This is a genomic window from Streptantibioticus silvisoli, from assembly GCF_027947535.2.
In the GTDB taxonomy this organism is placed as follows: domain Bacteria; phylum Actinomycetota; class Actinomycetes; order Streptomycetales; family Streptomycetaceae; genus Streptantibioticus_C; species Streptantibioticus_C silvisoli.
On sequence record NZ_JAAGKO020000015.1, the window covers coordinates 1 to 57,671 of the forward strand.

52 protein-coding genes and 2 riboswitches (1 of these 54 running past the window's edge) are annotated in these 57,671 nt (G+C 74.0%); of the genes, 32 read left to right on the forward strand and 20 right to left on the reverse strand.

The annotated features are described in order from the left end of the window. The 6 genes from POF43_RS12385 to POF43_RS12410 all read right to left on the reverse strand — a co-directional run. A partial coding sequence (locus POF43_RS12385; protein ID WP_303659367.1) for a biotin/lipoyl-containing protein occupies positions 1-661 on the reverse strand: 661 nt, incomplete at its 3' end. A 49-nt stretch (positions 662-710) separates the two neighbouring features. Next, a complete protein-coding gene (gene lpdA / locus POF43_RS12390; RefSeq protein ID WP_271316522.1) occupies positions 711-2,099 on the reverse strand; it encodes a dihydrolipoyl dehydrogenase in 1,389 nt (462 codons plus the stop codon). Positions 2,100-2,421: 322 nt separating this feature from the next. Then, the gene (locus POF43_RS12395; RefSeq protein WP_271325081.1) at positions 2,422-3,936 is read right to left on the reverse strand and encodes a leucyl aminopeptidase; all 1,515 of its coding nucleotides are present in this window, start codon (positions 3,934-3,936) and stop codon (positions 2,422-2,424) included. A gap of 34 nt (positions 3,937-3,970) precedes the next feature. Then, entirely contained in the window at positions 3,971-5,911 is a 1,941-nt protein-coding gene (locus tag POF43_RS12400) for a phosphatidylglycerol lysyltransferase domain-containing protein (protein ID WP_282704554.1), read from the reverse strand. A 69-nt stretch (positions 5,912-5,980) separates the two neighbouring features. Further along, entirely contained in the window at positions 5,981-7,195 is a 1,215-nt protein-coding gene (gene cobT, locus POF43_RS12405) for a nicotinate-nucleotide--dimethylbenzimidazole phosphoribosyltransferase (protein WP_271323846.1), read from the reverse strand. Between the two features lie 44 nt (positions 7,196-7,239). Then, positions 7,240-8,391 (reverse strand): bifunctional adenosylcobinamide kinase/adenosylcobinamide-phosphate guanylyltransferase, encoded by a 1,152-nt coding sequence (locus POF43_RS12410; RefSeq protein ID WP_271323845.1) that lies wholly within the window; start codon positions 8,389-8,391, stop codon positions 7,240-7,242. A gap of 115 nt (positions 8,392-8,506) precedes the next feature. Here POF43_RS12410 and POF43_RS12415 point away from each other — a divergent pair, with 115 nt between their 5' ends. Continuing rightward, positions 8,507-8,713: a hypothetical protein gene (locus tag POF43_RS12415; protein ID WP_271316193.1), complete on the forward strand. Its 207-nt coding sequence runs from the start codon at positions 8,507-8,509 to the stop codon at positions 8,711-8,713. Between the two features lie 186 nt (positions 8,714-8,899). Here POF43_RS12415 and POF43_RS12420 read toward each other — a convergent pair whose 3' ends face one another. Then, on the reverse strand, positions 8,900-9,499 hold the full coding sequence (locus POF43_RS12420; RefSeq protein ID WP_271316194.1) for a DUF3043 domain-containing protein: 600 nt from the start codon (positions 9,497-9,499) through the stop codon (positions 8,900-8,902). A gap of 291 nt (positions 9,500-9,790) precedes the next feature. Here POF43_RS12420 and POF43_RS12425 point away from each other — a divergent pair, with 291 nt between their 5' ends. Both POF43_RS12425 and pspAA read left to right on the forward strand, forming a co-directional pair. Further along, positions 9,791-10,570 (forward strand): PspA/IM30 family protein, encoded by a 780-nt coding sequence (locus tag POF43_RS12425; protein WP_271316195.1) that lies wholly within the window; start codon positions 9,791-9,793, stop codon positions 10,568-10,570. Positions 10,571-10,629: 59 nt separating this feature from the next. Beyond that, the gene (gene pspAA / locus POF43_RS12430) at positions 10,630-10,908 is read left to right on the forward strand and encodes a PspA-associated protein PspAA (RefSeq protein ID WP_271316196.1); all 279 of its coding nucleotides are present in this window, start codon (positions 10,630-10,632) and stop codon (positions 10,906-10,908) included. Positions 10,909-10,941: 33 nt separating this feature from the next. On the opposite strand, the gene POF43_RS12435 is transcribed toward pspAA, so the two are convergent. Both POF43_RS12435 and nadA read right to left on the reverse strand, forming a co-directional pair. Beyond that, on the reverse strand, positions 10,942-11,826 hold the full coding sequence (locus POF43_RS12435) for a GNAT family N-acetyltransferase (protein ID WP_271323844.1): 885 nt from the start codon (positions 11,824-11,826) through the stop codon (positions 10,942-10,944). 257 nt (positions 11,827-12,083) lie between these two features. Continuing rightward, complete coding sequence (nadA, locus tag POF43_RS12440) at positions 12,084-13,268, reverse strand: quinolinate synthase NadA (RefSeq protein WP_271316198.1); 1,185 nt, start codon at positions 13,266-13,268, stop codon at positions 12,084-12,086. Between the two features lie 411 nt (positions 13,269-13,679). Between nadA and POF43_RS12445 the strand changes: the two genes are divergently transcribed. Beyond that, positions 13,680-14,039: a HesB/IscA family protein gene (locus POF43_RS12445; protein WP_271316199.1), complete on the forward strand. Its 360-nt coding sequence runs from the start codon at positions 13,680-13,682 to the stop codon at positions 14,037-14,039. Positions 14,040-14,190: 151 nt separating this feature from the next. Here POF43_RS12445 and POF43_RS12450 read toward each other — a convergent pair whose 3' ends face one another. Continuing rightward, positions 14,191-15,753 carry a hypothetical protein gene (locus tag POF43_RS12450; RefSeq protein WP_271323843.1) on the reverse strand — a complete coding sequence of 521 codons (1,563 nt, stop codon included), beginning with the start codon at positions 15,751-15,753 and terminating at the stop codon, positions 14,191-14,193. A 345-nt stretch (positions 15,754-16,098) separates the two neighbouring features. Next, positions 16,099-16,323 carry a hypothetical protein gene (locus tag POF43_RS12455; protein ID WP_271318557.1) on the reverse strand — a complete coding sequence of 75 codons (225 nt, stop codon included), beginning with the start codon at positions 16,321-16,323 and terminating at the stop codon, positions 16,099-16,101. Positions 16,324-16,573: 250 nt separating this feature from the next. On the opposite strand from POF43_RS12455, the gene POF43_RS12460 reads away from it, so the two are divergent. Further along, entirely contained in the window at positions 16,574-17,560 is a 987-nt protein-coding gene (locus tag POF43_RS12460; RefSeq protein ID WP_271318558.1) for a carbohydrate kinase family protein, read from the forward strand. Positions 17,561-17,573: 13 nt separating this feature from the next. Here the strand turns inward: POF43_RS12460 and POF43_RS12465 are convergent, their stop codons facing one another. Further along, entirely contained in the window at positions 17,574-19,217 is a 1,644-nt protein-coding gene (locus POF43_RS12465) for a cysteine desulfurase/sulfurtransferase TusA family protein (RefSeq protein WP_282704555.1), read from the reverse strand. 278 nt (positions 19,218-19,495) lie between these two features. On the opposite strand from POF43_RS12465, the gene ctaC reads away from it, so the two are divergent. The 4 genes from ctaC to POF43_RS12485 all read left to right on the forward strand — a co-directional run bounded on the left by ctaC (position 19,496) and on the right by POF43_RS12485 (position 24,187). Then, positions 19,496-20,488, forward strand: a complete 993-nt coding sequence (ctaC, locus tag POF43_RS12470) for an aa3-type cytochrome oxidase subunit II (protein WP_271314103.1) — start codon at positions 19,496-19,498, stop codon at positions 20,486-20,488. Continuing rightward, positions 20,485-22,209, forward strand: a complete 1,725-nt coding sequence (ctaD, locus tag POF43_RS12475) for an aa3-type cytochrome oxidase subunit I (RefSeq protein WP_271314102.1) — start codon at positions 20,485-20,487, stop codon at positions 22,207-22,209. The genes ctaC and ctaD overlap by 4 nt, the downstream gene beginning before the upstream one ends. After that, positions 22,206-22,604: a cytochrome c oxidase subunit 4 gene (locus tag POF43_RS12480; protein WP_271314101.1), complete on the forward strand. Its 399-nt coding sequence runs from the start codon at positions 22,206-22,208 to the stop codon at positions 22,602-22,604. Before ctaD ends, POF43_RS12480 begins: the two co-directional genes overlap by 4 nt. Positions 22,605-22,909: 305 nt before the next feature. Then, positions 22,910-24,187: a L,D-transpeptidase gene (locus POF43_RS12485; RefSeq protein ID WP_271314100.1), complete on the forward strand. Its 1,278-nt coding sequence runs from the start codon at positions 22,910-22,912 to the stop codon at positions 24,185-24,187. A 71-nt stretch (positions 24,188-24,258) separates the two neighbouring features. Here POF43_RS12485 and POF43_RS12490 read toward each other — a convergent pair whose 3' ends face one another. Continuing rightward, complete coding sequence (locus tag POF43_RS12490; RefSeq protein ID WP_271323053.1) at positions 24,259-24,657, reverse strand: hypothetical protein; 399 nt, start codon at positions 24,655-24,657, stop codon at positions 24,259-24,261. 305 nt (positions 24,658-24,962) lie between these two features. On the opposite strand from POF43_RS12490, the gene ctaE reads away from it, so the two are divergent. The 6 genes from ctaE to POF43_RS12520 all read left to right on the forward strand — a co-directional run bounded on the left by ctaE (position 24,963) and on the right by POF43_RS12520 (position 32,466). Then, a complete protein-coding gene (gene ctaE / locus POF43_RS12495; protein ID WP_271314098.1) occupies positions 24,963-25,583 on the forward strand; it encodes an aa3-type cytochrome oxidase subunit III in 621 nt (206 codons plus the stop codon). A 63-nt stretch (positions 25,584-25,646) separates the two neighbouring features. Next, positions 25,647-26,456 (forward strand): cytochrome bc1 complex diheme cytochrome c subunit, encoded by an 810-nt coding sequence (gene qcrC / locus POF43_RS12500; protein WP_271314097.1) that lies wholly within the window; start codon positions 25,647-25,649, stop codon positions 26,454-26,456. 26 nt (positions 26,457-26,482) lie between these two features. Next, positions 26,483-27,526, forward strand: coding sequence for a cytochrome bc1 complex Rieske iron-sulfur subunit (qcrA, locus tag POF43_RS12505; protein WP_271314096.1), 1,044 nt, complete (start codon positions 26,483-26,485; stop codon positions 27,524-27,526). Then, a complete protein-coding gene (qcrB, locus tag POF43_RS12510; RefSeq protein WP_271314095.1) occupies positions 27,523-29,172 on the forward strand; it encodes a cytochrome bc1 complex cytochrome b subunit in 1,650 nt (549 codons plus the stop codon). Before qcrA ends, qcrB begins: the two co-directional genes overlap by 4 nt. Before the next feature lie 416 nt (positions 29,173-29,588). Beyond that, positions 29,589-30,653, forward strand: a complete 1,065-nt coding sequence (gene trpD / locus POF43_RS12515; protein ID WP_271314094.1) for an anthranilate phosphoribosyltransferase — start codon at positions 29,589-29,591, stop codon at positions 30,651-30,653. Between the two features lie 63 nt (positions 30,654-30,716). Then, positions 30,717-30,833, forward strand: a riboswitch (SAM riboswitch). A gap of 244 nt (positions 30,834-31,077) precedes the next feature. Then, on the forward strand, positions 31,078-32,466 hold the full coding sequence (locus POF43_RS12520; protein ID WP_271323052.1) for an aminotransferase class V-fold PLP-dependent enzyme: 1,389 nt from the start codon (positions 31,078-31,080) through the stop codon (positions 32,464-32,466). Positions 32,467-32,574: 108 nt separating this feature from the next. On the opposite strand, the gene POF43_RS12525 is transcribed toward POF43_RS12520, so the two are convergent. Together POF43_RS12525 and POF43_RS12530 are read right to left on the reverse strand one after the other, a co-directional pair. After that, positions 32,575-32,856: an Lrp/AsnC family transcriptional regulator gene (locus tag POF43_RS12525; RefSeq protein ID WP_271314092.1), complete on the reverse strand. Its 282-nt coding sequence runs from the start codon at positions 32,854-32,856 to the stop codon at positions 32,575-32,577. After that, positions 32,853-33,683: a rhomboid family intramembrane serine protease gene (locus POF43_RS12530; RefSeq protein ID WP_271314091.1), complete on the reverse strand. Its 831-nt coding sequence runs from the start codon at positions 33,681-33,683 to the stop codon at positions 32,853-32,855. Before POF43_RS12530 ends, POF43_RS12525 begins: the two co-directional genes overlap by 4 nt. Before the next feature lie 220 nt (positions 33,684-33,903). Here POF43_RS12530 and POF43_RS12535 point away from each other — a divergent pair, with 220 nt between their 5' ends. From POF43_RS12535 to POF43_RS34870, 6 genes are all read left to right on the forward strand, one after another. Continuing rightward, a complete protein-coding gene (locus tag POF43_RS12535; protein WP_271314090.1) occupies positions 33,904-34,158 on the forward strand; it encodes a hypothetical protein in 255 nt (84 codons plus the stop codon). 348 nt (positions 34,159-34,506) lie between these two features. Next, positions 34,507-35,808: an NYN domain-containing protein gene (locus tag POF43_RS12540; RefSeq protein ID WP_271324624.1), complete on the forward strand. Its 1,302-nt coding sequence runs from the start codon at positions 34,507-34,509 to the stop codon at positions 35,806-35,808. A 518-nt stretch (positions 35,809-36,326) separates the two neighbouring features. Beyond that, positions 36,327-36,479: riboswitch (cyclic di-AMP (ydaO/yuaA leader) on the forward strand. Positions 36,480-36,489: 10 nt separating this feature from the next. After that, on the forward strand, positions 36,490-37,497 hold the full coding sequence (locus tag POF43_RS12545; protein ID WP_271316634.1) for a C40 family peptidase: 1,008 nt from the start codon (positions 36,490-36,492) through the stop codon (positions 37,495-37,497). A 167-nt stretch (positions 37,498-37,664) separates the two neighbouring features. Next, on the forward strand, positions 37,665-38,705 hold the full coding sequence (locus POF43_RS12550) for a C40 family peptidase (RefSeq protein WP_271316633.1): 1,041 nt from the start codon (positions 37,665-37,667) through the stop codon (positions 38,703-38,705). 34 nt (positions 38,706-38,739) lie between these two features. Further along, positions 38,740-40,005 carry a hypothetical protein gene (locus tag POF43_RS12555; protein WP_271324622.1) on the forward strand — a complete coding sequence of 422 codons (1,266 nt, stop codon included), beginning with the start codon at positions 38,740-38,742 and terminating at the stop codon, positions 40,003-40,005. After that, entirely contained in the window at positions 40,002-41,165 is a 1,164-nt protein-coding gene (locus POF43_RS34870) for a M48 family metalloprotease (RefSeq protein ID WP_271324623.1), read from the forward strand. The genes POF43_RS12555 and POF43_RS34870 overlap by 4 nt, the downstream gene beginning before the upstream one ends. A gap of 268 nt (positions 41,166-41,433) precedes the next feature. On the opposite strand, the gene POF43_RS12565 is transcribed toward POF43_RS34870, so the two are convergent. Beyond that, positions 41,434-42,612 (reverse strand): putative hexosyltransferase, encoded by a 1,179-nt coding sequence (locus tag POF43_RS12565; RefSeq protein WP_282698688.1) that lies wholly within the window; start codon positions 42,610-42,612, stop codon positions 41,434-41,436. Between the two features lie 168 nt (positions 42,613-42,780). On the opposite strand from POF43_RS12565, the gene POF43_RS12570 reads away from it, so the two are divergent. After that, positions 42,781-43,911 (forward strand): glycosyltransferase family 4 protein, encoded by a 1,131-nt coding sequence (locus POF43_RS12570; protein ID WP_271318397.1) that lies wholly within the window; start codon positions 42,781-42,783, stop codon positions 43,909-43,911. A gap of 334 nt (positions 43,912-44,245) precedes the next feature. Here the strand turns inward: POF43_RS12570 and POF43_RS12575 are convergent, their stop codons facing one another. Beyond that, positions 44,246-46,045: an AMP-dependent synthetase/ligase gene (locus tag POF43_RS12575; protein WP_271316384.1), complete on the reverse strand. Its 1,800-nt coding sequence runs from the start codon at positions 46,043-46,045 to the stop codon at positions 44,246-44,248. Positions 46,046-46,317: 272 nt separating this feature from the next. Here POF43_RS12575 and POF43_RS12580 point away from each other — a divergent pair, with 272 nt between their 5' ends. The 6 genes from POF43_RS12580 (at position 46,318) to POF43_RS12605 (ending at position 51,634) form a co-directional block, all read left to right on the forward strand. After that, the gene (locus POF43_RS12580; protein WP_271316383.1) at positions 46,318-47,079 is read left to right on the forward strand and encodes a metallophosphoesterase family protein; all 762 of its coding nucleotides are present in this window, start codon (positions 46,318-46,320) and stop codon (positions 47,077-47,079) included. Positions 47,080-47,459: 380 nt separating this feature from the next. Next, a complete protein-coding gene (locus POF43_RS12585; RefSeq protein WP_271316382.1) occupies positions 47,460-47,900 on the forward strand; it encodes an SRPBCC family protein in 441 nt (146 codons plus the stop codon). Positions 47,901-47,902: 2 nt separating this feature from the next. Then, positions 47,903-49,057 carry an ArsA family ATPase gene (locus tag POF43_RS12590; protein ID WP_271324440.1) on the forward strand — a complete coding sequence of 385 codons (1,155 nt, stop codon included), beginning with the start codon at positions 47,903-47,905 and terminating at the stop codon, positions 49,055-49,057. A 291-nt stretch (positions 49,058-49,348) separates the two neighbouring features. After that, positions 49,349-49,825: a DUF5304 domain-containing protein gene (locus tag POF43_RS12595; RefSeq protein WP_271316380.1), complete on the forward strand. Its 477-nt coding sequence runs from the start codon at positions 49,349-49,351 to the stop codon at positions 49,823-49,825. A 103-nt stretch (positions 49,826-49,928) separates the two neighbouring features. Beyond that, positions 49,929-50,870 (forward strand): ROK family glucokinase, encoded by a 942-nt coding sequence (locus POF43_RS12600; RefSeq protein ID WP_271316379.1) that lies wholly within the window; start codon positions 49,929-49,931, stop codon positions 50,868-50,870. 11 nt (positions 50,871-50,881) lie between these two features. After that, positions 50,882-51,634: an endonuclease/exonuclease/phosphatase family protein gene (locus POF43_RS12605; protein WP_271316378.1), complete on the forward strand. Its 753-nt coding sequence runs from the start codon at positions 50,882-50,884 to the stop codon at positions 51,632-51,634. 487 nt (positions 51,635-52,121) lie between these two features. On the opposite strand, the gene POF43_RS12610 is transcribed toward POF43_RS12605, so the two are convergent. Beyond that, positions 52,122-52,676 carry a hypothetical protein gene (locus POF43_RS12610; RefSeq protein ID WP_271317556.1) on the reverse strand — a complete coding sequence of 185 codons (555 nt, stop codon included), beginning with the start codon at positions 52,674-52,676 and terminating at the stop codon, positions 52,122-52,124. After that, the gene (locus POF43_RS12615) at positions 52,663-53,457 is read right to left on the reverse strand and encodes an alpha/beta hydrolase (protein ID WP_271317557.1); all 795 of its coding nucleotides are present in this window, start codon (positions 53,455-53,457) and stop codon (positions 52,663-52,665) included. Before POF43_RS12615 ends, POF43_RS12610 begins: the two co-directional genes overlap by 14 nt. Before the next feature lie 229 nt (positions 53,458-53,686). Between POF43_RS12615 and POF43_RS12620 the strand changes: the two genes are divergently transcribed. From POF43_RS12620 to POF43_RS12635, 4 genes are all read left to right on the forward strand, one after another. Further along, a complete protein-coding gene (locus POF43_RS12620; protein ID WP_282704556.1) occupies positions 53,687-54,613 on the forward strand; it encodes a lysophospholipid acyltransferase family protein in 927 nt (308 codons plus the stop codon). Next, entirely contained in the window at positions 54,613-55,872 is a 1,260-nt protein-coding gene (macS, locus tag POF43_RS12625; RefSeq protein WP_271325866.1) for a MacS family sensor histidine kinase, read from the forward strand. Before POF43_RS12620 ends, macS begins: the two co-directional genes overlap by 1 nt. Then, positions 55,869-56,558, forward strand: coding sequence for a response regulator (locus tag POF43_RS12630; RefSeq protein WP_282698689.1), 690 nt, complete (start codon positions 55,869-55,871; stop codon positions 56,556-56,558). Before macS ends, POF43_RS12630 begins: the two co-directional genes overlap by 4 nt. 116 nt (positions 56,559-56,674) lie before the next feature. Next, complete coding sequence (locus POF43_RS12635; RefSeq protein ID WP_303659375.1) at positions 56,675-57,430, forward strand: phytanoyl-CoA dioxygenase family protein; 756 nt, start codon at positions 56,675-56,677, stop codon at positions 57,428-57,430. A 102-nt stretch (positions 57,431-57,532) separates the two neighbouring features. Here the strand turns inward: POF43_RS12635 and POF43_RS12640 are convergent, their stop codons facing one another. Continuing rightward, positions 57,533-57,671 carry the end of a 6-phosphofructokinase gene (locus tag POF43_RS12640; RefSeq protein ID WP_271325561.1) on the reverse strand. Its footprint extends 890 nt past the window's final position, so 139 of the gene's 1,029 nt are visible here — the last part of the coding sequence; its start codon lies beyond the right edge, outside the window; its stop codon occupies positions 57,533-57,535.

Sequence of the window (57,671 nt, forward strand, 5' to 3'; positions counted from 1 at the left end):
GGGCGGAGCCGGCCGCACCGATGACGGCGAGCTTGGCGCCGACCTCGGCGGTCTCGTCCTCGTTGACCACGATCTCCAGCAGGGTGCCGGAGGTCGGGGCCGGGATCTCGGTGTCGACCTTGTCGGTGGACACCTCCAGCAGCGGCTCGTCCGCCTCGACCGCGTCGCCGACCTGCTTGAGCCAGCGGGTGACGGTGCCCTCGGACACGCTCTCGCCGAGCGCCGGCAGCACGACCGGGGTGCCCTCGGCGGAACCGGAGGACGCCGGGGCGGCGGCCGGCTCGGCCGGGGTCTCGGCGGCCGGGGCCTCGGCGGCGGGGGCGGCGGGGGCCGCCTGCGGTGCGGCCTCGGCGGCCGGAGCCGGCTCGGCGGGGGCCTCGGACGCCTGGGCGGCCGGGGCGGAGTCGGCAGCGGGGGCGCCGCTGCCGTCGTCGATGACGGCCAGTTCGGCGCCGACCTCGACCGTCTCGTCCTCGGCGACCTTGATGGAGGCCAGGACGCCGGAGGCGGGAGCCGGGATCTCGGTGTCCACCTTGTCGGTGGACACCTCGAGCAGCGGCTCGTCGGCCTCGACGCGCTCACCCTCGGCCTTCAGCCATCGGGTGACGGTGCCCTCGGACACGCTCTCGCCGAGCGCCGGCAGGGTTACGGAAACCGCCATGGTTTCGGTTGCTCCTAACGATCTGTGCGGATTACGGGCGTGTCCTGGGTCAGTCGTGCGCGTGCAGCGGCTTGCCGGCCAGGGCCAGGTGGGCCTCGCCGAGCGCCTCGTTCTGCGTGGGGTGCGCGTGGATGAGCTGCGCGACCTCGGCGGGCAGCGCCTCCCAGTTGTAGATCAGCTGGGCTTCGCCGACCTGCTCGCCCATCCGGTCGCCCACCATGTGGACGCCGACCACGGCGCCGTCGCGGACCTGGACGAGCTTGATCTCGCCCTGGGTCTTGAGGATCTTGCTCTTGCCGTTGCCCCCGAGGTTGTACTTCAGGGTGACGACCTTGTCCGCGCCGTACTGCTCCTTGGCCTTGGCCTCCGACAGGCCGACCGAGGCGACCTCGGGGTGGCAGTACGTGACGCGCGGCACACCGTTGTAGTCGATCGGCACGGTCTTCAGACCCGCGAGCCGCTCGGCGACCAGGATGCCCTCGGCGAAGCCGACGTGGGCCAGCTGGAGGGTCGGCACCAGGTCGCCCACCGCGGAGACGGTCGGCACGTTGGTGCGCAGGTACTCGTCGACCAGGACGTAGCCGCGGTCCATGGCGATGCCGGCCTCTTCGTAGCCCAGGCCCTGCGAGACCGGGCCGCGGCCGACGGCCACCAGCATGAGCTCGGCCTCGAAGGTCTTGCCGTTCTCCAGCGAGACCTTGACGCCGCTGTCGGTGTACTCCACACCGGAGAAGCGGGCACCGAGGGAGAAGTTGATGCCGCGCTTGCGGAAGGCGCGCTCCAGCAGCTTGGAGCTGTTGTCGTCCTCCAGCGGGACCAGGTGGGGCAGGCCCTCGACGATGGTGATGTCGGTGCCGAACGACTTCCACGCGGAGGCGAACTCGACGCCGATGACGCCGCCGCCCAGCACGATCGCGGACTTCGGCACCCGGTCCAGCACCAGCGCGTGGTCGGAGGAGATGACCCGGTCGCCGTCGATGGTCAGGCCCGGCAGCGACTTGGGCACCGAGCCGGTGGCCAGCAGCACGTGGCGGCCGGTGTAGCGCTCGCCGTTGACGTCCACCGTGGTGGGCGACGACAGCCGGCCCTCACCGGTGACGTAGGTGACCTTGCGGCTGGCCACCAGGCCCTGAAGGCCCTTGTACAGGCCGGAGACCACGTCGTCCTTGTACTTGTGGACGCCCGCGATGTCGATGCCGTCGAAGGTGGTCCGCACACCGAACTGCTCGCTCTCGCGAGCCTGGTCGGCGATCTCACCGGCGTGCAGCAGGGCCTTGGTGGGGATGCAGCCGCGGTGCAGACAGGTGCCGCCGAGCTTGTCCTTCTCGATCAGGGCGACGTCCAGGCCCAGCTGAGCCGCGCGCAGCGCCGCGGCGTAACCGCCACTGCCGCCGCCGAGGATCACTAGGTCGAAAACGGTGCTGGCGTCGTTCGCCACGTCACGTCCTCCATGCAGGGATACGCCGGAGCCGGTCTTCCCTGACCGGGCGGCGGCTTTGGTTCGGCCGCTTGTTCAAACTTTTGTTCAAAAGGGGGCCCTGTCGTGCCGGTAGACCATCTTCGCACTTGTTCACGGGTGCTGGGACGCCGGGCCGGTCCGTGAAACACGCCACAGACCGTTACCGGCCGGTAGGCACAACGTGTACGACCCCTGGCGGCAAGCCAGGGGCCGTACGCGGGTATTCCGCGCGGTCGCCGGATGTGACCAACGGATCAGGCCGGCCGGACCCGACGGGACCGGTCCGGGACCGCCCGGCGGGTCACAGCAGCGAACCGGCCGCCGCCCGCTCGGCCAGCGCCACCAGGGTGCGCACCGCGCTGCCCGTGCCGCCCTTGGGGGTGTAGCCGTACGGCGCGCCCTCGTGGAAGGCCGGACCGGCGATGTCCAGGTGCGCCCAGGCGGTGCCGTCGTTGACGAACTCGCGCAGGTACAGGCCGGCCACCAGGCCGCCACCCATGCGTTCCCCGATGTTCTTCAGGTCCGCGATGGGCGAGTCCAGGCCCTTGCGCAGGTTGTCCGGCAGCGGCATCGGCCAGGCCGCCTCGCCCGCCGCCTCGGCGATCGTGTGGATCTGCGAGCGCAGGCCGTCGTCGTTGCCCATGATGGCGAAGACCTGACCGCCCAGCGCCATCACCATCGCGCCGGTCAGCGTGGCCACGTCCACGATCGCGTCCGGGTTCTCCTCGCCGGCCCGGGTGATCGCGTCGCACAGCACCAGCCGGCCCTCGGCGTCGGTGTTGAGCACCTCCACGGTCTTGCCGGAGTAGGTGCGCAGCACGTCGCCGGGGCGCAGCGCGCTGCCGGACGGCATGTTCTCCGCGAGCGCCAGCCAGCCGGTGACGTTGACCTTCAGGCCCAGGCGGGCGGCGGCGACGACGGTGGCGAAGACAGCGGCCGCCCCGGACATGTCGCTCTTCATGGTCTCGTTGAAGCCGGGCGGCTTGAGGGAGATGCCGCCCGAGTCGTAGGTGATGCCCTTGCCGACCAGCGCCAGCGTCTTCTTCGCCTTGGCGTGGGTGTAGGCCACCCGCACCAGGCGCGGCGGGCGCTGCGAGCCCATGCCGACGCCCAGGATGCCGCCGTAGCCGCCCTTGGCCAGCGCCTTGTCGTCCAGCACCTCGACCTTCAGGCCGTGCTCCTTGGCGGCGGCCTGCACCAAGGTGGCGAACGACGCCGGGTACAGCTCGTTCGGCGGGGTGTTGACCAGGTCGCGGGTGCGGTTCATCTCCTGCGCGAGCACGGTGGCCCGCTCGGCCGCCGCCTTGTACTCCTTGTCGCGCGGCTTGCCGCCGAGCACGACCGCCTCGCCCAGCGGCTCCTTGCCGCCCTTCGAGCCGGTGCCGCGGCTCGCGGTGAAGGCGTAGGACCCCAGCAGCGCGCCGAGCGCGACCGCCTCGACGCACGCCGCGTCGCCGGCCGGCAGCGCGAAGGCCGCCTTCTTCGCGCCCGCCAGCGCGCGCGAGGCGACACCGGCGGCCCGGCGCAGCGCCTCCGCCGGCCAGGCCGCGCCGTCGGCGGGCGCGTCGCCCAGGCCGACCGCCAGCACCAGCGGGGCCTTGAAGCCGGCCGGCGCGGGCAGTCTGGTCGCCTCGCCCTCCCCGCCCGAGGCCCCCAGGATCTCCAAGGTCGCGGCGAGCTTTCCGTCGTAGGCCCGGTCCACGGCCTCGCCGCCCGCCGCCACCACCGGGCCCTTGGGGCCGGTGGTCAGGCCGACCACGACGGCGTCCGCCCGCACGGAGGCGGCGGACGAAGCGCTGAGAGTCAATGCAGTCACGGTGTTGAAGTTCCTCTTCCGTCGAGGTCCTGAGCTAGCGGGAGGGCCTGCGCAGGCCTCGTCGGCGAAGCTTCCCCCACGCCGCGACGGCTCGGCCGTCCCCCATGTCGGACGTGAGCCTACGCCCGGACCGTTCGGTCGGTATGATTCGCACCCTCCCGGGCGCCGCACCGGGCGCCGCCGGGCCCCGCGTGCCCGGCCGCGGCCCGCCGGACGGCGCCGCGGCCCGCTCCGCCGGTACGGCCGGACGCCGCCGCCGGCCCAGCGCGCCCGGCAGCCGCGGCACCGTCAAGAACCCCTCGGCGCGGGCCCCGGCCAGCCCGACGCGCGGCAGCTCGCCCGCGGAGCGGAACAGCAGGTAGCGCGGGGTCCACGCCGGCCGGTACTTGGCGTTGGCCCGGTACCGCGACTCGATCCGCCACCAGCGGGAGCAGAACGCCAGCAGGGACCGCCACACCCGCAGCGCCGGTCCGGCGCCCAGCCGCGAGGCGCGGTCGAAGACCGAACGGAACAGCGCGAAGTTCAGCGACACCCGCCGCACCCCCAGCCCGGCGGAGCGCTGGACCACCTCGATGACGGTGAACTCCACCAGCCCGTTGTCCCCGCCGCCCTCACGGCGCATCAGGTCCAGCGACAGCCCGTCCGCGCCCCACGGCACGAAGCTCAGCAGCGCCCGCGGCACCCCGGCCGGGTCCAGGCACTCCGCCATCACGCAGGCGCCGTCGCACCCGTCGCCCAGCCGCCCCAGCGCCATGGAGAAACCGCGTTCGCCCCGCGCGCCGCGCCAGCGCCGCGCCCGCTCCAGCAGTGCGGCCATCTGCGCCGCCGGGATCTCCCGGTGCCGCCGCAGCCGCACGGTGTACCCGCGCTGCCGCAGCCGGTTGTGCGCCTGCCGCACGGTACGCATCGAGCGCCCGTCCAGCCGGAACGCGGCCGTGTCCACCACCGCCTCGTCGCCGATCTCCAGCGCGTCCAGACCGTGCCGGGCGTACACCACCCCGGCCTCCTCGCTGGCGCCCACCACGGCCGGCGTCCAGCCGTGCTCGCCCGCCTGCGCCAGCCACCGCTCGATCGCCCCCGGCCACGCCTCCGGGTCGCCGATCGGGTCGCCGGACGCCAGCGTGACCCCGCCGACCACCCGGTAGGCGATCGCCGCCTTCGCGGTCGCGGAGAAGATGACCCGCTTGTCACGCCGCAACGCGAAGTACCCCAGGGAGTCGCGGCCGCCGTGCCGCTCCAGCAGTTCGCGCAGCGCCGCCTCGTCGCCCGCGCTCAGCGCCCCCCGGCCGCGCGGCGCCCGGAACGCCACGTACAGCACCAGCGCGAACAGTGCCGCGCTCAGTACGCCGACCACCGCGCCGACCCAGCCGGGCGCGTGCACCCGGGTGGGCGGGCCGGGGTCGGACGACAGCGAGACGACCCGCGACAGCGTGTACCGCGCCCGGTCGCCCAGCGCGGTGCCGGTGCCGCCGCCGGTGGCCGTGACCAGCGCGGTGCCGACCGCCACGCACACCGCGGTGCCGGCCAGCGCCAGCCCGGCCGCCCGCCCGGCGTCGGCCGGCTCGCCCCGGCCGCGGAAGGACCGCCGCCCGGCCAGCAGCGCCGCCAAAAACAGCGCCGACAGCGCCAGCGACGCCCAGTTCTGCCGGTGCCGTCCCGCCTGCGGCGACGCCAGCGCGCAGCCCAGGCCGGCCACCACCGCACCGCACAGCAGCACGTTCAGCACCCAGGCCGCCCGCTTGCCGCGCCGTATCGTCACCGCCAGGAAGACCGCGAACAGCCCCGAGGTGAAGCCGGCCGCCAGCAGGTAAGGGGTGTACAGCTGCTCGGCGTCGTGCCGCCGCACACCGCGGCCGAACGGGGCCCACACCCCGCCCAGCAGGTCGGCGCAGGCCGCGGCCCGCAGGTACCACAGCGTGAACGCGGTACCCCACCGGCCGGCGCGATCCGAACGGGCAAAGCGCAGCAGTCCCATGAAAAGTGATCATATGCCGCTTATGGGACATGTGGTGGGGTGGTGAAAACCCTCCGGCCGGCCCGCCGGTCAGTCCGAGGACGCCTCCCGCGCCCCGGCCCCGGCGTCCCGCGGCGCGTCCTCCGCCGGCAGCTCCACCGGCGATTCGGCCACCGATTCGGTCCCCGGTTCGGCCGGCGGCTCGACCGGCGACCCGGCCGCCCCGGCGTCCTGCGGCGCATCCTCCACCGCCGGTTCGGCCGCCGGTGCGACCGGCAACTCGGCCGCCAGCGCCGCGGCCGCCCGCAGCAACGGCAGCGCCAGCAACGCCCCCGCGCCCTCGCCCAACCGGACGCCGTGGTCCGCCAGCGCCTCCATCGACAACCGGTCCAGCGCCTTGACCTGGCCCGGCTCGCCCGACACGTGCGCCGCCATCCACCAGTCCGGTGCCCGGAACGCCACCCGCTGCGCCACCAGGGCGCACGCCGAGGCCACCACGCCGTCCAGTACGACCGGCAACTTGCGCACCGCCGCCCGCAGCAGGAACCCGGTCATCGCCGCCACGTCCGCGCCGCCCACCGCCGCCAGCAGCTCCAGCGGCTCGCCCAGCACCGGCCGCGCCCGGCGCAACGCGTCCCGGATCGCCGCGCACTTGCGCATCCACGTCAGGTCGTCGATCCCCGAACCCCGCCCGGTCACCACCGAGGCGTCGACCCCGCACAGCGCCGCGATCAGCACCCCGGCCACCGTGGTGCCGCCGACGCTCAGGTCACCCAGCAGCACCAGGTCCGTGCCGGAGTCGGCCTCCTCGTCCGCCACCGCGGCCCCGGCCAGGAACGCCGCCTCGGCCTCCTGGGACGTCAGCGCCGCACCGGTGTCGATCGCCCCGGAGGAACGCCGCACCCGGTGCCGCGTCACGTCCGCGGGCAGCTCGGCCGGATCGCAGTCCACCGCCACGTCGACCACCCGCACCCCGGCGCCGTAGGCCCGCGCCAGCACGCTCACCGGCGCCGCGCCCTCCAGCACCCGGCGCACCAGGTGCACCGCGCCGCCCGCGGGACCGGCCGACACACCGCGCTCGGCGATGCCGTGGTCGCCGGCGAACAGCACCAGACGCGGCCGCTGCAGCGGGCGGACCGGCACCTGGCCCTGCACCGAGGCGAGCCAGTCGCCCAGGTCGGCCAGCTTGCCCAGGGCGGTCGCCGGCGCCGCCGTCCGGTCGCGGCGCTGGGCCGCGTCGTGCCGCACCCCCGCGTCGGGCCGTTCGATCAACGTCGCGAATTCATCAAGGTCCACAGCGCTCACGCGAGCGAACCCTACCCTGCGCGACCCCGCCCGCCGAGGGGGCGTCAGCGCAACGGCACGGCCATCCCGGCCACCATCAGCAGCACGTGGTCGGACTCGGCGGCCAGCGCGCCGTTCAGCGTGCCCAGCGCGTCCCGGTACCGCCGCCCGGCCACCGTGTCCGGCGCGGAACACGCCCCCACCTCGTCGCTGACCGCCACCACCGTGCGCGGCGTGGCCCGCCAGGCGGCCACCACCTCCCCGGTCAGCGCCGCCAGCCGCCGCCCGCCACCCGCCCGCCACCGCTCCTCGTCCGCACCGCCGCACCCGGCCACCGCGCGCTCCAGCCACCGCCCCAGGCCCGCCACCAGCAACGGCGGCCCGTCCGCCCGCAGCAGCCCCGCCGGCCCGCCGTCCGGCCCCGGCCCCGCACCGGGACCGTCCCGCGCGGTCCACCGCGTGACGCCGGGGAACGCCGCCAGCCGCCGCTCCGCCTCCGCCGACCGGCCCGACCGCACCGCGCCCAGCACCAGCGTGCGGCGCGGCACGTCCGGCACCGCCTCGTACACCCCCACCGTCAGCGTCCGGCCGTCCGGCACCGCCCGCGCGCCCATCGCCGCCAGCCGCCGCCGCGCCTCGGGGGCCGGCGGCGCGTCGTGCCCGAGGTGGACCGCGACCACGTCCGTCGTCGGCCCCACCGCGCCGGCCGCCCGCAGCCGGGCCAGCGCGTCCGGCCGGCGCACCACGTCCATCAGCACCATGTCGTACGGCACGCCGCGACCGGCGGGCAGCGGCGACCGCCCGGCCGGACCGCAGCCGGCCGGCAGGTACAGCAGCCGCCCGCCGTCCGCGCCGGACACCGCGTACCCGGTGCCGGGTGCGTCCGCCGCCAGCGCCCGCACCCGGTGCCCGGTCAGCAGCGTCAGCTCCTCGCCGTCCGGCATCCGCCCCGGCACCGGCAGCCCCGGCGGCAGGTCCACGGCCGGCGCCGCCAGCGGGTGCGACAGCAGTACCTGGCGCACCCCGTGCAGCGACCGCCCGGCCCGGGCCGCCGCCAGCGCCGGCCCCGGCGCCAGGTCGATCAGCAAGGTGTCGTCCACCAGTACCGACGACGGCGCCCGCGCGCCGGGCCCGGCCGCCGCCGCGCAGGCCGCGCACGGGCAGCCGGAGACCGGCAGGCCCGGCGGCGCACCGGTGCCCAGCAGCGTGATCTCCATACGTCTCATGGTCGCCCCGGCACCGCGCCGCCGCGCGCGGCAAGCCGCTGACCCGGGTGGTGCCTGGCGTATAGCCTGCGGTTCGAGACCCCGTAACGGCGGAAAGAGGCGCGGCATGGCATGGACGTGGCGGTTCGAGAAGGCCGACGGCAGTGAGACCGCGCCGGCGGTCGAACCGGAGGAGTTCACCACCCAGGGGGACGCCGAGTCCTGGATCGGTGAGGTCTGGAAGGAACTGCTGGACGGCGGCGCCGAACAGGTCACCCTCTTCGAGGACGGCAAGGAGATCTACGCGATGAGCCTGCGGGCCGCCGCCGAATGATCCGCTGAACGCACCGGTGGCGGGCACCCGGCCCGGGTGCCCGCCACCGCCGTCGACAGCCTCGGCGCGACGTTGCCGCCGGGGGCGTCCGCGCCGATCCGGCGGGGCACCCGTTCCCGGCGGCCCGTCGCGCGTACCGCGCCCGGCCGCACCGCCCGTCCCCCGCGGTTCGCCGGGGACGCGGCGTCAGAGCTTCTGGCCGCGCTTGACCTGCGGCTTGGGCAGCCGCATGCGGCGCATCTGGAGGCTGCGCATCAGCGAGTACCACGCGACGCCGCGCAGGTCCTCGTTGGGGAAGCGGCGCTTCATCTCCCGCTTCAAGGCGTTGGAGGTGTAGACCGACTGTCCGATGATCGCGACGATCAGCACCAGCCACAGCAGCAGCGAGATGTCCTTGACCTGGAGGTTGGGCAGCATGCTCAGTACCAGGATGACCACCGCCAGCGGCAGGAACAGCTCGGCGACGTGCCAGCGCGAGTCGATGTACTCGCGGGCCGCCTTCTTCACCCGGCCCTTGTCGCGGACCGGCAGATAACGCTCGTCACCGCCCGCCAGCGCCTCGCGCTGCTTGGCCAGCTCACCGCGCCGGGCGTCGCGCTGCTGCTTCGCGGCCTCCCTGCGGTTGCCGGGGCGGCTGCCGGCGACGGTACGGCGCTGGGAGCGGGCGTCACTGCGCTTCGGCGTGGGCCGGCCCTTGGGGGCCTGCGGGTCACGGGCGCGCTCATCCGACTCCGCGGTCACCGTGGCGGTCGCGGTCTGGTCTTCCTGGGAACGACGTCGTAGCACAGGGCCCAGGGTACGTGCTGGCGCCGGCGGATCCGCACCCCCGTACGAACCGGCCGCCCCCGGGGCCGCCGCGAACGGCCGCCGCGAGCCCGCCCGGCGGCGCCGAAGGGCCTTCCCCGGGGTCCGTGAGGGGGGTTTCTACTCCCTGGGCGGGACGGCCGGCGCCGCTGATCGTTCTCCAGGATGAGCGCATCGGGTGCGGATCGGTGCGGTAATGGAACCAGGGCCCGTACTGTAGGGGTCAACGCAGGTGTCGGAGCAGAAGTCGTACGAAGGGGGCGCGCGAGGCCCATGAGCGGTGTCATGAAGCGGATGGGAATGATCTTCCGCGCGAAGGCCAACAAGGCCCTGGACAGGGCCGAGGACCCGCGCGAGACGCTCGACTACTCGTACCAGAAGCAGCTGGAACTGCTGCAGAAGGTACGTCGGGGCGTCGCGGACGTGGCCACGTCGCGCAAGCGGCTGGAGTTGCAGCTCAACGGGTTGCAGCAGCAGTCGTCGAAGCTGGAGGAGCAGGGCCGCAAGGCGCTGGCGCTGGGCCGCGAGGACCTGGCCCGTGAGGCGCTCTCCCGGCGGGCCGGGCTCCAGCAGCAGGTCACCGACCTGGAGACCCAGCACCAGACCCTTCAGGGCGAGGAGGAGAAGCTCACCCTGGCCGCGCAGCGGTTGCAGGCCAAGGTGGACGCCTTCCGCACCAAGAAGGAGACCATCAAGGCGACCTACACGGCCGCCCAGGCGCAGACCAAGATCGGCGAGGCGTTCTCGGGCATCTCCGAGGAGATGGGCGACGTCGGCCTGGCGATCCAGCGCGCCGAGGACAAGACCCAGCAGTTGCAGGCCCGCGCCGGGGCCATCGACGAGCTGCTCGCCTCGGGCGCGCTCGACGACCCGAGCGGGATGGCCAAGGACGACATCGCCTCCGAGCTGGACCGCATCTCCGGCGGTTCCGATGTCGAACTCGAACTGGAGCGGATGAAGGCGGAGCTCGCGGGCGGCAGCGGCGACTCGCGGCAGGCCATCGAGGGCGGCAAGGGCGAGCGGCCCCAGGACCCGCGCCTCGACAAGAGCTGACGGTCCCGCCCCGGCGAGACCGCGAACCACGCCCGTTCACGCGAAGGGAGACCGCCGTCATGATCGTACGGATCATGGGGGAGGGGCAGCTGAATCTGGCCGACAGCCACCTGCCCCGGCTCAACGAGCTCGACAACGAGCTGCTGGCCGCCATAGAGAAGCACGACGAGCCGGCGTTCCACGCCACGCTCCGGGTGCTGCTCGACGCGGTCCGCGAACTCGGCGAGACGCTCCCGGACGACTCCCTGGAGCCGTCCGAGCTGATCCTGCCGTCGAGCGAGGCGTCGCTTGAGGAAGTCAAGGCGATGCTGCACGACGACGGGCTCATCCCGGGCTGACCGCCCGCCGACGCCTGCCCGCCCGCCCGCGCCCTACAGAAAGGTCCCCGAGGGGACCCAGGGCGCGGGCGGCCGCATACCGCGCAACGCCACGAAACCGTGCGCCGACAGCTCCAGACCCGCCGCCAGGCCCACGTCGACCGCCCACTCCTGCTCCGCCGTGAGATGGCTCAGCCGCACCGGCGCGCCGTCCGGCAGCAGCAGCAGGGCCGCAGTCAGCAGCCGGGTCGCCAGCCGCCGCGAGGTGGCCGCCAGCAGCTGCACGGTGCCGTCCGGGTCCAGGTAGGCGTAGCCGCTGCCCGCGAGGTCGTCGGCGACCAGCAGCCGGGTGTGCCGCATCAGCTCCGGGTGGTCCGGCCCGTGCGCGCCGCCGCGGGTCCTGCGGTCGACGGAGTCCATCATGTCCCGGTCCCTGGGCGACCCCTCGTGCACGGCGCCGTCCGGCACTCCCAGGCCCGCCCGGTCCAGCGGCCCGGTCAGCCGCATCGCCGGATGCAGCGTGAAGCCCGCCCTGCGGTACGTCGCCGCCTCCCCGGGCCCGCCCGACACGCAGATGATCCCCCGCAGGCACGCCCGCCCGTACGCCAGCGCCGCCGCCAGCAGCTCCTGGCCCACGCCGGGCCCCTCCGGCGGCACCGGCCCGCCGTCCTGCTCCGGTACGGCCAGCAGCGCCAGCCCCCAGGTGCCCTCGCGCCGGGTGGCCAGCGCCGCGCCGACCGGCCGCCCGTGGTCGTCGGCCGCCACCCAGCAGCCGCCGGGGTCGGTCCGCGCCAGGTGCCGGACGTACGCCCGCAGCCGCACCGCCCGCTCGTCGGCCGGGTCGTCACCGGCGGGCCCGGGGCCGCCGCGGGCGGCCGTCATCACCCGGTGGACGGCTTCGGCGTCGTGGCGCGTGTCGCGCAGGGGGCGCAGTATCACGGCCCACATCTTCCCAACCCGGCCGCCGGAAACCGCCGTTCGGCACGGCCGGGAATCGGATTCCCCCGGGGCACGCCGGCGCGCACGGCACCGGCGCGCGCCGGTGCCCGCCTCCCGCGCGCCGGTCGTACGCCACGGGTGATGTCCGGCGGACGCCTGCCCCGGTGGCCCCGAGCCCGGTCGTACGCCACGGCGGCCGAACGCCGACGTCCCGGTGGCTGCTGGGTGGCGGCCGACGACGACGGCCGGCCCCGGTGTTACGGCAGCGCCAGCATCTGCTCCAGGGCCCGGCGGGCGAAACGTTCCGTCTCCGGGTCGACCGTGATGCGGTTGACGACCTTGCCGTCGGCCAGCGACTCCAGCGTCCAGACCAGGTGCGGCAGGTCGATGCGGTTCATGGTCGAGCAGAAGCAGACGGTCTTGTCCAGGAAGACGATCTGCTTGTCGGGGTGGGCCTTGGCCAGCCGGCGCACCAGGTTCAGTTCGGTGCCGATCGCCCACGACGACCCGGCGGGCGCCGCGTCCAGCGCCTTGATGATGTACTCCGTCGAGCCGACCAGGTCGGCGGCGGCCACCACCTCGTTGCGGCACTCGGGGTGCACCAGCACGTTGACGCCGGGGATGCGGGCGCGCACGTCCTCGACCGACTCCAGGCTGAAGCGGCCGTGCACCGAGCAGTGGCCGCGCCACAGGATCATCTTCGCCGCCCGCAACTGCCCGGCGCTCAGCCCGCCGTTCGGCTTGTGCGGGTTGTAGACGACGCAGTCCTCCAGCGAGTACCCCATCTCGCGCACCGCGGTGTTGCGGCCGAGGTGCTGGTCGGGCAGGAACAGCACCTTGCCCCCGCCGGCCGGCCGCTGCCCGAACGCCCACTCCAGTGCCCGCCGGGCGTTGGAGGAGGTGCAGATCGTGCCGCCGTGCCGGCCGGTGAACGCCTTGATGTCGGCGGAGGAGTTCATGTACGCCACCGGCACCGTCACGTCGGCCACCCCGGCCTCGGCGAGCACGTCCCAGCATTCGGCGACCTGCTCGGCGGTGGCCATGTCCGCCATCGAGCACCCGGCGGCCAGGTCCGGCAGGATCACCCGCTGGTCGTCGGAGGTCAGGATGTCGGCGCTCTCCGCCATGAAGTGCACGCCGCAGAAGACGATGAACTCCGCCTGCGGCCGGGCCGCCGCGTCCCGGGCGAGCTTGAAGGAGTCGCCGGTCACGTCGGCGAACTCGATGACCTCGTCGCGCTGGTAGTGGTGGCCGAGCACGAAGACCCGGTCGCCCAGCCGCGCCTTGGCGGCCCGGGCCCGCGCCACCAGGTCCGGGTCGGACGGCGCGGGCAGGTCGCCCGGGCACTCCACGCCCCGTTCACTGCGCGGGTCGGCCTCGCGGCCCAGCAGCAGCAGGGCCAGCGCGGTGGGCTGTACGTCCAGCGGTTCTGTGGTGGTCACGGGCGTGGCGCCCTTTCTCACGGCGTCCTGGAAGAAGTGCGCCGACTGGTGCGAGGTGCGGCTCGCGGCGCCCTTCTCGTCTAATTGACGTTATCCATCATAGCCGCTTCGCGTCAGATTGACGATGGCCATCGTGTCGGTGTGACGCATTCGCTCCGGCGCCGGTCTTCCCAGGTGCGGCCGCGCCCGCGATTCCCCCGCGCCGGTACCGGTGCGCCGGAGCGCGTGACCGGGCCGCCGGTGGTGTGCGAGCATGAATGGAAACCCAGCACGACCTGAGGACGGCAACGGAAAAGCGAACCGGGACATCGCACCGGGGCGGAATTTTCTCCGGCCCGGCACTGTTGTCCGGTGCGGCAGAAGTCCGCAGTACGCCATTCCACCGTGCGCGAATCACCGGGAGAGAAGCAGATGACGGTTCAGGACGAGACCAGCGCGAACACCACCGAAGGCATTCTCCTGTCGGGCGAGGCCGCGGCGAAGGTCAAGTCGCTGCTGGACCAGGAAGGCCGTGACGACCTCGCCCTGCGCGTCGCCGTCCAGCCCGGCGGCTGCTCCGGTCTGCGGTACCAGCTGTTCTTCGACGAGCGCACCCTCGACGGTGACGTGGTCAAGGACTTCGACGGTGTCAAGGTCGTCACCGACCGGATGAGCGCCCCCTACCTCGGCGGCGCCTCCATCGACTTCGTCGACACCATCGAGAAGCAGGGCTTCACCATCGACAACCCCAACGCCACCGGCTCCTGCGCCTGCGGCGACTCCTTCAGCTGACCCGCCCGCGCCGCGACCGCGGCGCCGCCGGTCCACGCGCGACGCGAGGGGCGGCTCACCCACTGCCGGGTGAGCCGCCCCTCGCGTCACGTGTGCCGTCGTACGCCCGCGCGTCCCCCGTGGCCGCCGGTCGGCGCCCCCGCGCGGTGGCTCAGTGCCGCGCCGCCGGGACGCGGTCGCCGTTGGAGACGTCGTGGAGGGTGCGGTGGCCCAGCGGCTGGGCCAGGGTGACCTTCGCGGTGACCGACTTGGCGAGCATCGGGCAGGGCTTGACGGGGTGCTTCGGCGCCGCCGTGATCCGTACCCGAACGTCCGCGGCGCTCTGCGAGACGACGCGCGCGGTGTAGTCCGAGCACACCCCGCCCCAGAAGCGCAGCGTCACCGTCCGGCCGGCCACGGTGTACGACGCGACCCGCATCGCCGGCGACACCGGACCACCGCCCGGCGCCGACGACGGCGGGACCGGGGCGCCCGAGGAGGCCGGCGCCGTCAGGTACGCCGGGTCGACGGCCGGCTGGGCCAGCGTGCCCGGCGTCGCGGTCGCGGCCGTGCCGTCCACCGTCAGCAGCCAGGACGGCACCAGCTCCGCCCGGCCCGAGACGATCTGCGCCGACAGCCCGAAGACCGCGCCGCTGACCTTCAGCGCCGGCGCGGCCGCCAGGCAGGGCAGGTTCTGCCGGGCTCCCGGCGCCGGTGAGACGGGCCCACCGGTCGTACCGGCGTTCGTCGTACCGGCCCCGGCCGCGCCCGGGTGCATGACGCCGCCACCGCACAGCCGGGTGCCGGTGCCGGCGTGCCGCAGTTCGCCGACCGCGCCCTGCGCGCTCACCACCGGGTAGCGCGCGCCGGCCGCCAGCGGCGCCAGCCGTCCCGAGGCGCTGAGCAGCCGGCCGTCCGGACCGACCTGGAACGTGGTACGCCAGCCGGACGTCGGCAGGCCGCCGACCACCGGGTCGGCCGTCACCTCACGCACCGCGCCCGCCGTCCGGCTCGCGTCCACCGCGGCCCCGCGCAGCCCGAGCGCCGCCAGCACCGGCGCCGCCGCCTTCTGCGCCGCCGCGGCCGACACCGCGGAACCGCCGGAGGCCGTACCGCCCCGGGCCGTGCCGGAGGCCGGTGCGCCCGCGGCGCCGTAGCAGACCGTGCCGCCCGCCTTCCCGGCGCCGGTGCCGGCCGGCGGTTTGCAGGCCGCGCCGCCGCCCGTGCGGACGTACGTCCAGCTGCCGGGGGCGTCCTGGCCCACCTGGAGCGTCGGACCGGGGCCGCCGTCGCCGGGGCCCGCCTTCCACACCCCGCCACCGGACACCGGATCGCCCGTGACGCGCAGCGCCGCCGCCAGCCGGGCCACCTGGTCGCGCGCGACCGAACCGGCCGGCACGTACACCGCGGCGGTCCCCGGCCCGGACGGCAGCGAACCGGTCACCTGGACCGGGCCGCCGCCCGCACCCCCCGCGCCGGAACCCGTCCAGCCGCTGAGCGCCAGCTTCGGCGGCGCCGTGCTGCTCGCCGCGCCGCCCGGGGCGTGGTCGGCCGCCGCGGCCCAGTAGGCGCCGCCGCCCCCGGCCACCAGGACCGCGCCCGCGACCAGCGCGACGGTCAGCGGTGACCGGCGCGGCCGGTGCCAGTCCGGGTCGTGGTCGTCCCGGTCACGGCCGGAACGCGGTCCGGCGACCGCCGGGTCGCTGTGACGGGGGTCGTCGCTGTCGCTGGCCACGGTCTCGCTCCTTCGGCTCACCTGCCGCCCGCCCCTTCGAACGCGGACGCCCCTTGGACGGACCCCGGCCCGGTCCGGTTCCGGCCCGGCCCCGGCGGCCGCGGCGGCCGATGACGCGGACGGTGACGTGACCGCGGCGGCGCGTCGGGGCGGGAGCGGCGGTATCCCTCCCGGGATTCGTTGACTGGTCGTTGACTGAAACAACGGTTACGAGAAGGAGCACCCGCCCCGGCACCGACCACCCCGCACCCCCGCCACGTCAGCCGCCGCACCCCCCGGCCGCCCCGGCGCCGACCCCGCACCCCCGCAGCGCCCCGTCAGCCGCCGCCCCCCTGCCGCGTCGCGTCAGCCGCCGTACTCCGGCATGCCCGCCAGCGTCCGCGCGGTGGCCGACGGGACGGTGGTGCCGCGGATGCGGGACGGCGGCACCGGGTCGGCCGCGGCGCGCGGCGCGGCCGGCCAGCGCGGCGCGATCCGGCGGCAGTCGTCGAGCAGTTCGGCCGCGGAACCCGGCGGCCGGCCGGGGAAACCGGGGAACTCCGGGGCACGATCGGACTCGGACGCGTTCATGGCGGCTCCCGTACGCACGAAACGGCGCCCCCGGTGGGGCTCCTGTGCCGCCGACTCTAGGGATTCCCCTGCCTACCCGACAGTCGTACTGTCCGGTAATGAGATGATTCCTGGCCCGTCCCGGTGGGCCCGCGGGGGCCCGGACGGACGCAGCGGTACTGCCGGGCCCGCGCACCGGCCGGTAGCGTTGCCTGGTCCCGTCCCATCCGACGAAGCAGGCCCACGGGCCGCCGCAGGGAGCAGACCCGTCGTGCGTATCGCTGTCACCGGCTCCATCGCCACCGACCACCTGATGACCTTCCCCGGTCGTTTCGCCGACCAGCTGGTCGCCGACCAGTTGCACACCGTCTCACTCTCCTTCCTGGTCGACACCCTCGACGTCCGGCGCGGCGGGGTCGCCCCCAACATCTGCTTCGGCATGGGCCTGCTCGGCCTCGCCCCGGTGCTGGTCGGCGCGGCCGGCGCCGACTTCGAGGAGTACCGCTCCTGGCTCGGCCGCCACGGCGTCGACACCGCCTCGGTCCGCATCTCCGAGGTCCAGCACACCGCCCGCTTCGTCTGCACCACCGACGCCGACCACAACCAGATCGCGTCCTTCTACACCGGCGCGATGAGCGAGGCCCGGCAGATCGAACTCCAGCCGGTGGCCGACCGGGTCGGCGGCCTCGACCTGGTCCTGATCGGCGCCGACGACCCGCAGGCGATGCTGCGCCACACCGAGGAGTGCCGCACCCGCGGCATCACCTTCGCCGCCGACCCCTCCCAGCAACTGGCCCGCCTGGAGGCCGACGACATCCGCACGCTGGTCGAGGGCGCCGAGTACCTGTTCACCAACGAGTACGAGGCCGCCCTCATCGAGAGCAAGACCGGCTGGAGCGCCGCCGACGTGCTCGGCCGGGTCGGCACCCGGGTCACCACCCTCGGCGCGCGCGGCGTGCGGATCGAGCGCACCGGCGAACCGGCCATCGAGGTCGGCTGCGCCGAGGAGGAGCGCAAGGTCGACCCGACCGGCGTCGGCGACGCCTTCCGGGCCGGCTTCGTGGCGGGCCTGTCGTGGGACCTGTCGCTGGAACGCTCGGCGCAGCTCGGCTGCATGCTTGCCACCCTGGTCATCGAGACCCTCGGCACCCAGGAGTACGAGCTGCGCCACGAGGCGTTCCTCGCCCGGTTCGCCAAGGCCTACGGCGACGAGGCCGCCGGCGACATCCGCGCCCACCTGTCGGCGACCGGCGCCTGAGCCACCCGGACGCTCACCGGAGGCGGCGCACCAGGTACGCCGTACCGCGCGCCGCCTCCCGCTCCCCGGCGTACCGCTGACCCCGCATCTCGCACCACGCCGGGATGTCCAGCCGGGCGGCGGCGTCGTCCGACAGCACCGTCACCGTCCCGCCGACCGGCACCCGGCCGAAGACCTTCGCCAGTTCGATCACCGGCACCGGACACCGCTTCCCCAGCGCGTCCACCACGATCCCGCCGTCCTCGACGCCGCCGGGGTCCACGGCACCGGAGCCCACCGCACCGTCGATTTCCACCGCACCGCCCGAGCCAGCCGCACCGGAGCCCACGGCACCGTCGTCTTCCGCCGCACCGCCGAAGCCCACCGCACCGCCAGAGCCAGCCGCACCGGAGCCCACCGCACCGCCACCGGATTCCACCGCGCCGCCGAAGCCCGCCGCACCGTCGGAGCCAACCGCACCGCCACCGGATTCCACCGCGCCCCCCAAGCCCGCCGCGCCCCCGAAACTCCCCGCGCCCTCAAATCCCCCCCACGCCCCCAGATCCTCCCGCACCGACCGCACCACCTCCGGCAGCGCCGCCAGGAACGCCTCGACGTCCGCCTCGGGCACCCCCGCCGGCAGCGACACGCGGACGTTGCCCTCGGACAACACGCCCATCGCCCGCAGCACGTGGCTCGGCGTCAGCGTGCTCGACGTGCACGAGGAGCCGGAGGAGACCGCGAAGCCGCGCCGGTCCAGGCCGCCCAGCAGTGCCTCGCCATCGACATAGAGACAGGAGAACGTCACCAGGTGCGGCAGCCGGCGCACCGGGTCGCCGACCACCTCCACGTCCGGCACCAGCTGCGGCACCCGGGACCTGATCCGGTCCACCAGCGCCGCCAGCCGGGCCCGTTCGGCCGCGGCCCCGGCCCGTACCGCCCGCAGCGAGGCCGCCGCCGCCACGATCGCCGGCAGGTTCTCGAAGCCGGCCGCCCGGCCGCCCTCCCGCTCGTCGCGGGGGCCCGGCACCGCGAACCGGGTGCCCTTGCGCACCGCCAGCAGCCCGACGCCCGCCGGGCCGCCCCACTTGTGCGCGCTGGCCGCCAGCACCGACCAGCGGCCCGCCACCGGTTCCCAGCTCAGCGACTGCGCCGCGTCCACCAGCAGCGGCACCCCGGCCGCCGCGCACGCCTCGGCCGCCTCGGCCACCGGCTGGAGCGTGCCGACCTCGTGGTTGGCCGACTGGAGACACGCCAGGGCGGTGTCCGGCCGCAGCGCCGCCGCGAACCCGTCCGCCGCGACCCGCCCGGTCCGGTCCACCCCCACCCGGGTGACCTCGCCGCCGTCCGCCGCGTGGGCGTCCGCCGCGTGCAGCACCGAGGAGTGCTCGACCTCGGACACCACGAGGTGACGGCCCGTCCGGCGGCGCCCGGCCAGCGCGCCCGCCACGCCGGTGTGCACCGCCCGGGTACCCGATGGAGTGAACGTCAGCTCGTCCGGCCGGCAGCCCACCTCCTGCGCCGCGGTCTCCCGCGCCGCGTCCAGCAGCAGCCGCGCCCGCCGCCCCTCCCGGTACAGCCGCGCCGGGTCCGCCCAGCCCTCGTCCAGTGCCGCCACCAGCGCCTGCCGGGCGACCGGGTGGAGCGGAGCGGTCGACGCCACGTCGAAATAACCCACGCCGCCACGCTATCCCGCCGCCGTCCGCCGCGGTCCCGGGCGCCGCGCCGGTGGCCCAACCCTGGTGGCCCAACGCCGGTTACGGGTGCGGGGCAACCCCTTCGGACCCCAGGACGCGTCCCCACCGGCGCGTTGGTACCCCTCCCCGCATGGCCCTGAGACGCTTCCAGTAGGGTTTGGTCCGCATAAACATCCACACCCTGCTCGCGCCAGGGCCCCGACCGAACGCATGCGGCCGGAAACCGGCCGCGCGGGCGAGACTCTCGGGAAGGCGCTACGTGAGTCCCAACGGCTCCGACCGCATGTCGCGGCGCCCGATGCGGCGGCGCTTGCCGCAGGCGTTGGCCGCGGGCCTGGTCCTGGCGACCGCCACCGGTTGTTCCTACAAGGACTTCCCGCGGCTCGGCCTGCCCAGCCCCGCGACGGAACAGGCACCGCAGATTCTTTCGCTCTGGCAGGGCTCCTGGGCCGCCGCGCTGGTGACCGGCGTGCTTGTCTGGGGCCTCATCCTGTGGAGCGTGATCTTCCACCGCAGAAGCCGGACGAAGATCGAGGTTCCGCCGCAGACCCGGTACAACATGCCCATCGAGGCGCTGTACACGGTGGTTCCGCTCGTCATCGTCGCGGTGTTCTTCTACTTCACCGCGCGCGACGAGAACGACATACTCAAGGTTTCCAAGAAGCCCGACCACATCGTCAACGTGGTGGGCTACCAGTGGAGCTGGGGCTTCAACTACATCGAGCACGTGCCGGGCACGCCGACGACGCCGGTCAAGATCCCGTCGCAGCTGTCCAGCATTCCGCCGAAGTACCTGGAAGGCCGCCCGGCCGACGCCAACGGCGTCTACGAGACCGGCGTGCCCGGTCAGTGGACCCCCGGCAACCCGAGCCCCGGTCCGACGCTGTGGCTCCCCAAGGGCCAGTCTGTGCTCTTCCTGCTGACGTCGCGGGACGTCATCCACGACTTCTGGGTGATCCCGTTCCTCATGAAGATGGACGTCGTCCCCGGCCGTACCAACGAGTTCCAGGTCACCCCGGACAAGCTGGGCACCTTCCGCGGCAAGTGCGCGGAACTGTGCGGCGTCGACCACTCGCGGATGCTGTTCAACGTGAAGGTCGTCACCCCGGCCCAGTACCAGCAGCACCTGAAGGACCTGGCGAAGGCGGGCCAGACGGGTTACGTCCCGGCCGGCATCGCCACCACGGGCAACACCCGTGACGCCTCGACCAACGCGGAGCCGGGCGTCACCACTACCGGGAGCGACCAGTGACCATCCTCAACGAACCAGCGGGCACCGCCGCTGCCGAGGCGCCGCACCGGCCGCGGCAGCGCAACGCCGGTACCAAGGTGATCAGCTGGCTGAGCACCACGGACCACAAGACCATCGGCACCCTGTACCTGACGACCTCCTTTGCGTTCTTCTGCATCGGCGGCATCATGGCGCTGCTCATGCGCGCCGAACTCGCCCGGCCCGGTCTTCAGATCATGTCGAACGAGCAGTTCAACCAGGCGTTCACGATGCACGGCACGATCATGCTGCTGATGTTCGCGACGCCGCTGTTCGCCGGGTTCACCAACTGGATCATGCCGTTGCAGATCGGCGCGCCCGACGTGGCGTTCCCGCGGCTGAACATGTTCGCCTACTGGCTCTACCTGTTCGGCTCGCTGATCGCGGTCGGCGGCTTCCTCACCCCGCAGGGCGCGGCCGACTTCGGCTGGTTCGCCTACTCCCCGCTGTCCGACGCGGTCCGGTCCCCCGGGGTCGGCTCGGACATGTGGATCATGGGTCTGGCGCTGTCGGGCTTCGGCACGATCCTCGGTGCCGTCAACTTCATCACCACGATCATCTGCATGCGCGCGCCCGGCATGACGATGTTCCGCATGCCGATCTTCGTGTGGAACGTGCTGCTGACCTCGGTGCTCGCCCTGCTGGCGTTCCCGGTGCTGGCGGCCGCGCTGCTCGCGCTGGAGGCGGACCGAAAATTCGGGGCGCACGTGTTCGATGCGGCCAACGGTGGCGCGTTGCTCTGGCAGCACCTGTTCTGGTTCTTCGGGCATCCAGAGGTCTACATCATCGCGCTGCCGTTCTTCGGCATCATCAGTGAGGTCATCCCGGTCTTCAGCCGCAAGCCGATGTTCGGTTACGTCGGCCTGATCGGCGCGACCATCGGCATCGCCGGCCTGTCGGTGACGGTGTGGGCCCACCACATGTACGTCACCGGTGGCGTGCTGCTGCCGTTCTTCTCCTTCATGACCTTCCTGATCGCGGTACCGACCGGGGTGAAGTTCTTCAACTGGATCGGCACGATGTGGAAGGGCTCACTGAGCTTCGAGACACCGATGCTCTGGGCGATCGGCTTCCTGATCACCTTCACCTTCGGTGGTCTGACCGGCGTCATCCTGGCCTCGCCGCCGCTGGACTTCCACGTCTCGGACTCCTACTTCGTGGTGGCGCACTTCCACTACGTGGTGTTCGGCACCGTGGTGTTCGCGATGTTCGCCGGCTTCCACTTCTGGTGGCCGAAGATGACCGGCAAGATGCTCGACGAACGCCTCGGCAAGATCACGTTCTGGACGCTGTTCATCGGCTTCCACGGCACCTTCCTCGTCCAGCACTGGCTGGGCGCCGAGGGCATGCCGCGCCGGTACGCCGACTACCTCGCGGGTGACGGCTTCACGACGCTGAACACGATCTCCTCGATCAGCTCCTTCCTGCTGGGCATGTCGATCCTGCCGTTCATGTACAACGTGTGGAAGACCGCCAAGTACGGCAAGAAGGTCGAGGTCGACGACCCGTGGGGTTACGGCCGCTCCCTGGAGTGGGCGACCTCCTGCCCGCCGCCGCGGCACAACTTCCTCACGCTGCCGCGCATCCGCTCCGAGTCCCCGGCCTTCGACCTGCACCACCCGGAGATCGCGGCGCTGGAGCAGCTGGACAACCACGGCAGCCGTCAGATGGCAGAGGTCGAGAACAAGGAGGCCGGCAAGTGAAGGTCCAGGGCAAGATGTTCCTGTGGCTGGCCGTCTTCATCCTGGCGTCGGCCATCGTCTACTGCCTCTGGTCGGGCGAGCCCGCCGGAAGCGTGGCGCTGTTCATGGCCTTCGCCCTGAGCCTGATGATCGGCTTCTACCTGTCGTTCACCGCCCGCCGGGCGGACAACGGGGCGCAGGACCGGGCCGACGCCGACGTGGCGGACGACGCCGGTGAGATCGGGTTCTTCAGCCCGCACAGCTGGCAGCCGCTCATGCTGGCCACCGGTGGCGCGCTGGCGTTCCTCGGCATCATCTTCGGCTGGTGGATCATGTACTTCGCCGCTCCGGTGATCATGGTCGCCATCTTCGGCTGGGTCTTCGAGTACTACCGGGGCTCCGACCAGCGGTACTGACCGCGGGCCGCAGCACCAGCACGAGGGCCGGGGCCCGGACACCGCACGGTGTCCGGGCCCCGGCCCTTTCGGCGTCCCGGCCCCCGTGATGTCCCGGCCCTTTCGGCACCCGAGCCCCGTGGCGTCCCGGCCCTCTCGGCGTCCTGGGCCGCCCGCGTCGCGGCCGGCGGTGCGGGGGAGGCGGTGCGCGACCCGGACGGCCCAGTGGGCCGCCGCAGGCCGGGGGAGGCGGTGCGTATACCCCGGGACCCCCGTTTGCCGGAACACAACGCGCCGGGAGTCGTCATTTTTCATACGTTGTGAGCATGAGTCAGACACCTCGATGCCGGACAGCGACACGCAGCCTGACCTCGCTGGCGCTCCTCGCACCCCTGGCCGCGGGTCTCACCGCCTGCGGCTCCTCCGGGGACCCGTTGGCCAACACGCCGTACAACGCGGCCGGCCAGATCAGGTACAGCGACGTCGACGGCGCCCAGCAGGTCGACCCGAGCAAGCCGCTCACCGTGACCTCCAAGGGCGGCAGCCGAATAACCGACGTCACCGCCACCGACGGCACCGGGCGCTTCGTGGCCGGCGCCCTCAGCGACGACGGTACCCAGTGGCACAGCACCGGACCGCTCGCGGCCGGCACCCGCTACACCGTCCGGGTGAGTACCGAGAACGGCGACGGCGCCCAGGGCCGCGAGACGGTGACCTTCGCCACGAAACCCGCCAACAACCTGCTCAACGTGACCTTCGGGCCGGACGCCGGAACCTACGGCGTCGGCGAACCGGTGACCGCCGCCCTCAGCAAGCCGGTCCACGACCACACCGCCCGCGCCCGGGTCGAAGCCGCCCTGCACGTCACCTCGACCCCCGCGGTGACCGGTTCCTGGTACTGGGTGGACGACCAGACCCTGCACTTCCGCCCCAAGCGGTACTGGCCCGCCCACGCCACCGTCTCCGTCAGCAGCGGCCTGGGCGGCGCCCAGATCAGCAAGGGCGTCTTCGGCGGCTCCGCCAAGCCCGTGACCTTCGACACCGGTGACCGGGTCCTCGCCCTCACCGACGCCGGCACCCACCAGCTGACCTTCTACCGCAACGGCGACGAGGTCCGCACCATGCCGGTGACCACCGGCAAACCCGGCTTCGACACCCGCAACGGCATCAAGGTCGTGCTGGAGAAGCAGTCCTTCGTCCAGATGAAATCCAGCACCGTCGGCATCGCCGCGGGCAGCTCCAACTCCTACGACCTGCCGGTCCACTGGGCCACCCGGGTGACATGGAGCGGTGAATACGTGCACGCCGCGCCGTGGTCGGTCGGCTCGCAGGGGGTGGCCAACACCAGCCACGGCTGCACCGGCATGAGCACCGAGAACGCCAAGTGGTTCTTCGACGAGGTCCGCCCCGGCGACGTCGTCCAGGTCGTCGGCTCCGGCGGCCACGACATGGAGGACTTCGGCAACGGCTTCGGCGACTGGAACCTGTCGTGGGACGAGTGGCTCAAGGGCAGCGCGCTCGGCGCCCGGGCCACCTCGGGCAGCAGGGCCGACAACGAGGCCACCCATCAGAGCCAGGCGTCCCGGCTCACCCCGCAGGTGTGACCCTGGGCCACCCGGCGGTACCCCGACGGCCGTTCACCGCGACCCGGTGAACGGCCGTCCGGCCCAACGGGTCAGGCCACCGCGTGCCGCTCGCGCAGCAGGTCCGCCAGGGACCGCGCGAGCGCCGCCGGGTCCACCGGATGCGTCACCACGGCGTCCGCCCGGCTCCAGGTGGCCAGCCAGGCGTCCTGCGGGCGGCCGATGAGCAGCAGCACCGGGGGGCAGTGGAAGATCTCGTCCTTCACCTGCCGGCACAGCCCCATCCCGCCGGCCGGCACCGCCTCACCGTCGAACACGCACACGTCGATGCCGCCCTCGTCCAGCGCCTTCAGCACCGCCGACAGGGTCGCGCACTCCAGGAACTCCACCCGCCGCACGTCCGGGGCCGGACGCCGTCCGGCCGCCAGCCGGACCTGTTCGCGGGTGTTCGCGTCGTCGCTGTAGACGAGCACCGTGGCCGCCTGATCCATGACCTGCCTCCTCGCCGAGGGGGCGCCGCGCGACTGGTGACAGACCGCGGCGCGGACAGGGCGGATGCTACTCCGGCCGACCCCTCCGGGAGGAGAGGCCGTACCGCGCCGATGCCGCCGCCGTCCGCCGCCGGCCGCCGCGCGGGCCGTCCGCCACCCGGTTCCCGGCCGCCCCGGCGTCCACCACGACCACCGGTGCTTCCCTCGTTCGAGGGATACCGGCGACGCGCGGCACGGTTGTACCCGAAGCTCTTGACACACCGAACGGCACCCCCGGAGTGAGCGCGGGATAAGCGACCGACATAATGTCGGTCGTGGCGACAGCAACAGCAGTAGATACCGGGCACGCGCACCCGTCGGTCAACCGGCCGAACATGACAAGCGTCGGAACCATCATCTGGCTGAGTTCCGAGCTGATGTTCTTCGCGGCCCTCTTCGCGATGTACTTCACCCTGCGTTCGGTGACCGGCACGGCGTTCTGGCACAGCCAGAACGACGCGCTGAACGTGCCGTTCTCGGCGTGCAACACCACGATCCTGGTGCTCTCCTCCTTCACCTGTCAGTTCGGCGTGTTCGCCGCCGAACGCGGTGACGTGAAGCGGCTGCGGATGTGGTTCATGATCACGTTCGTCATGGGTGCCATGTTCATCGGCGGCCAGATCTTCGAGTACACCGATCTGGTGCGCAATGCCGGGCTCTCCCTGAAGTCCAGCCCCTACGGCTCGGTGTTCTACCTGACCACCGGCTTCCACGGGCTGCACGTGACGGGTGGTCTGATCGCGTTCCTGCTGGTACTCGGCAGGACGTACGCGGCGAAGAAGTTCACCCATGAACAGGCGACCGCGGCCATCGTCGTGTCCTACTACTGGCACTTCGTCGATGTCGTCTGGATCGGCCTCTTCGCCACGATCTACTTGATCAAGTAACCGGTTCGCGCCGGAACCACACCAGAAGCATCGACGCAGAAGATCCTGACACCGGGGTAATCCGTGAAAAAGCTCTCCGCACGACGACGCCACCCGCTGGCTGCGCTCGTCGTCCTACTCTTCGCGCTTGCGGCCACCGGGGGGCTGTATGCCGCGTTCGCGCCGGCTGACAAGGCACAGGCCGACACCTCGTCGCAGTCCCTCGCCATCCAGGAGGGCCAGAAGCTCTACTCGGTCGGCTGCGCCACCTGCCACGGGACCTCCGGGAAGGGCACCAAGACCGGACCCTCCCTGGTCGGTGTCGGCTCGGCGGCGGTGGACTTCCAGGTCGGCACCGGACGCATGCCGGCCCAGCAGCAGGGCCCGCAGATCCCGGAGAAGAAGGCGATCTACAACCAGGCCCAGGTGGACCAGCTCGCGGCGTACATCGCCTCGCTGGGCCCCGGCCCGGTCAAGCCGACCAGTCAGCAGTACAGCCCGGACGGCGCGGACATCGCCAACGGCGGCCAGCTGTTCCGCACCAACTGCTCGCAGTGCCACAACGCCTCCGGCAAGGGCGGTGCGCTCACGGAGGGCAAGTACGCCCCCTCGCTGGAGAACGCGCCCCCGAAGTACATCTACGAGGCCATGCTCACCGGCCCGCAGAACATGCCGTCCTTCCCGGACAGCACCATGCCGCAGAAGGACAAGAAGGACATCATCGCCTACCTCGGCGCGACCGACAGCGACAAGGCCGCCAACCCCGGCGGCCTGGAGCTCGGCGGTATCGGCCCGGTCAGCGAGGGTCTGTTCGGCTGGGTGTTCGGACTGGGCGCGCTGATCGCGCTGGCCATCTGGGTCGCCACGCACACCACCAAGGCCAGGAAGTCATGAGTAGCGAGCCTGGATCACACGAGGACATGTCAGAAGACAACCTGCCAAGTGAGCGCGCGCACGACGCTCACCACGGTGCGGTCGCGGTGGCCGGGGACGCGTTCGCCGACCCGGGCCTGCCGGCCCACCTGCCCCGCCGTCAGGACTTGGACGAGCAGGCCGCCAAGCACTCCGAGCGGGTCGTCGCGGGTCTGTTCGTGCTGTCGATGCTGGCCACCATCGGCTTCATCGCGTCGTACGTGACGCTGAAGCCGGGGAAGATCGTCTACATCTTCCCGGTCGGCCACGTCAGCGCGCTGAACTTCGCGCTCGGCCTGACCCTGGGCCTGGCCCTGTTCTGCATCGGCGCCGGCGCGGTCCACTGGGCCCGCACCCTGATGTCCGACGTGGAGACCCCCGCCGAGCGGCACCCGATCGAGGCGTCGCCCGAGGTGCGCGCCCAGGTCATCGCCGACTTCAAGCAGGGCGCCGCGGAGAGCCAGTTCGGCCGCCGCAAGCTGATCCGCAACACGATGTTCGGCGCGATGGCCATGGTGCCGCTGTCCGGCCTGGTGCTGCTGCGCGACCTGGGCCCGCTGCCCGGCAAGAGCCTGCGCACCACCGCCTGGCGCAAGGGCATGACGCTGATCAACCCGAACACCAACCTGCCGCTGCGTCCGGAGGACATCACCACCGGCTCGCTGACCTTCGCCCAGCCGCCCGGGCTGTCGGAGGACGACGACGACTTCCAGGACGTCATCGCCAAGGCCGCCCTGATGATCGTCCGCATCGAGCCGGACGAGATCAAGGACAAGCGCGAGCTGGACTGGGGCCACCAGGGCATCGTGGCGTTCTCCAAGATCTGCACGCACGTCGGCTGCCCGATCAGCCTGTACGAGCAGCAGACCCACCACGTCCTGTGCCCCTGCCACCAGTCGACGTTCGACCTGGCCGACGGTGGCCGGGTCATCTTCGGCCCGGCGGGCCACGCCCTGCCGCAGCTGCGGATCAGCGTCAACGGCAGCGGCTACCTCGAGGCGCTCGGCGACTTCGCGGAGCCGGTCGGCCCGAGCTTCTGGGAGCGCGGATGAGTACCACCGAACACGCGACGGACGATGTGACCGCCCGCCGGGGCAAGGCCCCCGCGGGCGAGAAGATCGCCGACTGGGCCGACGGACGGCTGGGCATCTACGGCCTGGCCAAGGCCAACATGCGCAAGATCTTCCCGGACCACTGGTCCTTCATGCTCGGCGAGATCTGCCTCTACAGCTTCGTCATCATCATCCTCACGGGTGTGTACCTGACGCTGTTCTTCCACCCGAGCATGCAGGAGGTGACCTACAGCGGCCCGTACGTGCCGCTCCAGGGCATCCGCATGTCCGAGGCGTTCAACTCGACGATGAACATCAGCTTCGAGGTGCGCGGCGGTCTGCTGATCCGGCAGATCCACCACTGGGCGGCGCTGGTCTTCCTGGCCGGCATGTTCGTCCACATGATGCGGGTGTTCTTCACCGGCGCGTTCCGCAAGCCGCGCGAGGTCAACTGGCTGTTCGGCTTCCTGCTGTTCGTGCTGGGCATGTTCACCGGCTTCACCGGCTACTCGCTGCCCGACGACCTGCTGTCCGGCACCGGCGTGCGGTTCATGGAAGGCGCGATCCTGTCGGTGCCGATCGTCGGTACCTACCTGTCGTTCTTCCTGTTCGGCGGGCAGTTCCCGGGCAACGACTTCGTCTCGCGGTTCTACTCGATCCACATCCTGCTGCTGCCGGGCATCATGGCCGGCCTGCTGGTGGCGCACCTGATCCTGGTCTTCTACCACAAGCACACGCAGTTCGCCGGTCCCGGCAAGAACGAGAAGAACGTCGTCGGCATGCCGCTGCTGCCGGTGTACATGGCGAAGGCCGGCGGTTTCTTCTTCCTGGTCTTCGGCGTCATCGCGATCATCGCGGCGATCGCCTCGATCAACCCGATCTGGGAGTTCGGCCCGTACCGGCCCGACCAGGTCTCCACCGGCGCCCAGCCCGACTGGTACATGGGCTTCTCCGAGGGCCTGATCCGGGCGATGCCCGGCTGGGAGATCAACTTCTGGGGCCATACGCTCCAGTTGGGCGTCTTCATCCCGCTGGGCCTGCTCTTCCCGGCGGTGCTGACCGTCATCGCGATCTGGCCGTTCCTGGAGTCGTGGGTCAGCGGCGACAAGCGCGAGCACCACATCCTGGACCGCCCGCGCAACGCGCCGGTGCGCACCGGGTTCGGTGTCGGCTGGATCACCTGGTACATGGTCTGCCTGATCGGCGGCGGCAACGACATCCTGGCCACCCACTTCCACCTGTCGATCAACGACGTCACGTGGTTCGTGCGGATCGCCTTCTTCGTTGCCCCCGTCCTGGCGTTCATCGTCACCAAGCGGGTCTGCCTCGGCCTTCAGCGGCGTGACCGCGACAAGGTGCTGCACGGTCGCGAGACCGGCGTCATCAAGCGGCTGCCGCACGGCGAGTTCATCGAGATCCACGAACCGCTGGACCAGGGCAAGGTCTTCACCCTCACCGCGCACGAGCAGCCCGCCCCGGCGGAGATCGGCCCCGAGGTCGACGAGAACGGTGTCGAGCGCAAGGTCGACCCGCTCACCAAGCTGCGCGCCAAGCTGGCCGAGGGCATGTACGGCGAGGGAAGCCACATCCCGAAGCCGACCCCCGAGGAGCACGCGGAGATCACCAGCGGACACGGTCACCACTGACCCGACCCCGCGTCAGCGCGAAGCGTCACCCCGAAGGCCCCGCCGGACCGCCACAGTCCGCACCGGGGCCTTCGGGCTGTCCGGGGTCGGGTCGTTCCCTCCGGGCTGTCCGCAGCCCGGCCGGGACGCCTTCCAGCGGCACGGAGGGGGCCGCCGGCGGCGCGGACGGGGGTTCCGCCGCCGGTGCGCAGGCGGGTGCGGCACCGGGCGTCAACGGCGCTCCGCCGCCGGCGGGGACGGCGTCCGCCACCGGCGCCGGCGCCCCCGCGGACGGCGTGCCGGGGCGTCGGTGGAACGCCGCACCGGGGCGTTTCGATCATCGTCGGACCATCGTACGAACATGGGCCCGCGGTGCCCGCCGCGATCGATACGCTGTGCCGCAGGCATCCCGTCCCCCGCACACCCCAGGAGCGGCCATGAGCGCGCAGACCCCCGCCGGAGTCGACAGCGTGGCGGACCGCAGCTGGCCGGACGTCCTGACCGACCTGCTCGACGGCCGCGACCTGACCGCCGACGACACCGCGTGGGCGATGGACGAGATCATGACCGGCTCCGCCACCGACACGCAGATCGCCGCCTTCAGCGTGGCGCTGCGGGCCAAGGGCGAGACCGTCGGCGAGGTCTCCGGCATGGTGCGCACCATGTACGCGCACGCCAACGTCATCGAGGTGCCCGGCCGCACCGTCGACATCGTCGGCACCGGCGGCGACCGGTCCGGCACCGTCAACATCTCCACCATGTCGGCGATCGTGGTGGCCGGCACCGGCGCGAAGGTCGTCAAGCACGGCAACCGGGCGGCGTCCTCGCGCAGCGGCGCCTCCGACGTCCTGGCCCACCTCGGCGTCAACCTCGACGTGTCCCCGCAACGGGTGGTCGAGATCGCCGAGGAGGCCGGCATCACCTACTGCCCGGCGGTGCGGTTCCACCCGGCGCTGCGGTACGCGGCCCGGGCCCGCGGCGAGATGGGCATCGCCACCGTCTTCAACTTCCTCGGCCCGCTCACCAACCCCGCCCGGGTCCGCGCCCAGGCCACCGGCGTCGCCAGCGCCCGGATGGCCCCGATCCTGGCCGGCGTGCTGGCCGAACGCGGCTCGTCCGCCCTGGTCTTCCGCGGCGACGACGGGCTGGACGAACTCACCACCACCGACACCTCGCAGGTGTGGCTGGTGCGCGACGGCAAGGTCGACCAGGTCGCCTTCGACCCGCGCGACGTCGGCCTGGACCTGGTCCCGGTCGAGGCGCTGCGCGGCGCCGACCCGGCGTACAACGCGGCCGTCGCCCGCCGCCTGCTGGCCGGCGAGGCCGGCCCGGTGCGCGACGCGGTGCTGCTCAACTCGGCCGCCGCGCTGGCCGCCCTGGACCCCACCGACGAGCCGCTGGAGCGGCGGATCTCGGTCGGCATGGCCGCGGCGGCCCGGTCGCTGGAGACCGGGGCCGCCGAGGCGGTCCTGGAACGCTGGGTGGCGGCCGGCCGCGCCTGAGGTCTTCTCGCATGGTGGAACGGGCGGTGCCACCGCCCGTTCCACCTGTTAATGTCTTGGCCAGGTCACGAGTGACAGCAATCAAGCCCCGGCTCGCTGTCCGGCAACCCTCCGTCCGTGGCGGGGTGCCCCGGGTGATGACCAGGTCGTGCGCAGCAAGGCGTGCGGCAAGCGCGGACCCCTCGCGTATCCACCAGGGGTCCTGGTCCACGCGGGAGCTCCCTTGAGCAAGCGAATGCGCTAGGCCGTTCCGGCCACCTGGTTCCCCGTCGTCCCGTACCCCGTCGTCCGGGGACCCGGAACCGTGCCGCCTCGTCGAACGGCCCTCACCGCAGCCACCCCTTCGAGGGGTTCCTCCGCCACGTCCCGCGCCGTGCCCACCCCGGCGCCGGGTCGACTCCGCCCACGCTCACGGGAGTTCGCCATGCCCGCACCCATCCTGTCCATCCTCGCCGCCGGTTCCGCCCGCACCGCCGCGCGTCCGTCCACCGTCGTCTCCACCGAGGTCATCGAGGCCCCCGCCGCACCGCTGCCGGTGCTCGGCGACGGCGTCACGGTGCCGCTGGCGGACGGCGGCGAGGTGGAGTACGCCGCGCTGGACTACGCCGCCAGCGCCCCGGCGCTGCGCCGGGTGTGGGACGACGTGGCCGCCTACCTGCCCTACTACGGCAGCGTGCACCGCGGCGCCGGACACCTGTCGCAGCTGTCGACCGACCTGTTCGAGGCCAGCCGCGCCGAGGTCGCCCGGTTCCTCGGCTGCCGCCCCGACGACCAGGTGGTCTTCACCCGCTCCACCACCGACTCGCTCAACCTGCTGGCGGCCGCCCTGCCGTCCGGCACCGAGGTGTTCGTCTTCGAGACCGAGCACCACGCCGCGCTGCTGCCGTGGCGCAGCCGGTCCGACTGCCGGGTCTGCTACCTGCCCGCGCCGCGCTCCCCGCGCGAGGCGGTCCGCGTCCTGACCGAGGCGCTGACCGTCCGGCGCGGCGACGGCCCGGCGCTGGTGTGCGTCACCGGCGCCTCCAACGTCACCGGCGAGCTGTGGCCGGTGCGCGAACTGGCCGCCGCCGCGCACGCCGCCGGCGCCCGGCTGGTGCTGGACGCCGCCCAACTCGCCCCGCACCACCCGGTGGACGTCACCGCGCTGGGCGCCGACTGGGTGGCGTTCTCCGGGCACAAGCTCTACGCGCCGTTCGGCGCCGGTGTGCTGGCCGGCCGGGCGGACTGGCTGCGGGCGGCGCCGCCCTACCTGGCCGGCGGCGGCGCCAGCCGGACCGTCACCCGGGACGCGGCCGGCCGGGTCGACGTCGGCTGGCACGAGACGGTGGCCCGGCACGAGGCCGGCTCGCCCAACGTCGTCGGCGCCTACGCCATCGCCGCCGCCTGCCGGGCGCTGCGCGAGGCCGGCCACGGCGCGCTGGCCGCCCGCGAACGCCTGCTGGTCGACCGGGTGCTCACCGGCCTGGCCGCGATCCCCGGCGCCCGGGTGCTGTCGCTGTTCGGCGCGGGGGCGGAACGCGTCGGCGTCATCTCGTTCGTGGTCGACGGCCACGACAGCTCCCGGCTGGCCACCGCGCTGTCGGACCGGTACGGCATCGGGGTGCGCGACGGGCTGTTCTGCGCCCACCCGCTGGTGCGGCTGCTGCTGGACGGCGCCCCGGACGCCCCCGCGGAGTGCGGCACCCCCGGCGACGGCCAGGGCGAACGGCCGCTGAGCGCGATCCGGGTCAGCTTCGGGGCCGGCACGCCGGACGAGCACGTCGAGCGGTTCCTGACCGCGCTGGCCGAACTGGTGGCGCCGACGGCGGCCTGACGGCGGGCGGCGCCGGGGCCAACGCCGTTGCCGGTGACGGGTGTTGACGCGGGAGGTGCCGGGCACGGGTGACCGGTGGCGGCACCGGTGCCGTGGGAGCCGGGCGGGTCAGCCTTCGAGGCCGATGGCGAAGGCGGACTCCAGGTCGTGCTGGGAGTACGTGCGGAACGCCACGTGCGTGTCGGTGCCGGCCACCCCGGCGATCTTGCTGATCCGGCCCGGGATGACGTCGGCCAGGTCGTCGTGCCGGGCCACCCGCACCAGCGCGACCAGGTCGTAGGTGCCGGTGACCGAGTAGACCTCGCTGACGTGTTCCAGCGCGGCGATCGACTCGGCGATCTCCGGAATGCGGTCGACATCCGTCTTGATGAGCACGATCGCGGTGATCACGGCTGGCTGTCTCCTCGGGTCGCGGCTTGCGGGGTCAGCTTAGACCGCTCCCGGTAGGCCGCCGCCGCGCACAGGAAGCCGAAGCCGAACCCGATGACGTGGGCCAGATAGGCGACCCCGGGCGCGGCCTGCGCGGTGCGCGAGGCGAACCACTGGAGGGCGAACCAGAACCCCAGCACCAGCCACGCGGGGAACCGCAGCGGCAGGAACAGCAGGAACGGCAGCAGGCTGGTGACCCGGGCGCGCGGATACAGGAAGAGGAACGCGCCCAGCACCCCGGCGATCGCCCCCGACGCGCCGATCAGCGTCTGCGTCGACCCGGCGTGCCCGTAGGCGTAGCCGTACGTGGCGACGTACCCGGCCACCAGGTAGAACACCGCGTACCGCGTCCGGCCCACCCGGTCCTCCACCGCCGGGCCGAAGACGAACAGGAAGAGCATGTTGCCCAGCAGGTGCGTCCAGCCGCCGTGCACGAACAGCGCGGTCAGCACCGACAGCGCCGGCAGCTTCCCCGACGGGCCGCCCGCCCGGCAGCCGGCCGGCAGCGACAGCGCGTCCGGCGGCAGCGCCCCGTGCCACAGCTCGGAGGGGATCACCCCCCAGCGCGCGAAGTACCCGGCCTGCGCGCACAGTTGGTCGTGCCCGGAGCCGTAGACCGGGTCCAGTCCGGCGACCGGGCCGACCAGGAACGCCAGCACGCACAGCCCGATGAGCGTGTACGTCACGAGCGGCGGGCGGTCCGGCGCGAGGGGCTCGCCGCAGCGTGCGCCGGGCGGTTCGGCGGGGCCGGCGGCGGCCGGACGGCCGGGGGAGCGGCGTGACAGCATGATCCGATCATGACGTAACGGACCTTGCGGACATATGCCGCCTCGCCGGGGCACCGCCCGCCCGCCGGCCGCCGGGCCGCCGTCTGCGCGACGGGGACCGGAGGCCGTAGGGTTGCCGGGTGCGCGGCCCACGCGTCCCGGTGCCGCCGTGCGGGCCGGGCGGACGGAGCGCGCGGAGTACCGCGTTCAGCGAGCCCGCCATGAAGGACGAGGAAGAACGATGCCGGTTCCCCTGCCCACGCAGACCACGCGCTGGCGCTGCACCTTGTGCGGCAATCTGACCCGCTTCGACGTCACGCGCTCCAGCCGCACCGTGGAGTACGTCCACCTCGACCTCACCGGCGTGCCGTCGGTGGAGGAGCGCCAGGTGCTCAGCGACACCGTGGAATCCGTGCGCTGCCGCTGGTGCAACACCGCCGACCGGATCGAGCTGGTGGAGCGCCCCTCGGCCGGACCTGGCACCGAACAGGTCTGAGGCCGCCCCGGGCGGGGACAATGGGGGGCGTACGGCAGGTACGGCAGTGCCCCGGCAGAGCGGACGGAGTGACCGGTGGATCAAGCGGGCGGCAAGCGGCAGGCGGTTCCGGAGGACACCGCCGGTTCCGGCACGCCCGGCGGCGGCACGGGCGGACCCCCGGGCCCCGGTCCCACCCCGGCGGACGCCGCGCCCGACCCGCGGGCCACGGACGCCGCCGCCCCCGCCACGGACGATGATGCCCCCGCCACGAATACCGCCGTGCCCGCCGCGGATCACGCCGATGACGCCCCCGCGTCCGACCCCGCCCACCCCGACGCGCCCGACTCCGGTGACGCCGAGGAGACGCTGGACCGGCCGCTGCCGGAGGGTGTGCGGCACCGGGTCGTGACGATCGCGGCGGACGCCTTCGGCTCGCTGACCACCGCCGAACTCCCCACCCAGTTGCGGCAGTACGCGCGGTTCACCCCGACGCGGCGGGCGAAGTTCGCCGGCACCGCGCTGGCCGCCGCGCTGGAGGGCGACGCGCTGTTCCGGCAGCGCATCGCCGGCCGGCTGCGGGAGGCGCAGGCCGAGCTCGCCGCCGCGCTGGAGGCCGGGTCGCCGCCGCCGGCCGCCGACCCGCTGGACGTCGCCGCCGCCGCGTACCTGCTGCGCCCGCCCGGCTGGGCCAAGCTGGTCGCCGCCGCCGGCGAGGAGGCCGAACGCGCCCACGCCGACCACGTCGGTGAGGAGAACGCCCGCGAACTGGAGCGCCTGCGCGAGGAGTTGGCCGGCCTGCGGGCCGCCGCGCAGGAGGAGGGCCGGGCCGCCCGCGCCGAACTCGACGTGGTCCGCAAGGAGGCCGACGCGCTCCAGCGCAAACTGCGCGCCGCCGCCAGCGACCTGCGCCGCGGCGAGGCCGCGCTGCGCAAGCTGGAGGGCGAGCTGGACCGGGCCCGCGGTACGGCCGCCGCCGAGGTCGCCGCCTCCGACAGCGAGAACCGCCGGCTGCGCTCCCGGCTCGCGGAGGCCGAGGCCGCCCTGGAGGCCAGCCGCCGCGCGGTCCGCGAGGGCCGCAGCCTGGAGGACATGCGGCTGCGCCTGCTGCTGGACACCGTGCTGGAGGCCGCGCAGGGGCTGCGCCGCGAACTCGCGCTCGCCCCGGTGCAGGTGCGCCCGGCCGACACCGTCGACGCGGTCACCCCCGCCGCCATCAACCCGCGCGACATCGCCCGCCGCGCGCTGGCCGAGGACGACCCCCAACTGCTCGACCAGCTCCTGGCGTTGCCGCAGGCGCACCTGGTCGTCGACGGCTACAACGTGACCAAGACCGGCTACCCCACGCTCCCGCTGGAGAAGCAGCGGCTGCGGCTGCTGGGCGGACTGGCCGGCCTCGCCGCGCAGAGCGGCGCCGAGATCACCTGCGTCTTCGACGGCGCCGAACTGGCCACGCCGGTGCTGCTGGCGCCGCCGCGCGGGGTGCGGGTGCTGTTCAGCAAGCCCGGTGAGACCGCCGACGAGCTGATCCGGCGCCTGGTGCGCGCCGAACCGCCGGGCCGCCCGATCGTCGTGGTCTCCGCGGACCGGGAGGTCGCCGACGGCGTCGCCCGGGCCGGCGCCCGCCCGGTCGCCTCCACGCTGCTGCTGCGCCGGCTCTCGCGCATGTGACGTTCCCCCGGCGACGGCGACGGCGACGGCGATGGCAGCGACTGCGGCGGCAGCCACTGCGGCCGCGACCGTGACCCGGTCCGGGGCCGGGTCCAGAGCCCGGGGCGGTCGTGCGCCGGGCGTCGTGACCGCGGAATGTCCGGGTGCCGTTCCGATCCCGTTCACCCCGCGGTACAGCTTTTGCCACCAAGACGTCCTATTTGGCCCGTACGGATATCCATCGCGCCTTTTATCGGTCGGTGTTGGGGCTTCGCGCGGCCATGTGAGACGCGACACATGGTGAAATGCCGGTGCTCTACTCCGGTCGTTTTGCGGCCTGTTCGGTGGACGTAGAGTCAAATGACCGTCACGGGTCGTGGAGTGTCCGTAAAGAAGTCGTCTCCTGGACAAGTTTTTTCTCAGAAGGATTTGAACCGATCACAACTTGGTTACTAGGGTCAGCTCGAACCACCGCGCAGTCGATCGTCCAACCGGATGACAGCGGGGGTTACCGCCGAGTCCGACGCGCCGGTCACGCTTTGCTGGGGATGCCGTCGCGCGGAGCCGGGGAACCAACGTTCCCGGGGTGAATCGGAGTCAGGCCGCGCCGGCCAGGGCGTGGTGAGACCTCGTAGGGCTTCTTCCGGCCCGAACCCGACAGCTCACCCGGTAGGCGGCCGCTGGAAGAAGGAGCTCGCCCCCGTGGCGTCCCACCGTCGTCCCAAGCCCGCCAGCCGTACCCGGGTGACCGTGCTCACCGCGACCGCTGCCGCGGCCGTGGCCCTGTCCTCGCAGGCCGCCAACGCCGCGCCCGCGCCGGCCAAGCCGACCGTCAAGGACGTCAAGTCCCAGGTCACCGACCTCAACAACGCGGCGGAGAAGGCCACTCAGCAGTACGACGGCGCCAAGGAGCGGCAGGACAAGCTCCAGGCGCAGGTCAGCCAGCTGCAGAACAAGGTCGCCAAGGAGCAGGCGCAGCTGAACAAGCTGGCCGACAGCTTCGGCACCATGGCCAGCGCCCAGTACCGCGACGGCGGCGTCGACCCGACGATGCAGCTGTTCCTGTCGGCCGACCCGAGCGACTACCTCGCCAAGGCCAGCATGCTCGACCAGCTCAGCGGCACCCAGGCCGACGAGCTGAAGCAGATCGAGACGCAGAAGCGGATCCTGGACCAGGAGCGCGCCGAGGCCGGCGCCAAGTTGTCGCAACTCGCCAGCGTCCGCAAGGAACTGGCCGCGAAGAAGACCGACGTGCAGGCCAAGCTCGCCAAGGCGCAGCACCTGCTGGACACCCTCACCCCGGTCGCCCGCGAGGAGTTCAACAACGCCGGCACCATCACCGACCCGCCGCCCGTCGACGCGACCGGCCGCGCCGCCGCCGCGCTCGCCGCCGGCGCCACCAAGATCGGCTCGCCGTACGTCTACGGCGCCACCGGCCCGTCCTCCTTCGACTGCTCCGGCTTCGTGCAGTGGTCCTACGCGCAGGTCGGCATCTCGCTGCCGCGCACCTCCGAGGAGCAGGAGAACGTCGGCCCGCACCTGTCGCTCAGCCAGCTCCAGCCCGGCGACCTGGTCATCATGTACGGCGGCGAGCACGTCGGCATGTACGCGGGCAACGGCATCGTGCTGCACGCGCCGCACACCGGCGCCTACGTGCGCTACGAGAAGCTCAGCGACATGCCGTTCGACTTCGGCGTCCGCGTCGTCTGACCCCCGCCACGCCCCCGGACGGGTGACGCCCGGTGTCCTGAGCTGACGGACACCCCGCCGGTGACCTGCGCATCCGCCGCCGGTCACCGCCCGTTGGGCCGTCCGGGGTTTTGAACCCTGTGTAACCGCACCGCTACTGTCGCCTCCGCTGAAGGAGGTGCGGTTCCATGGCGTCCCATCGTCGTCCCGCCCGGCCGGGGATCGTACGGGCCGGCAAGGCCGCCGTGCTGTCGGCCGCCGCCGTCGCGGTCGCCGCGTCGGCGGCCGTCCCGGCCGGCGCCGCACCCCGCGCCACCCCCGCCGACGTCCGTTCCCGGGTCGGCGCGCTCTACGAGCAGGCCGAGCGGGCCACCGAGGACTACGACGCCGCGCAGGAGCAGGAGTCCCGGCTGCGCGGCCGGCTCGACGCCGTGCAGGACGAACTCGCCCGCGGCCAGGCCGCCGTCAACCGGATGAGCGACGCGCTCGCGGTGGTCTCCGGCGCCCAGTACCGCGACGGCGGCGTCGACCCCTCGCTCGCGCTGCTGGTCTCCTCCGACCCGGCCGGCTACCTCGACCGGGCCTCCGACCTGGCCCGCGCCGAGGGCCTCCAGGCGGGCCGGCTCGACCGGCTGCGGGACGCCCAGCGCGCGCTGGCCCAGCAACGCGCCGAGGCCGGCGGGGAGATCGCCCAGCTCGACCAGGTCCGCCGGCGGCTGGCCGCCCGCAAACAGGCGGTGCGCGACCGGCTGGAGCGCGCGAGACGCCTGCTGGCCACCCTCACCGTGGCCCAGCGCGACGCCATCGGCTACGGCGCCGCGGCCGACGGCCGCACCGCACCGGCCGGCCGGGTGCCGGACCTGCCCGACCTGCCGGCCTCCTCCGACCGCGCCGCCGAAGCGCTGGCCGCCGCCCGCAGCGCCCTGGGCCTGCCGTACCTGTGGGGCGGCACCGGGCCCGGCGCCTTCGACTGCTCCGGGCTGATGTACTGGTCCTACCGGCACGCCGGCGTCACCCTGCCGCGCACCTCGCAGGAGCAACTCGGCGCCGGAACCCACGTCCCGCTGGACCAGGCCCGCCCCGGGGACCTGGTCGTCTACCGCGACAACGCCAGCCACGTCGCCATGTACGTCGGCGGCGGCGAGGTCATCCACGCCCCCTACCCCGGCGCCCGGGTCCGCTACGACCCGGTGAACATGATGCCGATCAACGCGATCGTGCGCCCGTAGCCGACCGGCCGGGCCCCCTCCGTAGGATCGGGGCGTGAACCTCCGCCCCCGCGCCCGCCTTCGCCGGCCGCCGGCCGCCGTCCCGGCGCGGACGGCATGGACGGCATGGACGGTGTGGACCGCCGCCCTGGCGCTGCTCACCGGGTGCTCCGCACCGGCGCCCGCCGCGCACCCGCGCTCCGACGACGCGGCGGTACGCGCGGTGCTGGCGGCCCGGGCCCACGCCGTCCTGGCCCACGACCGCACCGCGTTCCTGGCCACCGTCGACCCGGCGGCCACCGCGTTCCGCACCGCGCAGGCCCAGGTCTTCACCGGCCTCGAACGGCTGCCGCTGTCGTCGTTCGGCTACCGGCTGCGCTCCACCGGCGCCTTCCCGGTCGCCGGCCCCGGCCAGGTCGCCGCCGACACCGAGCTGAGCTACGGCCTGCGCGGCTACGACACCGCACCGGTCACCGCACGGGCCTACCTCACCCTGCGCCGCTCCGGCGGCCACTGGTACGTCACCTCCCAGACCGGCGGGCAGGCCGCCGGCCGGCACACCGACGTCCAGCCGTGGGACCTCGGCACGCTGACCGTGGTCACCGGCGCCCGCTCGCTGGTGCTGGGCCAGGGCGGCGCGGCCGCACTGCGCGGCTACGCCGGCCTCGCCGACCGGGCCGTGCCGGTGGTCGACAGCGTGTGGCCCGGCGCCTGGGCCCACCGCGCGATCGTCGAGGTCCCCGGCACCGAGGCCGGCCTGGCCGCGCTGCTCGACGCCCCGCCCGCCGCCTACCAGGACATCGCCGCCGTCACCACCGCCGAACTGCGCGGCACCGGCAGCGCACCCGCCGACCGCGTCATCGTCAACCCGCAGGCCTTCGCCGGGCTGAGCGCGCTGGGCCGCCGCGTGGTGCTCACCCACGAACTCACCCACGTCGCCACCCGCACCGCCACCACCTCCCGCACCCCGCTGTGGCTGTCGGAGGGCTTCGCCGACTACGCCGGCTGGACCGGCACCGGCACCGCCGCCGCGCGGATCGCCCCCGAACTGCGCCACGACGTCACCACCGGCCACGCCCCCGAACTCCTGCCGTCCGACGCCGACTTCGCCTCCACCGCCGCCGGCCTCCCGCAGGCCTACGAAGGCGCCTGGCTCGCCTGCCGCCTGGTCGCCGCCCGCTGGGGGCAGCCGAAACTCGTCGCCCTGTACCGCGCCGCCGGCCGCAGCGGGCCCACCGCCGCCCTCCACGACGAACTCGGCCTCAGCGTCCAGCAGTTCACCGACCAGTGGCGGGCCTACGTGAAGGAGCAACTGACGTGACCACCGACCCCGGCGGCCCCGAAGCCGACTTCACGCCCGAACAGGCCGCGCGGGGCCGGGCGCTGCGCCGGGCGCAGGCGCCCTGGCTGCTGGCCGCGCGACTCGCCTCGCTGGCCCTGCTGCTGGCCCTGGGCCTGACGCACGCCGGGGCCCGGTTGGTGACCGCGGCGGCCCGGCCGGCCGGCGGTGCCTGGTGGGCCCGGGTGTTCTTCGGGGCGCTGGTCCTGGTGGTGGCGCAGGAACTGCTGGAGCTGCCGTTCGCCGCCCGGGTCCGGGCGGTACGCGTGCCGTTCGGGCTGGTCACCCAGGGCTGGGGCGGCTGGTGGACCGACCGGGCCCGCGGGCTGCTGATCGGGGTGCCGCTGGTCACCGGCGCGCTGTTCGCCGTCTACGGGCTCGCCGGGGCGACGCGCTGGTGGTGGGTGTGGCTGGCGCTCGGCGCCGCGGCGGCGGTGGCCGCGCTGTCCTGGCTGGCGCCGGTCGTCCTCGAACCGCTGTTCAACCGCTTCACGCCGATGGCCGCCGGCCCGCTGCGCGACGCCCTGCTGGCCCTGGCCGCCCGCGACCGCGTGCCGGTGCGCGACGTGCTGGTCGCCGACGCCTCCCGCCGGACCACCGCGGTCAACGCCTACGTCTCCGGATTCGGCCGCACCCGGCGGGTCGTGGTCCACGACACGCTGCTGTCGACCGCCACCCCCCGCGAGGTCGAACTGGTCACCGCCCACGAGCTGGGCCACGTCAAGCACCGCGACGTGGCCGCCGGCACCGCGCTGGGCGCGGCCGGGGCCGCCGCCGGCGTCGTGCTGCTGGCCGCCCTGACGCACTGGACGGCGCTGCTGCGCCTGGCCGGCGCCGACCGGTTCGCCGACCCGCGCTCCATCCCGCTGCTGGCGGCGCTGGCCGCGATCGGCTCGGCGGTGGCCGGCCCGGCGTCGTGCGCGCTGAGCCGCCGCGTCGAACGCCGCGCCGACCGGCACGCGCTGCTGCTGACCGGCGACCCGGCGGCGTTCATCGCCATGCAGCGCCGCCTGACGGTGGCCAACGTGGCCGACCCCGCCCCGCCGCGCCCGCTGCACGTGCTGTTCGGCACCCACCCGACGGCGGTCCAACGCATCGCCGCGGCACGGGAGTTCGCCGCGGGGCCGCCGCCGGTGGGGTGACGCGGGGCGGCCGGTGCGGGGGTTGGCGTCGGTGCGCGGGCTGACGCCGGCGGGGCGGTACGCGTGGGACCGGAACGCGGCCGGTACGCACGGAACCGGAGTCCGGCCGGTATGCGCGAGCCCGGAACGCGGTCGCTAGCGGGCTGACGCCAGCCGGCCGTTACGCGCAAGCCCGGAACCCGCCCGGTGCGCACGGAACCGGAGCCCGGCCGCCACGTCCCGCCCCGCCCCCGCCGGGGCCCCCGCCCCCGCCGGGCGCCCCCTGCCGTCAGATCGCGTACTGCCAGTTGGTCAGCATGTACGCCCCGAACCACGTGCCGAACAGCGCGAAGACCGCCAGCGCCGGCCACGCCGCCCGCCCGCGCGCCGCGAACGCCCGCACGAACGGTGCCAGCGTCAGCAGCGCCGGGACCAGCAGCCGCGGCTTGGAGTGGTAGTAGTTGGTCTGCCCGACGGTCAGCGCGAACACCAGCAGCCCGTACACCACCAGCGGCGGCCACGGCCGGTTCAGCAGCTCCGTCGCACACGCGGCCGCCAGCACGATCAGCAGCACCGCTATCGACACCGGCACCCAGTCCGACCCGCGCCGCAGCGTGCTCGACAGGAACTGCCAGGTCGCCGACCCCCAGTCCCACGCCGTGTTCCATCCCGCGCGCTGGATCGTCAGCCACGCCGTCAGGTGCCCGACCCGCAACCCCACCCACGCCACGTACAGCGGCACCCCCAGCGACCCCAGCGCGATGCCCGCCACCGCCCGCCACCGCACCCGGCGCGCCCGCCACATCGGCGGCACCGCGGCCACCACCAGCGCCGCCGCCAGCGCCACCCCGGTCGACCGGGTCAGCCCCGCCAGCAGCGCGCACAGCCCGGCCGTCAGCCACGCCTCACGCCGCGCCGCCAGCAGGCACCCGGCCACCAGCAGCAGGAACAGGCTCTCGCTGTAGCCGATCCACAGCGTCACCGCCATCGGCTGGGTGAAGACCACCGCCACCATCGCCAGCCCGGCCCGCGGCCCGTACAACCGCGCCCCCAGCCGGTGCAGCACCACCGCCGCGCCCGCCGACGCCAGCCACGCCGCCACCACCGACGCCGCCTGGCCGCCCAGGCCCGTCACCGCCGCCACCAGCTTGATCACCGCCGGGTACAGCGGGAAGAACGCCAGCGTGTTCCCGGTCAGCGCGCCGTGCGCGTCGTAGCTGAACCCGTGCGGATAGCCCTGCTGGGCGATCTGCACGTACCAGGTGTTGTCCCACGGGGTCAGCGCCGCGTGCAGCCAGTCGGGCCGGGTGCCCAGCCACGCCAGCATCAGCAGTTGCAGCAGCAGGGCGCACGCCCACACCGCCAGCGCCGGCCACACCGACGCCGCCAGGCCGCGCGTGCGGGAGACGGCACCGCGCTCGGGGTCGTCCGGCGCCTGGTACGCCGCGGGCTCGGGGCTGGTGATCACCGGCAGCACAGGCTCCTTCGTCGGGACGCGTCACCCGCCGGCCCCTCCCGGCGACGGCGCCACGACACACCGCTACGGCGCACGCCCACGTCACCCGGGACCGTCCGGGGGACCGCAAGACTACGCCACCGCTCCCGGCCGCCCACGATGCCGCTACCGTCGTACCCGATGGACAAGACCCTGATCGTCACCAACGACTTCCCGCCCCGCCCCGGCGGCATCCAGGCCTTCGTGCACAGCATGGCGCTGCGCCTGGACCCGGGCAAGGCCGTCGTGTACGCCTCCACCTGGAAGGACCGCGACGCGGTCGCCGCGTTCGACGCCGAACAGCCCTTTCCGGTGGTCCGCGACCGCACCACCATGCTGCTGCCCACCGCACGGGTCACCGCCCGCGCTGCCGGCCTGCTGCGCGAGCACGGCTGCTCCTCGGTGTGGTTCGGCGCCGCCGCGCCGCTCGGGCTGATGGCGCCCGCGCTGCGCCGCGCCGGAGCCCGGCGGCTGGTCGCCACCACCCACGGCCACGAGGCCGCCTGGGCCCAGCTGCCCGCCTCCCGGCAACTGCTGCGCCGGATCGGCGAGGGCACCGACACCCTCACCTACCTCGGCGAGTACACCCGCTCCCGCATCGCCGCGGCCCTCACCCCGGCCGCCGCCGCCCGCATGGTCCAACTGCCGCCCGGCGTCGACGAGACGACCTTCCACCCCGACTCCGGCGGCCCGGCGCTGCGCGAACGGCTCGGGCTCACCGGGCGGCCGGTCGTCGTCTGCGTCTCCCGGCTGGTGCGCCGCAAGGGCCAGGACACCCTGATCCGGGCCATGCCGGAGATCCTGCGCCGGGTGCCCGACACCGTCCTGCTCGTCGTCGGCGGCGGCCCCTACGCCGCCGACCTGGAGAAACTCGCCGCGGACACCGGGGTCGCGGCCGCCGTCCGCTTCACCGGGGCGGTGCCCTGGGCGCAGCTGCCGGCCCACTTCGGGGCCGGCGACGTCTTCGCCATGCCGTGCCGCACCCGGCGCGGCGGTCTCGACGTCGAAGGACTCGGCATCGTCTACCTGGAGGCGTCCGCCACCGGCCTGCCCGTGGTCGCCGGCGACTCCGGCGGCGCCCCGGACGCGGTACTGGACGGCGAGACCGGCTGGGTCGTGCGCGGCGATTCCCCCGCCGACACCGCCGACCGCGTCGCGACCCTCCTGGCGGACCCCGAACTGCGCCGGCGACTGGGCACCCGGGGCCGCGCGTGGGTGCACGACGCCTGGCGCTGGGACCTGCTGGCGTCCCGGCTGAAGGGGCTGCTGTAGCGGCGCTCCGGGGCCGGAGGGGGCTGCTGTAGTGACGCGCCGGGTTGAACGGGACCGCGGTGGACCCGCTCCGGGCTTGGGGGCTGGCCGCGCTCCGGGCCGGAGGGGCTGGCCGCGCTCCGGGCCGGAGGGGCTGGCCGCGCTCCGGGCCGGAGGGGGCCGCGGTGGCCGCGCTCCGGCCGGAGGCGGTGGCCGTGCTCCCGCCCGGCCCGCCCGACCCCGGCACGGCAGGAGCGCCCCGGCCACCGCGTGCGGAGCGTCTCGCGTGCGGAGCGCCACCGCGTGCGGAGCGCCACCGCGTGAACAGCGCCCCGAGCCCAACACGCAGAGCGCACTACCGTGTGTAGAGCGCCTCGATGTCCTGGGCGAAGTCGCGGGTCACCACGTTGCGCCGCAGTTTCAGCGACGGCGTCAGGTAGCCGGACTCCTCGGTGAACTGCGCGGTCAGCACGCGGAACTTCTTGACGGACTCCGCGTGCGAGACCGCCGCGTTGCCGTCGTCGACGGCGCGCTGGAGTTCGGCGAGCAGGTCGGGGTCGTCGTGCAGGGCGGCGGCGGTGTGCGGGGCGGGTTTGCCGTGCGAGGCGGCCCAGTGCGGCAGGAACTCCTCGTCGAGGGTGACCAGCGCGCCGATGAAGGGGCGCCGGTCGCCGACCACCATGCACTCGGCGACCAGCGCGTGCGCGCGGATGCGGTCCTCGATGACCGCGGGGGCGACGTTCTTGCCGCCCGCGGTCACGATGATCTCCTTCTTGCGGCCGGTGATCGTCAGGTACCCCTCGGTGTCGAGGGTGCCGATGTCCCCGGTGTGGAACCACCCGTCCGACAGCGCCTGGGCGCCGGCCGCCTCGTTGTTCCAGTAACCGGTGAACAGGTGCTCGCCGTGCAGCAGCACCTCCCCGTCGTCCGCTATCCGCACCACGCTGCCGGGCAGCGGCTGGCCGACGGTGCCGATCTTCGTGCGGTCCCACGGGTTGAACGCGGTCGCCGCGCACGTCTCCGTCAGGCCGTAGCCCTCCAGCACCGTCAGGCCGATGCCCCGGTAGAAGTGCCCGAGCCGCTCACCCAGCGGCGCGCCGCCGGAGATGGCGTGGGTGGCCCGGCCGCCCAGGACCGCGCGGAGCCGGCCGTAGACCAGCTTGTCGAAGACCCGGTGCCGCAGCCGCAGCGTCAGGCTGGGACCGCCGGTGGTGTCCAGCGCGCGGCTGTAGTCGACCGCGGTGTCGGCCGCCCGGTCGAAGATCCGCCCCCGGCCACTGGACTGCGCCTGCGCCCGGGCGCTGTTGAACACCTTCTCGAAGACCCGCGGCACCCCCAGCACCATGGTGGGCCGGAACGCGGCCAGCTCGCCGGTGAGGTTCTTGATGTCGCTGACGTGGCCCAGCTTGATCGGCGCCATCATGCAGGCGACCTGCGCCAGCCGGCCCAGCACGTGCGCCAGCGGCAGGAACAGCAGCACCGACGACTCCCCGGTGCGGAACAGCGGCGCCAGCCGGGCCACCACGTTGCCGCACTCGGCGAAGAACGCCCGGTGGGTCAGCACGCAGCCCTTGGGGCGGCCGGTGGTGCCGGAGGTGTAGACGATCGTGGCGGGCGAGTCCGCACCGGCGAGCGCGGCGCGTTCGGCGACCAGGGCGTCGGCCACGTCGCTGCCGGCCGCCCCCAGGGTCTCCACCGCGCCGGCGTCGATCCGCCACACGTGCTTCAGCTGCGGCAGCCGTTCGCGCACCGACTCCACGGTCGCCTCGTTGCCGGCCGTCTCCACCACGCAGGCCACCGCGGCCGAGTCGCCGAGGATCCACTCCACCTGCTCGGCCGACGACGTCTCGTACACCGGTACGGTCACCCCGCCGGCGAACCAGATCGCGAAGTCCAGCAGCGTCCACTCGTACCGGGTGCGCGACATCAGCGCGACCCGGTCGCCCGGCTGCACCCCGGAGGCGATCAGCCCCTTGGCGGCGGCCCGCACCTCCAGCGCGAACGCGGCGGCGCTCACGTCGCTCCAGCCGCCGCCGCCGGACCTGCGCGCCAGCACGGCGGTGTCCGGATGCTGGGTGGCGTTGCGGCGGACCAGGTCGGTCAGGTTGCCGTCAGCGGGGACCTCGTACAGGGCCGGAAGGCTGAACTCGCGCAAGACTGCTGCTCCTCGTCGCCGCCGGCGGCGGTGCCGGAGCCGTGTGATCAAGAGCCGAAGGGGCTTACCACCGGACGTTACCGACAGGTAACGCGCCGGGGGTAGAGGACACGGGCAGATGTCTGATCTCTCACAGCCGCCCCCGCCCCGCGGCCGCGCCGCCGGACCGCCCCCGCCGGCCGTCACCGCCGACCGTCCGGCGGCACAATGTGCCGGAAACCCTAGTCCACGGCTCTCCCGGCGCGCGAGCGGCGAACCGTAAACTGGCCGTCATGCGAGTGCATGTCGTCAGCGATGTCCACGGAGCCGTCGAGCCCCTCGCCCGGGCCGGTGACGGCGCTGATGCCCTCGTGCTGCTCGGGGACCTGATCCTCTTCCTCGACTACGCCGACCACTCCCGGGGCATCTTCCCCGACCTGTTCGGCACCGAGAACGCCCACCGCATCGTCGAGCTGCGCACCGCCCGCCGCTTCGAGGAGGCCCGGGCCCTCAACCGCTCGCTGTGGACCGGCATCGACCGCGACGCCGCGATGGACGCCGCCATCCGCAAGCAGTACGCCGCGATGTTCGCCGCGCTGCCCACCCCCACCTTCGCCACCTACGGCAACGTCGACGCGCCGGCTCTGTGGCCGGAGTACGCCGGCCCGGGCACCACCGTGCTGGACGGCGCCACCACCGAGATCGGCGGCCTGGTCTTCGGGTTCGTCGGCGGCGGCCTGCCCACCGCGATGCGCACCCCCTACGAGGTCGACGAGGAGACCTACGCCGCCAAGGTCGCCGCCCTCGGCCCGGTCGACGTGCTGTGCTCCCACATCCCGCCCGCCGTCCCGGAGTTGTGCTACGACGTGGTCGCCCGCCGCTTCGAACGCGGCAGCCAGGCACTGCTCGACGCCATCCACGAGGTGCGGCCCGCGTACTCCGTCTTCGGCCACGTCCACCAGCCGCTGACCCCGCGCATGCGCATCGGCGCCACCGAATGCGTCAACGTCGGCCACTTCAACGCCACGCACACCCCGTTCGCCATCGAGTGGTGAACGGGTGCCTCCGGCGGTGAGGGTGCGGGCCTCGGCGGTGAGGGTGCCTCCGGCGGTGGGGTGCGGCCTCGGCGGTGAGGGTGCGGGCCTCGGCGGTGAGGGTGCCTCCGGCGGTGAGGTGCGCCTCCGGCGGTGAGGGGCCGGCGCGGCGGGTGAGGGTGCGGCCCTCGCCGGTGTCCGGTGCCGCCCCCGCAGTGAACGCGCGGACCCGCACCGTGAACGCGCCGACCCGGCCGGTGGGGCCCGCCGCCCCGGCCGGTGAGCGTGCCGCGGGCGACCCGGGGCAGGCCGGGCCCGCGGGCGGTCCTGCGTTCGACCGGCGCGCGATAGCCTGCACCATCACCACAGACACGACGCGACGTCCCGGAGGGGCCACGGCGATGGCGGAACACACCATGTCGAGCATCACGATCCAGGCGGGGCCCGCGCAGGTCATGGAGGTGATCGCCGACTTCGCCCGCTACCCGGAGTGGACCGACGAGGTCAAACAGGCCGACATCCTCGCCACCGACGCCCAGGGCCGCGCCGAACAGGTCCGCCTGGTGCTGGACGCCGGCGCCATCAAGGACGACCACACCCTCGCCTACACCTGGACCGGCGCCGACCAGGTCAGCTGGTCGCTGGTGAAGTCGCAGATGCTGCGCACCCTGGACGGCTCCTACAGCCTGGAACCCGAGGACGGCGGCGCCGCCACCAAGGTCACCTACCGGCTCACCGTCGACGTCAAGATCCCCATGCTCGGCATGATCAAGCGCAAGGCGGAGAAGGTCATCATCGACCGCGCGCTGGCCGGCCTGAAGAAGCGCGTCGAGCAGAACTGACCGTGCGCACCCTCCTCGTGACCGGTCCGGGCGGCGCCGGCACCTCCACGGTCGCCGCGGCCACCGCGCTCGCCGCCGCCCGCGACGGCCACCGCACCCTGCTGATCACCCCCGGCCGCCCGGCCGGTCCGCCGGACCTCGACGGCGTGTCCGGCCTGCGCGTCCACACCGTCGACAGCAACCGGGTCTTCACCGACCGGGCCGCCGAACTCCAGGACCGCTTCGGCATGCTGTTCGACCTGCTCGGCGCCAACCCGCTGGACCAGGAGGAGTTCACCGAGCTGCCCGGCGCCGACGCCTTCGCCCTGCTCCAGGCCCTCGGCACCGCCCGCGGCCAGGACGTCGTGGTCGCCGACCTGCCGTCGCTGCCCCGCTCCCTCGCGCTGCTCGCCCTCCCCGGCCAGCTGCGCCGCTACCTCACCCGGCTGCTGCCCGCCGAACGCCAGGCCGCCCGCGCCCTGCGCCCGCTCATCGCCCAGCTGGCCGGCGTGCCGATGCCCGCCGAGTGGCTCTACGACACCGCCGCCCGCTGGGACGCCGAACTCGCCGCCGTCCAGGCCGTGGTGGTCGCCGCCTCCACCGCCGTACGGCTGGTCGCCGACCCCGGACCGCGCGCCACCGCCGCGGTACGCACCGCCCGCACGGCCCTCGCGCTGCACGGGCTGCGCCTGGAGTCCGTCGTCGCCAACCGCCTGCTGCCCACCGGCAGCGCCGACCCCTTCTACGGCCCGCTCGCCGACCGCCAGCACGACGGCCTGGCGGCGCTGCGGGCCGAGGCCGACGACGCCGGCGCCGCCCTGCACCGGGCCCCGCACCTGGGCGCCGAACCGGACGGCGCCGAGGCCCTGGCCCGGCTCGCGGTGCCCGCCCCGGCGCCCTGGACCGGCGGCGACGGACCGGCCCCCGACCCGTGGACCGTCGAGGACCGCCTCGCCGAGGAGGGCCACCTCATCTGGCGGCTCCCGCTGCCGTGCGCCACCCGCGACGGCCTCGACCTGATCCGGCGCGGCGACGAACTCGTGGTCGACGCCGCCGGGTTCCGGCACATCATGCCGCTGCCCGCCGCCCTGCGCCGCTGCACCGTCGAGGGCGCGGCCCTGCGCGACGGCGCCCTCCAGGTCCGCTTCGCCCCGGACCCGGCACTGTGGCCGCGCTGAGCGGTGGGGTGCGGCGCGGCGGACGGTGACGTGCGCCCCGGCCGACGGTGACGGGGTGCACGGGTGGCGTGCGGCGGACGGTGACGTGGCGCGTGGTGCGGCGCGGCCGACGGTGACGTGGCACGCGGTGCGGCGCGGCCGACGGTGACGTGGCACGCGGTGCGTCCCGGCCGACGGTGACGTGGCGAACGGTGCCCGATCATGGGCGAAGAGGGACATCACGGGGACAAGGCCGCCGGGTCGGGTAACGTCGTAGACCTCAGCCGCCTGTTGCGTTGCGAGGAGTCCGCGATGAGCGAAAGTCTGAACCGTCCGCAGACCGACGACGACGCGTGGGCGACCGCGTGCGCCGAGGACCTGGCCGGGGAGAAGGCCCGCCGTCGCGAGCAGTCCGGTACCACGCCCGGCAGCGCCGCCGACGAACTGCGCAAGCTCGCCGACGCGGTCGTCGACAAGCTCGCCGAGCTGCGCACCCCCGCCGCCGAGCTGGCCGCCCGCGCGGTCTTCTCCCAGGTCAAGGCGGCCGGCAACCAGCTCAAGGACCGCAACCCCGGCGTCTTCGACCACCTCGCGGCGGCCGGCGGTGAGCTGCTGTCCGCCTACCGGGCCGCCGTCACCGGCCAGGAGCAGCGCTGGACCCGGTCCACCGGCTCCGGCGACCCGTTCACCAAGCCCGCCCCCACCGGCAGCACGGCGGCCGGCGACACCGGCAGTGATGGCGAGGAGGGCGACGGCCCCGCCGGTCCGGAACGCATCGACCTGGACTGACCCCGCCCGTGGCCCGTCCCACCTTCCGACACGGCGCGTGAACAGCTGTGCGGCTCCGGTACGGTTGGCCCCAGCGCGGGGTTCGACCGAATCTGAGGGAATCATGGGACTGACCATTGGCGTCGATATCGGCGGTACCAAGATCGCGGCCGGAGTGGTCGACGAGGCGGGCACCGTCCTGGACACCTGCAAGGTGCCCACCCCTCCGACCCCGGAGGGCGTGATCGACGCCATCGCGGACGCGGTCCGCGCCGTCGGCGGCAAGCACACCGTCGAGGCGGTCGGCATCGGCGCCGCTGGCTACGTCGATGACAAGCGGGCCACCGTCCTGTTCGCGCCGAACATCAACTGGCGGCACGAGGCGCTCAAGGACAAGGTCGAGCAGCGCGTCGACCTGCCCGTCGTGGTGGAGAACGACGCCAACGCCGCCGCCTGGGGCGAGTACCGCTTCGGCGCCGGCCAGGGCCATGACGACGTGGTGTGCATCACGCTCGGCACCGGACTCGGCGGCGGCATCATCATCGGCGGCCGGCTGCACCGCGGACGCTTCGGCGTGGCGGGGGAGTTCGGCCACATCCGGGTCGTCCCGGACGGCCTGCTGTGCGGCTGCGGCAGCCAGGGCTGCTGGGAGCAGTACGCCTCCGGCCGCTCGCTGGTCCGTTACGCCCGGCAGCGCGCCAACGCCACCCCGGACGCCGCCGAGGTCCTGCTGCGGCTCGGCGACGGCACCCCGGAGGGCATCCAGGGCCGGCACATCAGCGAGGCCGCCCGGGCCGGCGACCCGGTGGCCATCGACTCGTTCCGCGAACTGGCCCGCTGGGCCGGCGCGGGCCTGGCCGACCTCGCCTCGCTCTTCGACCCGTCCGCCTTCATCGTCGGCGGCGGCGTCTCCGACGAGGGCGACCTGGTGCTCGACCCGATCCGCAAGTCCTTCCGCCGCTGGCTGGTCGGCAACCAGTGGCGTCCGCACGCCCAGGTGCTGGCCGCCCGGCTCGGCGGCGAGGCCGGTCTGGTCGGTGCCGCCGACCTGGCCCGCCAGGGCTGACGGGGGCACAGGTGCTGGAGGACCTTCCCCCGTCGCTGACCCACCCGGACGGTTCGGCCACCGTCCGGCTGCTCAGCTACAACGTGCGCTCGATGCGTGACGACGTCCCCGCGCTGACCCGGGTCATCCGGGCCTGCGCGCCGGACGTGGTCTGCGTCCAGGAGGCGCCGCGGTTCTTCCGCTGGCGCAAGTACGCGGCCCGGCTGGCCCGCGAGTCCGGCCTCGTCGTGGTCACCGGCGGCGCCACCGCGTCCGGCCCGCTGATCCTGGCCGATCTGCGGGCCCGGGTGCTGCACACCGAGGACGTGCTGCTGCCGCGCACCCGCGGCCTGCACCAGCGCGGCTTCGCCACCGCCGTCCTGGGGTTCGGCGACGCCCGGCTCGGCGTCATCAGCGCCCACCTGTCGATGAGCGCCGCCGAGCGCTACGAGCAGTCCGGCCTGCTGCTGCGACACCTCGCCCTGCTCGGCGCGCCGCACACCGTGGTCGGCGGCGACTTCAACGACAACCCCGGCGGCCGGGCCTTCGACCGCCTCGCCGCCGCACTCCAGGACGGCTGGGAGACGGCCCCCTGGGGCGGCCGCTTCACCTCCCGCCCCGGCGACCCGGCGCAGCGCATCGACGCGGTCTTCGCCGGCGAGGGCGTCGAGGTCCTCGGCTGCGGGGTGCCCGCCGGGCTGGCCGGCGTCACCCCGGCCGACCTGCGCGCCGCCACGGACCACCTGCCGGTGCTGGCCGCGCTGCGGGTGCCGGCGTCCGCCTGAGCGGAACCGTGCGCTGCGCGGACCACCGCACACGCCCGGAGCCCGGTCACCGGTGCGATCAACGCACCGGCAACCGGGCTCCGTTCCGTCAGCGGAGCCGGGCCCGCGTCGCAGCGGTCCCCACGCCACCCGGGCCCGGCGCACACCGTCAGCGTCGACCCCGGTACCACCCTTGGCCCCCGCCCCGCCACCTCACCGGCGCACGGGACGTCACCCCCAGCAGGGGAATCCCCACCCCACGGGACGCCCCCGCTGCGGGACCGCTCCGCTGAGGTGCCGTCGCCCCCGGCGGAGCAACCGCCTCCGCGGAGCGACCCCCGCGGAGGAATCCCCCCGCGGAGCGAGCCCCGCTGAGGAATCCCCCCGCGGAGCGCCCCCCGCTAAGGGAGCGTCACCCCCCCGGCGGAGCAAACCGCCCCCGCAGAGGGATCGTCACCCCCGCTGAAGAACCCCCCGCAGAGGAACCGGCACCCCCGCAGAGGGATCGTCACACCACTGCGCCGCCGTGCGGGTCGTCGTCGTCCTCGTCGGGGTCCCGCATGCGGGCGATCAGCGTGGCGAAGCCGCCCAGGAAGCCGCCGACCCCGACCACCGTCGCCCACCACGGCATCTCGACGCCGGTCAGCACGTACGCCAGCATCAGCGCCGGGCCGCCCAGCACCGCCAGCCAGGCGAACTTCGTCGTGACGTCGGCCTCCGGCAGCGGTGGCGGCTCCGGCGGGACGAAGTGCCCCTCGTCATCGTCGTCGTCGAAGCCGGCGTGGTCGCGCGGGCCCAGCGGCGGCGCCTTCACCACGAAGGCCCGCGGGATCGCCGGGATACCGGTGTTCACCGCCGGGTTGACCGCGCTGTCCGGCACCGGCTCGTCCGGCGGCAGGTTCTCCGCCTCCGGCCAGCCGCCGGGGCCGTCCGGCTCGGTTCCGTAGCCGGCGATGATCTGCGCCCAGGCGGCCTCCTCGTCCAGCGGGGCACCCGGCCCGGCGCCGTCCTGCGGGGGTTCGGTGCCCTCCGCGCCCTCCTGCGGTTCCTCACGCTCCGCCACTGGCCACCCCGTCCTGCCCGGCCCGGTCCGCGCCGCCCGACGACAGGCGCTCGACGAACGCCTGCGTGCCCTGGAAGATCTCGGGCGCGTCGAAGTCCAGCGTGGCCACGTGGAAACTGCGTTCCAGCACGCGGTGCGTGACGTCGGTCGAGCCCACCCGGGCCAGCACCATCGCGGTGTTGGCCGGGGCCACCACGTGGTCGTTGCGGCTGTTGAACAACAGCAACGGCTGCCGCACGAGCGGCAGTTCGGCCTGCACGGTCTTCCACAGCCCGGTCAGCGCGTGCACCGCGTGCAGCGGCGTGCGGTCGTAGCCCAGCTCGTGCGAGCCCTCCTTGGCGATGTCGTCGGCGATGCCCTTGACCGACGGCACCAGGTGCCGCAGCACCGGAACCGCCTTCACCTGCGCGCTGTCCGCCTTCACCGACGGGTTGACCACCGCCACGCCGGCCACCGCGTCGCCGTGTTGGGCCGCCAGTCGCAGCGCCAGGCCGCCGCCCATCGACAGGCCGCAGACGAACACCCGCGAACACCGCCGCGACAGGTCGCGGAACTCGCGGTCCACCTCGGCGTACCAGTCCTGCCAGCCGGTGATCTGCAGGTCCTGCCAGCGGGTGCCGTGGCCGGGCAGCAGCGGTACCGACACGGTCGCGCCCCGCTCGGCGAGGTACTCGCCCCACGGGCGCACCGACTGCGGTGAACCGGTGAAACCGTGGCACAGCAGGACGCCGACCTCCCCGCCCTCATGGCGGTACGGCTCGGCTCCGGGCAGCAGCGGCACCGTGGGTCTCCTCATCAGCGGGCGGGGCCCGGCGAGCCACGGCTGCGCCGCGGGTTTCCGGGCTTCGGTACTGGACAAACGCCTCGCGGCGGACAGGTATTTCACAGTACGCGGACCGGCGTGCCGTTGGTAGGCCGATCGCGTCGCGGACCGCACGCGGTGAACCGGCCCCCGGCGGGATATTGTCGTGCCGTCGCCAACGGGAGGTCCTGGGTTGTTCTACGGCGTGATGAAGCAGTCGCTGGGAAGGTCGCTTCGGCTGGCCTTCCGTCCCTGGGTGGAGGGGATCGAGAACATCCCCCAGGACGGTCCGGCGATCCTGGCGAGCAACCACCTGTCCTTCTCGGACTCCTTCTTCCTCCCCTCGATGCTGGACCGCAAGGTCACCTTCATCGCCAAGGCGGAATATTTCACCTCCCCCGGGGTCAAGGGGAAGCTGACGGCCGCGTTCTTCAAGGGCGTCGGCCAGGTCCCGGTGGACCGCTCCGGCGCGCGCGGCGCGGGCGAGGCGGCCATCAAGGCCGGCATCGACGTGCTGGCCCGCGGCGAGCTGTTCGGCATCTACCCCGAGGGCACCCGGTCGCCCGACGGCCGGCTCTACCGCGGCAAGCCGGGCGGCCTGGCCCGGGTCGCGCTCGGCTCCGGCGCGCCGGTCATCCCGGTCGCCATGATCGACACCGAGAAGATCCAGCCGCCCGGCCAGGTGATGCCCAAGCTCATGCGGCCCGGCATCCGCATCGGCAAACCGCTGGATTTCAGTCGTTATCACGGCATGGAACACGACCGCTTCATCCTGCGCTCGATCACCGACGAGGTGATGTACGAGATCATGAAGCTGTCCGGCCAGGAGTACGTCGACATCTACGCGACCGCCGCCAAGCGGCAGATCGCCGAGGCGAAAAAGGCCGCCGACGCCGCGGCCCGCCAGGCGGAGGCCGCCGCCGCACGGGGCACCGGCGCGGGCTCTTCCGCGGACTCCTCCGCCGGGGCCGGCTCCTCCGGGGCCGACTCCTCCGCAGCTGACCCCTCCGGGGCCGCCCCCTCCGCCGAGGCCGCCCCCGGCGCGACAGGCTCCGACCCCGACCCCGATCCCGGGACGACCGGCTCCGGCTCCGCCTCCGACCCCGGCCGGTCCGGTGGGGGTCCGAGCAGCTGATGCGTTCCGGGGGGAGCGGGGGGACGCGCGGACCGGACCGGCCGGACGGCGACGCGCTCTCCCAGGTCTCGGTGGAACGGCCGCTGTGGCGGGCGCTCGCCGCGTTCCGCGTGCTGGCGCTGCTCTACGTCGTCGCGCGCTTCTCCTACGACCGCCAGCTGTACGTCCACCCCGCCACCGCCTGGACCTACCTCGGCCTCCTCACCGTGTGGACGTTCGCCACCACCGGCCAGGTCAGCTCGGCGCGCCGCTGCACCCGCACCTTCCTCGGCGCCGACCTCGCCGCCGGCCTGGCGGGCATCCTGCTGACCATGACCGTCGAGAGCCACCCCGCGATCGTCGCCGGCCAGTCCACCCTGCCGGGCATCTGGGCGGCCGGCCCGGTGCTGGCCTTCGCCATCAAGGGCGGCTGGCGCTGGGCCGCACCCGCCTCGGCGATCATCGGCGTGTCCAACATCGTGGAACGCGGCCGCCTCACCCAGGGCAACGCCCACAGCATCGTGCTGCTGTTCTTCGTCGGCACCGGCATCGGCTACGTCGTCGAGGTGGCCCGCAGCAGCGAACGCGCCCTGACCCGCGCCCTGCAGATCGAGGCCGCCACCCACGAACGCGAACGGCTCGCCCGCGACATCCACGACAGCGTCCTTCAGGTGCTCGCCATGGTGCAGCGCCGCGGCGGCGAGCTCGGCGGCGAGGCGGCCGAGCTGGGCCGCCTCGCCGGTGAACAGGAGTCCGCCCTGCGGTCGCTGATGCTCGGCGTGCCACCGCAACGCAACGGTCGACTCGCCCTCGCCGGCGGTGAGTCGACCCTGCTGCCGCCGGACGGCCCGCACCGCGCGCCCGACGCCCCCGCCGACCTGAAGGCGCTGCTCGCCCCCCGCGCCGGCAACCGCGTCACCCTCTCCGCCCCGGCCGAACCGGTCGTCCTGCCGGCCCACGCCGCCACCGAACTCGCCGCCGCCGTCGGCGCCGCGCTCGACAACACCCGCCGGCACGCCGGGCCGGACGCGCACGCCTGGATCCTGGTCGAGGACGAGGGCGACGCGGTCCTGGTCACCGTCCGCGACGACGGCCCCGGCATCGCGAAGGACCGGCTGGACGCCGCGGAACGCGAGGGCCGCCTCGGCGTGGCCCAGTCCATCCGCGGCCGGCTGACCGACCTGGGCGGCACCGCCGAACTCCTCTGCGTCCCCGGCCAGGGCGCCGAGGTCGAACTGCGCGTCCCGCGCGCCCGACCCGGCAGGGGGAGGACCCGATGACCGACGCCGTGACGGTGATGGTGGTCGACGACCACCCGATGTGGCGGGACGCGGTCGCCCGCGACCTGGCCGAGGCCGGCTACCACGTGGTCGCCACCGCCGGCGACGGCCCCGAGGCGGTCCGCCGCGCCCGCGCCGCCCGGCCCGCCGTGCTGGTGCTCGACCTCAACCTGCCCGGCCTGCCCGGTGTCGAGGTCTGCAAGCAACTCGTCGGCGCCGACGCCTCGTTGCGGGTCCTGGTGCTGTCCGCCAGCGGCGAGCACGAGGACGTCCTGGAGGCGGTGAAGTCCGGCGCCACCGGCTACCTGCTGAAGTCGGCCGGCCGCGAGGAACTGCTGGAGGCGGTCCGCCGTACCGCCGCCGGCGACGCCGTCTTCACCCCGGGCCTGGCCGGCCTGGTCCTGGGCGAGTACCGCCGGCTGGCCGCCGGACCCGCCCCCGCCGCCGCAGCCCCCGGCCTCCCCGGCCACCCCGGCGTCCCCGGCTTCCCCCGGCTGACCGACCGCGAGACCGAGGTCCTGCGGCTGGTCGCCAAGGGCCTGAGCTACAAGCAGATCGCCGAACGCCTGGTGATCTCCCACCGCACCGTGCAGAACCACGTGCAGAACACCCTGGGCAAGCTCCAGTTGCACAACCGCGTCGAACTCGTCCGCTACGCCATCGAACGCGGCCTGGACGACGCCTGATCCGGCCGCCGCCAGCGCCGCCGCCAGCGCGAAAACCCGTTGCCGCCGCCCGCGCCCCCGCGTGACACTGCTGGGCCCACCCCCACCCGTCTCCACGGCAAGGACGCTCAACGGTGCTGACCGGCCAGGACATCGAATCGTTCGTCGAACAGGGCTTCGTCCGCGTGCCCGGCGCCTTCTCCCGCGCGGTGGCCGACGCCGGGCGGGCCGAGCTGTGGCGGGCGACCGGCTGCGACCCGCACGACCCCGCCACCTGGACCCGGCCGGTGATCCGGCTCGACGGCTTCGGCACCGAGCCGTTCCGCGCCGCCGCCAACACCCCCGTCCTGCACGAGGCGTTCGACCAGCTCGTCGGCCCCGGCCGGTGGATCCCGCGCACCGGGCTCGGCACCTTCCCGGTGCGGTTCCCCAGCGACACCCCGCCCGGCGACGACGGCTGGCACGTGGAGGCCAGCTTCGCCGGTCCGGCCGGTGAGCGCCGCGTCAACCTGGAGTCCCGCGGCCGGGCGCTGCTGATGCTGTTCCTCTTCTCCGACGTCGGCCCCGACGACGCGCCCACCCGGGTCCGGGCCGGCTCGCACCTCGACGTTCCCCCGCTGCTGGCCGCCGCGGGCACCGGGGGCCGTGACTGGATGGCGCTGTGCCGCGACGCGGTACCGGCCAGCGCCGCCCGCCCCGAGGCGCTGGTCACCGGTGCCGCCGGCGACGTCTACCTCTGCCACCCCTTCCTCGTGCACGCCGCCCAGCCGCACCGCGGCCGCGTCCCCCGCTTCATGGCCCAGCCCCCACTGGACCCCACGGGCGTCCTCGACCTCACCGGCACCGATCCGACACCGGTGGAACGGGCGGTGCTGGCCGGGCTGTTGGCCTGAGGGGGCGGTGGCCTGACGCGGCGGTGGCCTGAAGGGGCGGTGGCCTGACGGGGAGGCGGGGGCCACCACCGCCGGCCGGAGAGGGGGCCGGCCGAGGACCCGTCAGCCGAAGAAGACGCCGGCCTCCGCGTAGAGCGCCGGGTCGACCGTCTTCAGTTGCGCGGTGGCCTCGGTGAGCGGGACGCGGACGATGCCGGTGCCCTGGAGGGCGACCATCTTGCCGTAGTCGCCCTCGTTGACC

Excerpts from the sequence above, each read along its gene's own strand:
- POF43_RS12400 (WP_282704554.1), bottom strand. The coding sequence starts at position 5,911 with ATGGGACTGCTGCGCTTTGCCCGTTCGGATCGCGCCGGCCGGTGGGGT.
- POF43_RS12410 (WP_271323845.1), bottom strand. The coding sequence starts at position 8,391 with ATGGAGATCACGCTGCTGGGCACCGGTGCGCCGCCGGGCCTGCCGGTC.
- POF43_RS12415 (WP_271316193.1), top strand. The coding sequence starts at position 8,507 with ATGGCATGGACGTGGCGGTTCGAGAAGGCCGACGGCAGTGAGACCGCG.
- POF43_RS12425 (WP_271316195.1), top strand. The coding sequence starts at position 9,791 with ATGAGCGGTGTCATGAAGCGGATGGGAATGATCTTCCGCGCGAAGGCC.
- pspAA (WP_271316196.1), top strand. The coding sequence starts at position 10,630 with ATGATCGTACGGATCATGGGGGAGGGGCAGCTGAATCTGGCCGACAGC.
- POF43_RS12445 (WP_271316199.1), top strand. The coding sequence starts at position 13,680 with ATGACGGTTCAGGACGAGACCAGCGCGAACACCACCGAAGGCATTCTC.
- POF43_RS12455 (WP_271318557.1), bottom strand. The coding sequence starts at position 16,323 with ATGAACGCGTCCGAGTCCGATCGTGCCCCGGAGTTCCCCGGTTTCCCC.
- POF43_RS12485 (WP_271314100.1), top strand. The coding sequence starts at position 22,910 with ATGAGTCAGACACCTCGATGCCGGACAGCGACACGCAGCCTGACCTCG.
- POF43_RS12490 (WP_271323053.1), bottom strand. The coding sequence starts at position 24,657 with ATGGATCAGGCGGCCACGGTGCTCGTCTACAGCGACGACGCGAACACC.
- ctaE (WP_271314098.1), top strand. The coding sequence starts at position 24,963 with ATGTCGGTCGTGGCGACAGCAACAGCAGTAGATACCGGGCACGCGCAC.
- qcrA (WP_271314096.1), top strand. The coding sequence starts at position 26,483 with ATGTCAGAAGACAACCTGCCAAGTGAGCGCGCGCACGACGCTCACCAC.
- qcrB (WP_271314095.1), top strand. The coding sequence starts at position 27,523 with ATGAGTACCACCGAACACGCGACGGACGATGTGACCGCCCGCCGGGGC.
- trpD (WP_271314094.1), top strand. The coding sequence starts at position 29,589 with ATGAGCGCGCAGACCCCCGCCGGAGTCGACAGCGTGGCGGACCGCAGC.
- POF43_RS12520 (WP_271323052.1), top strand. The coding sequence starts at position 31,078 with ATGCCCGCACCCATCCTGTCCATCCTCGCCGCCGGTTCCGCCCGCACC.
- POF43_RS12530 (WP_271314091.1), bottom strand. The coding sequence starts at position 33,683 with ATGCTGTCACGCCGCTCCCCCGGCCGTCCGGCCGCCGCCGGCCCCGCC.
- POF43_RS12535 (WP_271314090.1), top strand. The coding sequence starts at position 33,904 with ATGCCGGTTCCCCTGCCCACGCAGACCACGCGCTGGCGCTGCACCTTG.
- POF43_RS12550 (WP_271316633.1), top strand. The coding sequence starts at position 37,665 with ATGGCGTCCCATCGTCGTCCCGCCCGGCCGGGGATCGTACGGGCCGGC.
- POF43_RS12570 (WP_271318397.1), top strand. The coding sequence starts at position 42,781 with ATGGACAAGACCCTGATCGTCACCAACGACTTCCCGCCCCGCCCCGGC.
- POF43_RS12580 (WP_271316383.1), top strand. The coding sequence starts at position 46,318 with ATGCGAGTGCATGTCGTCAGCGATGTCCACGGAGCCGTCGAGCCCCTC.
- POF43_RS12585 (WP_271316382.1), top strand. The coding sequence starts at position 47,460 with ATGGCGGAACACACCATGTCGAGCATCACGATCCAGGCGGGGCCCGCG.
- POF43_RS12595 (WP_271316380.1), top strand. The coding sequence starts at position 49,349 with ATGAGCGAAAGTCTGAACCGTCCGCAGACCGACGACGACGCGTGGGCG.
- POF43_RS12600 (WP_271316379.1), top strand. The coding sequence starts at position 49,929 with ATGGGACTGACCATTGGCGTCGATATCGGCGGTACCAAGATCGCGGCC.
- POF43_RS12620 (WP_282704556.1), top strand. The coding sequence starts at position 53,687 with ATGAAGCAGTCGCTGGGAAGGTCGCTTCGGCTGGCCTTCCGTCCCTGG.
- macS (WP_271325866.1), top strand. The coding sequence starts at position 54,613 with ATGCGTTCCGGGGGGAGCGGGGGGACGCGCGGACCGGACCGGCCGGAC.
- POF43_RS12630 (WP_282698689.1), top strand. The coding sequence starts at position 55,869 with ATGACCGACGCCGTGACGGTGATGGTGGTCGACGACCACCCGATGTGG.